Source organism: Deinococcus budaensis (assembly GCF_014201885.1).
Lineage (GTDB): Bacteria > Deinococcota > Deinococci > Deinococcales > Deinococcaceae > Deinococcus > Deinococcus budaensis.
Map to the genome: position 1 here is coordinate 110671 of NZ_JACHFN010000007.1, position 57187 is coordinate 167857.

Annotated in this window: 47 protein-coding genes and 1 pseudogene (2 of these 48 running past the window's edge); 23 read left to right on the forward strand and 25 right to left on the reverse strand. The window is 71.7% G+C overall.

The genetic code is table 11. The features are described 5' to 3' along the window. Positions 1-628, reverse strand: partial view of a TetR/AcrR family transcriptional regulator gene (locus HNQ09_RS10745; protein ID WP_184028976.1) — the 5' portion only. The gene continues 23 nt to the left of window position 1, outside the view; 628 of the gene's 651 nt are visible here — the first part of the coding sequence; its start codon is at positions 626-628; its stop codon lies beyond the left edge, outside the window. A 151-nt stretch (positions 629-779) separates the two neighbouring features. Here HNQ09_RS10745 and HNQ09_RS10750 point away from each other — a divergent pair, with 151 nt between their 5' ends. From HNQ09_RS10750 to HNQ09_RS10760, 3 genes are all read left to right on the forward strand, one after another. Next, entirely contained in the window at positions 780-3983 is a 3204-nt protein-coding gene (locus HNQ09_RS10750) for a bifunctional cytochrome P450/NADPH--P450 reductase (protein WP_184028992.1), read from the forward strand. A 167-nt stretch (positions 3984-4150) separates the two neighbouring features. Continuing rightward, positions 4151-5197 carry a DNA polymerase IV gene (dinB, locus tag HNQ09_RS10755; RefSeq protein ID WP_184028994.1) on the forward strand — a complete coding sequence of 349 codons (1047 nt, stop codon included), beginning with the start codon at positions 4151-4153 and terminating at the stop codon, positions 5195-5197. 87 nt (positions 5198-5284) lie between these two features. Beyond that, positions 5285-5722: a hypothetical protein gene (locus tag HNQ09_RS10760; protein ID WP_184028996.1), complete on the forward strand. Its 438-nt coding sequence runs from the start codon at positions 5285-5287 to the stop codon at positions 5720-5722. A 130-nt stretch (positions 5723-5852) separates the two neighbouring features. Here HNQ09_RS10760 and uraH read toward each other — a convergent pair whose 3' ends face one another. The 4 genes from uraH to HNQ09_RS10780 are packed head-to-tail and all read right to left on the reverse strand — an operon-like array spanning position 5853 to position 9023. After that, positions 5853-6227, reverse strand: a complete 375-nt coding sequence (gene uraH / locus HNQ09_RS10765; RefSeq protein WP_343057741.1) for a hydroxyisourate hydrolase — start codon at positions 6225-6227, stop codon at positions 5853-5855. Beyond that, positions 6224-7105 carry a factor-independent urate hydroxylase gene (gene pucL / locus HNQ09_RS10770; protein ID WP_184028998.1) on the reverse strand — a complete coding sequence of 294 codons (882 nt, stop codon included), beginning with the start codon at positions 7103-7105 and terminating at the stop codon, positions 6224-6226. The genes uraH and pucL overlap by 4 nt, the downstream gene beginning before the upstream one ends. Beyond that, a complete protein-coding gene (gene uraD / locus HNQ09_RS10775; RefSeq protein WP_246363289.1) occupies positions 7102-7650 on the reverse strand; it encodes a 2-oxo-4-hydroxy-4-carboxy-5-ureidoimidazoline decarboxylase in 549 nt (182 codons plus the stop codon). The genes pucL and uraD overlap by 4 nt, the downstream gene beginning before the upstream one ends. Next, positions 7647-9023 (reverse strand): nucleobase:cation symporter-2 family protein, encoded by a 1377-nt coding sequence (locus HNQ09_RS10780; RefSeq protein ID WP_184029000.1) that lies wholly within the window; start codon positions 9021-9023, stop codon positions 7647-7649. Before HNQ09_RS10780 ends, uraD begins: the two co-directional genes overlap by 4 nt. A 274-nt stretch (positions 9024-9297) precedes the next feature. Here HNQ09_RS10780 and HNQ09_RS10785 point away from each other — a divergent pair, with 274 nt between their 5' ends. Next, positions 9298-9837: a MarR family winged helix-turn-helix transcriptional regulator gene (locus HNQ09_RS10785; RefSeq protein WP_184029002.1), complete on the forward strand. Its 540-nt coding sequence runs from the start codon at positions 9298-9300 to the stop codon at positions 9835-9837. A gap of 172 nt (positions 9838-10009) precedes the next feature. Here HNQ09_RS10785 and HNQ09_RS10790 read toward each other — a convergent pair whose 3' ends face one another. The 7 genes from HNQ09_RS10790 to gcl form a co-directional block, all read right to left on the reverse strand. Beyond that, positions 10010-11224 carry a CynX/NimT family MFS transporter gene (locus tag HNQ09_RS10790; RefSeq protein ID WP_343057743.1) on the reverse strand — a complete coding sequence of 405 codons (1215 nt, stop codon included), beginning with the start codon at positions 11222-11224 and terminating at the stop codon, positions 10010-10012. Positions 11225-11336: 112 nt separating this feature from the next. Further along, positions 11337-12137, reverse strand: a complete 801-nt coding sequence (locus tag HNQ09_RS10795; protein WP_184029004.1) for an IclR family transcriptional regulator — start codon at positions 12135-12137, stop codon at positions 11337-11339. A gap of 55 nt (positions 12138-12192) precedes the next feature. After that, positions 12193-13761: a malate synthase A gene (aceB, locus tag HNQ09_RS10800; protein ID WP_184029005.1), complete on the reverse strand. Its 1569-nt coding sequence runs from the start codon at positions 13759-13761 to the stop codon at positions 12193-12195. 118 nt (positions 13762-13879) lie between these two features. Beyond that, the gene (locus tag HNQ09_RS10805; RefSeq protein ID WP_343057744.1) at positions 13880-15157 is read right to left on the reverse strand and encodes a glycerate kinase type-2 family protein; all 1278 of its coding nucleotides are present in this window, start codon (positions 15155-15157) and stop codon (positions 13880-13882) included. A 2-nt stretch (positions 15158-15159) separates the two neighbouring features. After that, positions 15160-16050, reverse strand: a complete 891-nt coding sequence (locus tag HNQ09_RS10810; RefSeq protein WP_184029006.1) for a 2-hydroxy-3-oxopropionate reductase — start codon at positions 16048-16050, stop codon at positions 15160-15162. Next, complete coding sequence (gene hyi, locus HNQ09_RS10815) at positions 16047-16847, reverse strand: hydroxypyruvate isomerase (RefSeq protein ID WP_184029010.1); 801 nt, start codon at positions 16845-16847, stop codon at positions 16047-16049. Before hyi ends, HNQ09_RS10810 begins: the two co-directional genes overlap by 4 nt. Before the next feature lie 48 nt (positions 16848-16895). Beyond that, a complete protein-coding gene (gcl, locus tag HNQ09_RS10820) occupies positions 16896-18674 on the reverse strand; it encodes a glyoxylate carboligase (protein ID WP_184029011.1) in 1779 nt (592 codons plus the stop codon). Positions 18675-19007: 333 nt separating this feature from the next. Between gcl and HNQ09_RS10825 the strand changes: the two genes are divergently transcribed. The 8 genes from HNQ09_RS10825 to HNQ09_RS10860 all read left to right on the forward strand — a co-directional run bounded on the left by HNQ09_RS10825 (position 19008) and on the right by HNQ09_RS10860 (position 30201). Beyond that, complete coding sequence (locus HNQ09_RS10825; protein WP_184029013.1) at positions 19008-20384, forward strand: aldolase/citrate lyase/malate synthase family protein; 1377 nt, start codon at positions 19008-19010, stop codon at positions 20382-20384. Continuing rightward, positions 20381-21640, forward strand: coding sequence for an allantoate amidohydrolase (locus HNQ09_RS10830; protein ID WP_184029015.1), 1260 nt, complete (start codon positions 20381-20383; stop codon positions 21638-21640). The genes HNQ09_RS10825 and HNQ09_RS10830 overlap by 4 nt, the downstream gene beginning before the upstream one ends. After that, entirely contained in the window at positions 21640-23007 is a 1368-nt protein-coding gene (locus HNQ09_RS10835) for an allantoinase (RefSeq protein WP_184029017.1), read from the forward strand. The genes HNQ09_RS10830 and HNQ09_RS10835 overlap by 1 nt, the downstream gene beginning before the upstream one ends. After that, the gene (gene allE / locus HNQ09_RS10840; protein ID WP_184029019.1) at positions 23004-23765 is read left to right on the forward strand and encodes a (S)-ureidoglycine aminohydrolase; all 762 of its coding nucleotides are present in this window, start codon (positions 23004-23006) and stop codon (positions 23763-23765) included. Before HNQ09_RS10835 ends, allE begins: the two co-directional genes overlap by 4 nt. 107 nt (positions 23766-23872) lie before the next feature. Next, entirely contained in the window at positions 23873-25627 is a 1755-nt protein-coding gene (locus tag HNQ09_RS10845; RefSeq protein WP_221269752.1) for an NAD-dependent malic enzyme, read from the forward strand. 328 nt (positions 25628-25955) lie between these two features. Beyond that, positions 25956-26381: a universal stress protein gene (locus HNQ09_RS10850; RefSeq protein WP_184029022.1), complete on the forward strand. Its 426-nt coding sequence runs from the start codon at positions 25956-25958 to the stop codon at positions 26379-26381. A 261-nt stretch (positions 26382-26642) separates the two neighbouring features. Further along, positions 26643-27404: a DUF421 domain-containing protein gene (locus HNQ09_RS10855; RefSeq protein WP_184029024.1), complete on the forward strand. Its 762-nt coding sequence runs from the start codon at positions 26643-26645 to the stop codon at positions 27402-27404. Between the two features lie 784 nt (positions 27405-28188). Then, positions 28189-30201 carry a WD40 repeat domain-containing protein gene (locus HNQ09_RS10860; protein ID WP_184029026.1) on the forward strand — a complete coding sequence of 671 codons (2013 nt, stop codon included), beginning with the start codon at positions 28189-28191 and terminating at the stop codon, positions 30199-30201. Between the two features lie 19 nt (positions 30202-30220). Here HNQ09_RS10860 and HNQ09_RS10865 read toward each other — a convergent pair whose 3' ends face one another. Next, positions 30221-32020, reverse strand: coding sequence for an ABC transporter substrate-binding protein (locus HNQ09_RS10865; protein ID WP_184029029.1), 1800 nt, complete (start codon positions 32018-32020; stop codon positions 30221-30223). A 55-nt stretch (positions 32021-32075) separates the two neighbouring features. Between HNQ09_RS10865 and HNQ09_RS10870 the strand changes: the two genes are divergently transcribed. After that, positions 32076-33335 carry an MDR family MFS transporter gene (locus tag HNQ09_RS10870; RefSeq protein WP_184029031.1) on the forward strand — a complete coding sequence of 420 codons (1260 nt, stop codon included), beginning with the start codon at positions 32076-32078 and terminating at the stop codon, positions 33333-33335. A 107-nt stretch (positions 33336-33442) separates the two neighbouring features. On the opposite strand, the gene HNQ09_RS10875 is transcribed toward HNQ09_RS10870, so the two are convergent. Next, complete coding sequence (locus HNQ09_RS10875; RefSeq protein WP_184029033.1) at positions 33443-34333, reverse strand: 3-hydroxyacyl-CoA dehydrogenase; 891 nt, start codon at positions 34331-34333, stop codon at positions 33443-33445. Between the two features lie 385 nt (positions 34334-34718). On the opposite strand from HNQ09_RS10875, the gene HNQ09_RS10880 reads away from it, so the two are divergent. Next, positions 34719-37817 (forward strand): ATP-binding protein, encoded by a 3099-nt coding sequence (locus HNQ09_RS10880; protein WP_184029036.1) that lies wholly within the window; start codon positions 34719-34721, stop codon positions 37815-37817. Positions 37818-37833: 16 nt separating this feature from the next. On the opposite strand, the gene HNQ09_RS19335 is transcribed toward HNQ09_RS10880, so the two are convergent. The 3 genes and pseudogenes from HNQ09_RS19335 to HNQ09_RS10895 form a co-directional block, all read right to left on the reverse strand. Further along, positions 37834-38079 (reverse strand): MerR family DNA-binding protein, encoded by a 246-nt coding sequence (locus HNQ09_RS19335; protein ID WP_380002824.1) that lies wholly within the window; start codon positions 38077-38079, stop codon positions 37834-37836. Beyond that, a pseudogene (locus HNQ09_RS19340) lies at positions 38067-38186 on the reverse strand (helix-turn-helix domain-containing protein); the annotation flags it as partial. The pseudogene HNQ09_RS19340 and the gene HNQ09_RS19335, both read right to left, overlap by 13 nt. Further along, complete coding sequence (locus HNQ09_RS10895) at positions 38135-38848, reverse strand: GntR family transcriptional regulator (protein ID WP_184029040.1); 714 nt, start codon at positions 38846-38848, stop codon at positions 38135-38137. The pseudogene HNQ09_RS19340 and the gene HNQ09_RS10895, both read right to left, overlap by 52 nt. 339 nt (positions 38849-39187) lie before the next feature. On the opposite strand from HNQ09_RS10895, the gene HNQ09_RS10900 reads away from it, so the two are divergent. Together HNQ09_RS10900 and HNQ09_RS10905 are read left to right on the forward strand one after the other, a co-directional pair. After that, on the forward strand, positions 39188-40855 hold the full coding sequence (locus HNQ09_RS10900; RefSeq protein ID WP_184029042.1) for a M12 family metallopeptidase: 1668 nt from the start codon (positions 39188-39190) through the stop codon (positions 40853-40855). A 29-nt stretch (positions 40856-40884) separates the two neighbouring features. Continuing rightward, a complete protein-coding gene (locus HNQ09_RS10905) occupies positions 40885-41865 on the forward strand; it encodes an alpha/beta hydrolase (protein ID WP_184029044.1) in 981 nt (326 codons plus the stop codon). A 563-nt stretch (positions 41866-42428) separates the two neighbouring features. Here the strand turns inward: HNQ09_RS10905 and HNQ09_RS10910 are convergent. After that, on the reverse strand, positions 42429-43613 hold the full coding sequence (locus HNQ09_RS10910) for a VLRF1 family aeRF1-type release factor (protein ID WP_184029046.1): 1185 nt from the start codon (positions 43611-43613) through the stop codon (positions 42429-42431). A 912-nt stretch (positions 43614-44525) separates the two neighbouring features. Here HNQ09_RS10910 and HNQ09_RS10915 point away from each other — a divergent pair. The 7 genes from HNQ09_RS10915 (at position 44526) to HNQ09_RS10945 (ending at position 53078) form a co-directional block, all read left to right on the forward strand. Then, positions 44526-44885 carry a response regulator gene (locus tag HNQ09_RS10915; protein WP_184029048.1) on the forward strand — a complete coding sequence of 120 codons (360 nt, stop codon included), beginning with the start codon at positions 44526-44528 and terminating at the stop codon, positions 44883-44885. A 5-nt stretch (positions 44886-44890) separates the two neighbouring features. Continuing rightward, entirely contained in the window at positions 44891-45307 is a 417-nt protein-coding gene (locus tag HNQ09_RS10920; protein ID WP_184029051.1) for a chemotaxis protein CheW, read from the forward strand. Positions 45308-45399: 92 nt separating this feature from the next. After that, complete coding sequence (locus tag HNQ09_RS10925; protein ID WP_184029053.1) at positions 45400-46728, forward strand: ABC transporter substrate-binding protein; 1329 nt, start codon at positions 45400-45402, stop codon at positions 46726-46728. 79 nt (positions 46729-46807) lie between these two features. Continuing rightward, on the forward strand, positions 46808-48661 hold the full coding sequence (locus HNQ09_RS10930; protein ID WP_184029055.1) for a methyl-accepting chemotaxis protein: 1854 nt from the start codon (positions 46808-46810) through the stop codon (positions 48659-48661). Positions 48662-48761: 100 nt separating this feature from the next. Beyond that, on the forward strand, positions 48762-51563 hold the full coding sequence (locus tag HNQ09_RS10935) for a response regulator (RefSeq protein WP_184029057.1): 2802 nt from the start codon (positions 48762-48764) through the stop codon (positions 51561-51563). 4 nt (positions 51564-51567) lie between these two features. Next, the gene (locus HNQ09_RS10940) at positions 51568-52284 is read left to right on the forward strand and encodes a DUF4388 domain-containing protein (RefSeq protein WP_184029060.1); all 717 of its coding nucleotides are present in this window, start codon (positions 51568-51570) and stop codon (positions 52282-52284) included. Beyond that, a complete protein-coding gene (locus HNQ09_RS10945; protein WP_184029062.1) occupies positions 52281-53078 on the forward strand; it encodes a response regulator in 798 nt (265 codons plus the stop codon). The genes HNQ09_RS10940 and HNQ09_RS10945 overlap by 4 nt, the downstream gene beginning before the upstream one ends. 33 nt (positions 53079-53111) lie before the next feature. Here HNQ09_RS10945 and HNQ09_RS10950 read toward each other — a convergent pair whose 3' ends face one another. From HNQ09_RS10950 to HNQ09_RS10970, 7 genes are all read right to left on the reverse strand, one after another. Continuing rightward, complete coding sequence (locus HNQ09_RS10950; RefSeq protein ID WP_184029065.1) at positions 53112-54416, reverse strand: glycoside hydrolase family 1 protein; 1305 nt, start codon at positions 54414-54416, stop codon at positions 53112-53114. 8 nt (positions 54417-54424) lie between these two features. Further along, on the reverse strand, positions 54425-54844 hold the full coding sequence (locus tag HNQ09_RS10955; protein ID WP_184029068.1) for a hypothetical protein: 420 nt from the start codon (positions 54842-54844) through the stop codon (positions 54425-54427). Between the two features lie 98 nt (positions 54845-54942). Beyond that, on the reverse strand, positions 54943-55125 hold the full coding sequence (locus HNQ09_RS18910; protein ID WP_246363291.1) for a hypothetical protein: 183 nt from the start codon (positions 55123-55125) through the stop codon (positions 54943-54945). Between the two features lie 75 nt (positions 55126-55200). Then, a complete protein-coding gene (locus tag HNQ09_RS18915; protein WP_246363292.1) occupies positions 55201-55410 on the reverse strand; it encodes a PIG-L deacetylase family protein in 210 nt (69 codons plus the stop codon). 8 nt (positions 55411-55418) lie between these two features. After that, the gene (locus HNQ09_RS18920; RefSeq protein WP_246363293.1) at positions 55419-55622 is read right to left on the reverse strand and encodes a hypothetical protein; all 204 of its coding nucleotides are present in this window, start codon (positions 55620-55622) and stop codon (positions 55419-55421) included. Between the two features lie 137 nt (positions 55623-55759). Then, positions 55760-55963 carry a hypothetical protein gene (locus tag HNQ09_RS10965; RefSeq protein WP_184029070.1) on the reverse strand — a complete coding sequence of 68 codons (204 nt, stop codon included), beginning with the start codon at positions 55961-55963 and terminating at the stop codon, positions 55760-55762. Positions 55964-56044: 81 nt separating this feature from the next. Then, a protein-coding gene (locus tag HNQ09_RS10970; RefSeq protein WP_184029072.1) for a S1C family serine protease crosses the window boundary here: on the reverse strand, positions 56045-57187 show its 3' portion. Its footprint extends 90 nt past the window's final position; only the last 1143 of its 1233 coding nucleotides appear in the window; its start codon lies off the right edge, out of view; it ends in the stop codon at positions 56045-56047.

The following is a 57187-nucleotide window of genomic DNA, read 5'->3' on the forward strand; positions in this document are numbered from 1 at the left end:
CACCTCCCCGCAGGCTGGCGATCAGCAGGTCGAGGGCGAGGTCGAACGTCGCGTCGTCGCCCTCGGCGGGCACCGGGAGGTCCGGAAGGGTCCGGTAGCGCGCCCGCTGCCGCGCGGCGGCGGCCACCCGCGCGCGGTACGTGTCGCCCTGGAACGTGCCGCCGAGTTCGGCGCGCAGGTAGCCGATCAGGAACGTGAGCAGCAGTTGCCCGGTGGGCAAGACGAGCGCGTCGGGAAGCCCGGAGCGGCGCAGCAGGGTGTAAAAGGCGTCGAGGGCGTCGAGTTCACGCGCCGTGGGGGCGTGCGGTCCCAGGAAGCCGGTGAGGAAGCTGGGGTGACGCCGCGCCAGGCGGCGAAAGCTCTGCGCGAAGCGGCGCAGCTGCTCCTCCCAGGTGCCGCCGCTGTCCTCGGGCAGGTCGAGGTCGTCGAGGATGCTGAGGTAGACGGCATGCAGCAGCTCGTCCTTGGTGGCGTAGTAGTGGTACACCGCCTTGGAACTCACCCCCAGCACGGCGGCGAGTTTGCGGGTGCTCAGGGCGTCGGCGCCGTCCTGGTCGATCATCCGCAGCGCCGCCGTGGTGATGCGGTCAGGGGTCAGCAGGGGCTGGTCGGCGGGAGGTCTGGGCATGGTGGCCCCTTGATTTTACTACGCACCGGGAAGTAGAGTGCCGTGGCTACGCAGTGGGAAGTTCATCTCCCACCCCCGTGGCCCTCTTTCAGCCGGTAACTACTCACTGCGTAAATACCTTCCCCTCTCCTCCACCCCCTTCGGAGTCGCCATGACGCACACCCTCGCGCCCATCCCCGTCCCTCCCCGGCATCCCCAGTACGGCCACCTGCATTACCTCGCGGGGGACGCCCCCGTGCTGAACTTCGCCCAGCTTGCCGGGCAGTTTCCCGAGGGCCTCTTTCAGCTTGATCTCCAGGGCCGGACCTTCATCCAGGCCTACGACCCGGACCTGGTGGCCGAGCTGACCGACGAGCGGCGCTTCCAGAAGCGCATCCACCCCAGCTACACGAACGTCCGCCACCTCGGCGGCGACGGCCTCTTTACTGCCGACAGCGACGAGGCCAACTGGGGCAAGGCGCACCGCATCCTGCTTCCGGCCTTCTCGCAGCGGGCGATGAAGGGGTACTTCGGGCAGATGTTGGAGGTCGCGCAGAACCTCGTGGGCAAGTGGGAGCGCACCGTGGGGCAGGACCTGCGGGTGGCCGACGACATGACGCGGCTGACCCTCGACACCATCTCGTTGTCGGGCTTCGACTACCGCTTCCGCTCCTTCGAGGGAGACGAGCTGCACCCCTTCCTGCAAGCCCTGGCGCGGGCGATGCAGCACACCATGGCCATGAACAGCCGCCCGCCGGTCCTCACCCCCGAGATGGAGGAGGCCGACCGGGCGTACTGGGCCGACATCGCCGCCATGAACGACCTGGTGGACGAGGTGATCCGGGGGCGCCGGGAGCACGGCGGGGGCGGGCAGGATCTCCTTGGGCTGATGCTGAACGCCACCGACCCGGAGACCGGCGAAAGGCTCAGCGACGAGAACATCCGCTACCAGGTCATGACCTTCCTGATCGCCGGGCACGAGACGACGAGCGGGCTGCTGGCCTTCACCCTCTACCTGCTGCTGCGCCACCCGCACGTGCTCGCCCAGGCGTATGCGGAGGTGGACCGCCTGCTGCCCGGGGACGCCGTGCCCACCTACGACACGGTGATGAAGCTCGACGTGATCCCGCGCATCCTCGACGAGGCGCTGCGCTTCTGGAGCACCATCCCCAACTACGCGGTCACCGCCCTGCGCGACGAGGTGATCGGCGGCCGGTACGAGATCAAGGCAGGGCAGCAGGTCGCCCTCCTGATCCCCGCCCTGCACCGCCACCCGGGGGCCTGGAAAAACCCCGACGAGTTCGACATCGACCGCTGGACCCCGGAAAACCGGCGCACCCACCACCCCGCCGCCTACAAGCCCTTCGGCAACGGGATGCGGGCGTGCATCGGGCGCCAGTTCGCCCTGACGGAAGCCAAGCTCGCCCTGCTGCTGATCCTCCAGCGGTTCGCGCTGACCGACCCCTACGACTACCGCCTCAAGGTCAAGCAAAGCCTGACCATCAAGCCCGAGGACTTCGTGATCCGGGTCCGCGAGCGCCGGCCCCACGAGCGCTTCAGCGCGGCGCTGCCCGTGGTCGAGGAAGCCCAGCCGGACCTCGGGAGTGTGAGCGTCGCAGGAACGGGCGTCGCCCTCACCGTCGCCTACGGGTCGAACCTGGGCACGACCGAGGACCTCGCCAGCCGCGTCGCCGACTACGCCACCCGCGCGGGCTTCCAGACCAGACTGACCACCCTCGACGACCTCGTGGACAACGTGCCCCGCGAGGGGTTGCTGTTCGTCACGACGGCCACCTACAACGGGGCGGCGCCGGACAACGCCGCGCGCTTCGACGCCTGGACGCAGGAGGGCGGGCTGGCCGAGGGGAGCCTGGCGGGGGTGCAGTTCGCGCTGCTGGGCGCCGGGAACACCCAGTGGGCGACCTATCAGGCCTTTCCCAAGCGGGTGGAGGAAGCGCTCCTGAAGGCGGGCGCCCAGCCCTTCGTCGCGCGCGGCGAGGCGGACGCCAACGGCGACTTCGACGGCATGGTAAACGCCTGGCTGGGGACCCTGCTGCACCAGGTCTCCGGGGCGTTCGGCACGGCGGCCCAGGAACCGGACGGCCCCCGCTACGAACTCGACCTGCTGACCGAGGCCGACGTGCGCCCGGCCGTGGTGTCCGAGCGGGCGTACGGCCTGAAGGTGGTCGCCAGCGAGGAACTCGTCAGGGACGCGGCCGGGCTGTGGGACTTCGGGCAGGAGCCGCCGCGCCCCTCGACCAAGGCGATCACCTTCGAGCTGCCGGAAGGGGTCACCTACGACACGGGCGACCACATCGCCGTCTTCGCCAAGAACGGGCCGCGACTGGTGGAGTGGGCGGCGGGCCAGCTGCGGCTGAAGCCTTCTCAGGTCGTGCGGCTGCGCCAGAACGGCACCCGCCGGTCCCACCTGCCGCTGAACACGCCCGTCACGGTGGAGGTGCTGCTCTCCGAGTTCGTGGAACTTCAGGACGTGGCGACGCGCGCCCACATCGAGACCCTGCTCGCTCATACCGGGTGCCCCTGGACGACCCGGCAACTCGGGGCCTACCTGGAGGACGCCGCGAGGTACGGGGCGGAGGTTCGCCAACCCAATCTCTCGGTGCTGGGGCTGCTCGACCGCTTCCCCGCCGTGGAACTGCCCCTCGGGGTCTTCCTGGAGCTGTGCCCGCCGATCCGGCCCCGCTTCTACTCCATCTCGTCGTCGCCGCTCGTGGCGCCGCGCACGCCCAGCCTCACGGTGGGGCTGCTGGAAGCGCCCTCGTGGGCGGGGGCCGGGCCGTTCCGGGGCCTCGCCAGCGCGTATCTGAACCGGGTGCAGCCGGGCGACACCGTCTTCGGGTACGTCCGCAAGCCCAACCCGCCCTTCCGGCCCCCGCTGGACCCGCGGACGCCCATGATCCTCGTCGGACCCGGCACCGGCATCGCTCCCCTGCGCGGCTTCGTGGAGGAGCGGGCGGCGCAGCAGGCGGCGGGCCAGACGGTCGGCCCCTGCAAGGTGTTCACAGGCTGCCGTCACCCCGAACACGACTTTTTCTACCAGGAGGACTTCGGGGCGTGGCAGCGGCAGGGCGTCGCGGAAGTCCACACAGCCTACTCCGCCGTGGTGGGCTACCCGTACCGCTTCGTGCAGGACGCCATCGAGGGGGACCGGGAGGGCGTCTGGGCGCTGATCGAGGCGGGCGCGAACCTCTACGTCTGCGGCGACGGGGTGCGGATGGCCCCCGCCGTGCGGCAGACCTTCGCCCGCCTCTACCAGGAGAAGACGGGCGCCCGCGCCGAGGAGGCCGACGCCTGGCTCGCCGCCCTGGTGCAAGAAGGCCGCTACCAGCAGGACGTGTTCGGCGCCAGCAAGTAGCGGTGGGGGAAGGGGGGGGTTGGTGGGGGAAGGGGGGGTTTCTTCTCCCCTCCCCTTTCCGGGAGAACGCGGCCCGGCTCCAGGATGGGGGAGGCCTTCCCCTGAGGGGGCTGGGCACGGCCACCCGCGCGGTCTCCAGGCCGCTCCCGATGCGGCACACTGCCGGAATGACCCGGCTGATCGTGCATGTGGACATGGACGCCTTTTACGCCTCCATCGAGATTCGCGATCAGCCGGAGCTGGCGGACCGGCCGGTCGCCGTGATCGCCACCGCCCGCAGGGGCGCGGTGATGACCGCCAACTATGTGGCCCGGCGCTCTGGCGTGCGCAGCGCCATGCCGGTGCATCTCGCCCTGAACCGCTGCCCTGGCCTGGTCCTGATCCCGCAACGCCTGGAGGCCTACCGCGCGGTCTCGGCCCAGCTTCAGGAGGTGTTCGCCCGCTACGCCGACCTGGTCGAACCGCTGGCCCTCGACGAGGCCTACCTCGACGTCACGCGGGAAGGCCGGACCCTCGCGGACGCGGAGGGGATGGCCCGGGCCATCCAGGCCGACATCCTGACCGAGACGCGCCTGACCTCCTCCGCCGGGGTGTCGGTCAACAAGTTCCTTGCCAAGCTCGCCAGCGGGTTGCACAAGCCCGCTGGGCTGACCGTGATCCGGCCCGGCGAGGTGGACGCGCTGCTGGCCGACCTGCCGATCGAGGACTTTTACGGGGTCGGCCCCGTGACAGCGGGCAAGCTGCGCGCCCGGGGCATCCGGACAGGCGCAGGGTTGCGGGCGCAGTCCCTGGCCGACCTCGGCGCCGTGCTGGGGGCGGGCAAACTGGCCCCGCGCCTCTACGGCCTGGCGCGGGGCGTGGACGAGCGGCCGGTGGAGGCGCAGCGGGAACCCCAGACCATCGGGGTGGAACGGACCTTCGAGCAGAACCTGAGGGCGCGGGAGGCGCTGCTGGGGGAGCTGCCGGGAATCGCGCAGGAGGTGGCCGCCCGGCTTGCCCGGCGGGGATACGTGGGGCGGACGGTGGTGCTCAAGTTGCGGTATGCCGACTGGCGGCCGGTGACGCGCCGCCGGACCTGGACCCAGCCGCTGGGAACCGCCGAGGAGCTGGCCGAGGCCGCAGCGGGACTGCTGACGCCGGACCTGGGCGTGGAACAGGGGGTGCGGCTGCTGGGGGTCAGTGTGGTCAACCTCCGCAGGGCGCAGCGGCCCTGACCGCCGCCTTCCGAGCGGTCTGGGTGCCCGTGGGCGCTGGAGAGACCGCCACCGCTCAGCGCAGGGCTTTTTTGGCACACTCGGCACATGCTGCTCGTCGTCCACGCTGCGCTGACCTGGGGGCTGGTCGGGTTGATCCTCACCGTTCAGCTCGTCCACTACCCGCTGTTCTCCCGTGTCGGGACAGCCGGATACGCCGCCTACCAGCAGGCGCACGTCACGCGCGTCACCTGGCTGGCCGCGCCCCTGATGCTCGCCGAACTCGCCACAGGCGCCGCCCTGGTGGTGGGTCCGCCGCCTTTCGTGCCCGCCGCGTCCGCCGGGCTGGGGCTGGCGCTGATCGCCCTGATCTGGCTCTCGACGGCCCTGGTCCAGTCTCCCGCCCACCACCGTCTGGCCGCAGGGTTTGATGCTGCCTGGCACGCGCGGCTGGTCACGACGAACTGGGGGCGGACCCTGCTGTGGCTGACGCGCGGCGTGCTGGTGGGCTGGTGGCTGCTGCTGGCGGGAGAAGCCCCCCGTTGAGGGGCTGGGTTCCCGCAGCACTCTGGCTCAGACTGTCGCCCCTCCCCCACCGACCACCCTCTCCTCTGACCCCGCGTTCCTGGTGGGCGCGCCGTGTTCTGAAGAGGGGTCCGGCCTGCGGCAGTCACGGCTAGCTGCCCCGGTAGGTGGAGTACGACCAGGGCGTCATCACCAGCGGCACGTGGTAGTGCCCGGACGCGTCCCCCACCGTGAAACGCAGCGTGACAAGGTCGAGAAAGGGAGGCGTGGCTGCGGCCTCGAAGCCCTCGAAGTACGGCGCGACATGGAAGGTCAGCTCGAAGGTGGCGGGCGTCAGGCGGCCACGTTCGATCAGCGGCGCGTCGGTGCGGCCGTCCGCGTTCGTCACCGCCTCGGTCACCTTGCGGCGCTCCTCCCCCTCCACCCGGAAGAGTTCGACCCGGACCCCGGCGGCGGGACGGCCCCTCGCCGTGTCGAGGACGTGGGTCGTCAGGCCCGGCATCGCCTGTCCGGCCGGGCCGCTCACTCGGCGCGCTCCACCCAGCCCTCCATCAGGCCGTAGGGTTCGGGGTCCACGTGGAAGATCTCCAGGTTGTTTTCCAGCCCGAAGCGCTCCAGGTTGTACACCAGATGGTGCTTGTTGGGCATCCGGAACCAGATGCGCGAGATCTCGGGGCAGACCGTCAGCACCGCCTGGCCCATCAGGAACAGGGTGTGTTGCAGGCTCGGCGAATAGTGGTCGGTAAAGGTCTCCTGAATCTGCTTGTAGACGCGCCCCCACACGGCGTCGTAGTCCACCTCGTCCGTGTTGTACTCCCACCGGGCGGTCACGAAGGTCGCCATCAGGCGCTCGTGGGTTTCGGGCAGGGTCGTGAAGCGCTCGTTCAGGAGGTAGTTTTCCCAGCCGCTCTCGGTGGTCTTCAGGACGTACAGTTCCTCGATGCCCGACGTGACCTGGAAGCTCTGGCCGTCCTGGCTCTCCACGCGGCCGGTGCGCCGGGGCATCTGGCGCACGAAGGAATGGTTGTGGCCCTCGCCGCCCACCGGCACGCGCTCCCAGAGGTACTCGGTGAACTCCATGAATCCGCCCGTGACCCTGGGGCCGGTCTTCACGAAGTGGGCGAGGAGTTCTTTGCCAAACTCCTCGGGACTGGCGGCGAAGCCTTCCTTCGCCAGACCGTAGATGGTGTTGCGCACGGTGTCGGTGGCCACCAGGTCGGTGTTGTCGCCCTGGGTGTGCGCCGCGCCAAAGTCCCCGGTCATCGCCACGCGCACCGCGAGTTCACGGATCTCGTGGCGCTCGCTGCCGCGGTTGACCTTCATCAGCTTGACCTCGGCCTTGCCGTAGTTGTTCTCGCCGAGACGGGCGTTGACTTTCGCGGGGGTGGGCTGGGTCTGCGTCATGCTCCTGCTCCTTGGGGGTCCTGGCGCACCAGGTCGAGGACTCTGAGCCGGGCGATCTTGCCGATTTCCCGCAGGGCGGTTTCCCACTCCGCTGACGGGCTGTTCTGGAGGCGGGTGGCGGCACCGCTCATGATGGTGTCCTTGGTGTTCTCGCGCACGCACACGATGTAGGGCATGTCGAACTTGGCGTGGTAGGCCTGGTTGACCCGGTGGAACTCGGCGTACTCGTCGGGAGTCAAGCGGTCCAGCCCTGCGGAGGCCTGCTCGGCGGCGGATTCGGCGGTCACCTCACCCGCGAGGGCCGCTTTCCCGGCCAGGTCGGGGTGGGCGCGGATCAGGGCGAGCTGCTGCTCGGGCGAGTCGGCGAGGACGGCGGCCGTGAAGGCGGCGGCGAGGTCTTCCACCCGGGCGAAGGGGCGCTCCTGCCCCACCCGCTCGGCGTAGCGCGGGCTGTGTTCCAGCACGCCGCCGAAGGTCCGCACGAACTCGGGCAGCGGGAGGGCGTTCACGTCCGCAAGGGTCAGGGGGGTGGGCAGGGCGTTCAATGGATATCTCCGACTTCGGGGGCGTGGGTGGTGGCGTCCGCCGTGTAGGAGAGTTGTTTGCGGCCACTCCCCACGATGTTGAAGAGGATGTTGAGCAAGATCGCGGCGATGGCGGCGGCGGTGATGCCGCTTTCCAGGAACAGGCCCGCCCAGTCCGGCAGCCGCTCGTAGAGGGTGGGCACGGTGGAGGGGATCACGCCCAGCGCGATGCTGACGGCCACGATGGTGAGGTTGCCCGTGTTGGTCATGTTCACCCGGCTGAGGGTCTGGATGCCCGCTGCCGCCACCGTCCCGAACAGCACCAGCCCGGCTCCGCCCAGCACCGGCAGCGGGATGGACGCCACCAGCGCGCCCAGCTTGGGAAAAAAGCCCAGCAGCATCAGGATCACGCCCGCCGTGGCCACCACGAAGCGGCTCTTGATCCCGGTGAAGCGCACCAGCCCGACGTTTTGCGCAAAGGCCGTGAAGGGAAAGACGTTGAACACCCCGCCCAGCGCCGTCGAGAGGCCGTCGGCGCGCAGCCCGGCGGCGACCGCGCTGGCGTCCACCGGCTTTTCCGTGATCTCCCCGATGGCGAGCAGGTCGGCGGTGGTTTCCACCATCACGACCAGCATCACCAGGATCATCGACAGGATCGGGATCAGGGCGAAGGTGGGCAGACCGAAGAAGAAGGGGGGCGTGAAGCCGATGGCGGCGGCACTTCCCACGGTGGCAAAGGACGCCTGGCCGAAGATGGCCGCGACCACGGTGCCGAAGACCAGCCCCAGCAGCACGCCGATCCGGCTCCAGAAGCCCTTCCCGAAGCGGGTGAGCAGCAGGACGAACCCCATGGTCAGCGCGGCCAGACCGAGGTTGGCCGGAGCACCGAAGGTGGGCGCACTGGGCACGCCGCCCCCCGCCCAGCGGATGGCGACCGGCATCAGCGAGACGCCGATGATGGTGATCACCGTTCCAGCGACGACCGGCGGGAAGAACCGCAGCAGCCGGGAGAAGTACGGCGCGAGCAGCACGGTGAACAGACCCGCCACGATCACCGCGCCGTAGATGCCCGGCAGGCCGTAGTCCCGCCCGATCAGGATCATGCTGGCGAGCGCCGCGAAGGTCGTGCCCTGCACGATGGGCAGTTTGGCCCCGAAGCCGGGAAACCCGATGGTCTGAATCAGGGTGGCGACGCCGCACATGAAGAAGCTGGCGTTCACGATCCGCACGACCTGATCGGGCGGCAGGCCGATGGCCGAGGCCAGCACCAGCGGCACCGCGATGATCCCCGCGTACATGCTCAGCACATGCTGGAGGCCAAAGGCGACCATACGCCCGGCGGGCGGCACTTCATCGACGGGGTGGACAGACGGAACGGAGACTGCTCGCGTCATACAAACCTCCCTACAGGTGGACGCGCCTCGGCGACACGTCAGGATGAACGACCGGGCCAGGGCCGCTGGCGGACTGAGGTACTTAGACGCCTATGGATTGAGTCAAGCCATCCTAAGGGGCACCCTCCTCTATGTCAAGGTATGGAACCTTTTTGCGCATAATGAAAATAAGGGGCATGGCTCCACCCACACGAGGCCCGGTGGCCCGGCCTTTCTCGGAAAGTTCCTGGGGCGGCGGGTCTGAAAAGCCCGTGCTAGGCTCAGGCGCCGCACGATGAAGCCTCCCCTCACGCCCGACTTCCTGAACCGCATCCGGGACGACTGGGAACAGGTCCGGCCCGACCTCGACCCGGGGCCGATGCTGGCGGTGGTGCTGCTGGAGCGCCTGAACGCCGCCCTGGGTCGGCAGATCGGGCGCACCTATCTTCCGAGCGGCATCAACGCCGCCGGGTGGGACCTGCTGCTGACGCTGTACCGCTCGGCCCCCCCGGAGGGCCTGACGCCCACCGGACTCAGCGACCTCGCCGCGATCACCGGGCCGTCCGTGACCAACCGCATCCAGCGCCTGGTGGGCAAGAACCTGGTGGAGCGCCGGGGCGGCGAGGACGACCGCCGCTCGGTCCGTATCCGGCTCACCCGGGAGGGCCGCGCCCTGGTGGAACGGCTGCTGCCCCAGCATCTCGCCGCCACGGCCCAGGTGCTGTCCGTCCTCAGCCTGGAAGAGACGCAAATGCTCCGGCACCTCGCCGCCCGGGTGCTCGCGGGCCTGGAAGTGCAGGAGCTGGACCAGGAAGACGGGCAGGCGCCCGGCTGAAGTTCAGCTTCCCCAGGGCCGCCTTGTCCACGCGAGATTCCTCTCTGGGGGGGCGTTCACTCCTCCCGTTTTCTGCCGCACCCTCCCGGCGGCACGCACGACCCTCCCCCGCTTCCACCAGACTGGAACGACTTCCCACGCGGAGGCGGGAAGGTCCTCGCCCCGGCAGGGGTCAAAGCCTCCCTGACGGTTTGGCCGACGTGACCCAGATTCCGGTCAGGAGCACCAGCCCGGTGCAGACGACCAGGAACCAGAGGGGCGCCGTCCAGCCCGAGGTCCGGTCGTGCAGGGCACCGAAGATGAAGGGGCCGCCCGCCGCCAGCAGGTAGCCCACCCCCTGGGCGAGGGCCGAGAGCCTGGGCACCTGCGCCGGGTGGGCGGCGCGCAGGGCGATGAACACGAGCGCCAGCGGAAAGGTGCTGCCGCAGCCCGCGCCCAGCAGCAAAATCCAGGGCAGGGGCGGCGTGCCGGGGAACAGCAGCAACCCCAGCAGCCCCGCCGCGACGAGCAGGGACACGCCCACCACCAGCGCCCGGGGGTTGGGAAGCCGCGCGGCCAGGACCGGCACCAGCACCGTGAACGGGAGCTGCACCAGGTTCCCCAGGGCGAGCAGCCCCCCGGCGGCCGCTGGGGTCAAGCCCTGGTCCTGAAGCACTCTGGGCAGCCAGGTCAGCCAGGTGAAGAACACCAGCGCCTGAAAACCCATAAAGAGCGTGACGGGCCACGCGTGGGGGTTGCGCCAGACGGACGGCCCCCCCGTCGTCACCGGCCCCCGGCGCAGGTGCCGCCCGGACAGCAGCGGCAGCCAGGCCAGCACCCCGAGGACGGCCAGGCCCGCCCAGACCCCCAGCGAGGCGCGCCACGCGCCGCCCAGAGCCGTGCGGAGCGGCACCGCCAGGCCGGAGGCCAGGGTCGCCCCGCCGACCACCGCCAGGGTATACACCCCGGTCATCAGGCCGATCTGCTGGGGAAAATCACGCCGGACCAGACTGGGCAGGAGCACGTTGTTCAGCGCGATGCCCGCCCCCACCAGGCCCGTCCCGAGCAGAATCCACCTCAGGCTCGGCCCGACCCGCAGCAGGGCGCCCACCGCAATCAGCGCGGTGCTCAGCAAGACCACCGTCTCGCTGCTCCAGCGCCGCGTCAGCAGCGGGGCCAGCGGGGCGAGCAGTCCCCAGCACAGCAGGGGAATGGTGGTGAGCAGGCTCACCGTGGCGGCACTCACGTGCAGGTCTGCCTGAATCTGGCCCAGCAGCGGCCCGAACCCCGCGAGGCTCGGGCGCAGATTGACGGCGACCAGCACCACCCCCAGGAGCAGGAGGAACGTCGGCAGTCCCCTGCGGGCCAGGGCGGACGTGTCGGTGTCGGGTCGGTGCTTTTCGGACACAGCTTCCTCCAGCGGCCGACCGTCTGTGACGGGGCGCGTCCTCTCTTGGCTCGACTCACCGGTCCTTCAGCCCGTGGCGGGGAAGGTCAGGGGCCGCGCCCCGCCGGGTGACTCAGCCCCAGCCCAGTCGGGTGGACACCTGGACGGCGGCCTGGTTCATCCGCCCGGCGACCCCCGCGATCTGGTCTTTGGTGAACCGCGAGGTGGGGGCGGACACGCTGAGGGAAGCCACCACCTGCCGGGTGTGGTCACGGACGGGCACGGCGACGCAGCGCACGCCCAGTTCGCGTTCCTCGTCGTCCACGCTGTAGCCCTGCTCACGCACCTGCTCCAGTTCCCCCAGCAGCGCCGCGTAGGTGGAGATGGACCGGGGCGTGTAGGCCGGATAGGGGCCGTCGCCCAGCTTCTGCCGCACGTCGGCTTCGGGCCGCCACGCGAGCAGCACCTTGCCCACCCCGGAGGCATGCAGCGGGGAGCTGTCGCCCAGGCGCGCGAACATCCGCATCAGCTGGCGGCCCTCCACCTGATGCACGTACACCGCCTCGGCGCCGTACAGCACGGCGAGGTTCACCGTCTCGTTGAGGTCCCGGACCAGGGCCTCCATCTCGGGGTGGGCAGACTGAATCAGGTTGCTGCGCTCGGTGAAGGCGAGGCCCACCTGATAGGCCCGCAGCCCCACGCTGTAGACCCCGCTCTGCTCCTCCCACTCGACAAAGCCCTGCTGGCGCAGGGTTTCGAGCAGGCGGTAGGTCGTGCTGGCCGAGAGACCCACATGCCGGGCGAGCACACTCAGCGGCGCGCGGCGCAGGTCCTTGAGGGCCAGCAGCACGCTCAGGCCGCGCTCCAGGGTGCGGACGCTGCCCGTCTCGCCACTGCGGGTGCGGCCGGGTTTTTGTTTGGTGGTCGTGGTCATAGCGCCTCTGCCCGAGGGGAAGTCCCGGCGCCGGAGATGGTCGCAGCAGCGGCCCTCACGCGAGCTGCTCGTAGGCGGGCAAGGTCAGGAAGTCGGCGAGCGGCGAGCGGGTCGCCACGTCCCCGAACAGCCGTCCCGCCTCGGCGAGATCCGGGCCGAGCTTGCCCAGCTCCTCCCCGAAGAGGGTGTCCAGCAGCTCCGGGGTCAGCGTCCGCCCGTCCTCCAGCCGCACCCCGTGGTGCAGCCACTGCCACAGTTGCGCGCGGGAAATCTCGGCGGTGGCGGCGTCCTCCATCAGGTTGTGGATGGGCACCGCGCCCCGGCCCTGGAGCCACGCGGCGAGGTACTGGATGCCCACGCTGATGTTCGTCCGCACGCCGCCCTCGGTGACCGTGCCGTCCGGGGGGGTGAGGAGGTCGGCGGCGGTGACCCGGAGGTCCGCCTGCTTGCCCGACTCGATCTGGTTCGGAGCAGGCATCAGGCGGTCGAAGACCTCGGTGGCGAGGTCCACCATGCCGGGGTGGGCAACCCAGGTGCCGTCGTGCCCGTTGGTCGCCTCGCGTTCCTTGTCGGCGCGGACCTGTTCGAAGGCGCGGTCGTTGGCCGCCGGGTCGTTCTTGACCGGGATAAAGGCGCTCATGCCCCCGATAGCCGGGGCGCCGCGTTTGTGGCAGGTCTGGATGGCGAGTTTGGAGTAGTTCGCCATCATGGGCACCGCCATCGTGACCTGGGCGCGGTCGGGCAAAATCTTGTCGCCTCTGTTCCTGAACTTCTTGATGTACGAGAAGATGTAGTCCCAGCGCCCCGAGTTCAGCCCCGCCGAGTGCTCACGCAGTTCGTACAGGATCTCGTCCATCTCGAAGGCGGCGAGGATCGTCTCGATCAGGACCGTGGCGCGAACCGTGCCGCGCGGCACGCCCAGGGTGTCTTCCGCGTGGGTGAACACGTCGTTCCACCACCGCGCTTCGAGGTGCGATTCGAGCTTGGGGATGTAGAAGTAGGTGCCCGTGCCCCGGCTCAGCCGCTCCTGCGCGTTGTGAAAGGCGTACAGGCCGAAGTCGAAGAGGCTGCCGCTCATCGTCTCGCCGTCGACCGTGACGTGCTTTTCGGGCAGGTGCAGGCCGCGCGGGCGGACGAGGAGCGTGGCGGGCTTGTCCTTGAGGCGGTAGCTCTTGCCGCCCTGGTCGAGCGAGATGGTGCCGCGCACGGCGTCGCGCAGGTTGAGCTGGCCGTCCACCATGTTTTCCCAGACCGGGCTGCTGGCGTCCTCGAAGTCGGCCATGAACATGCGGGCGCCGCTGTTCAGGGCATTGATCACCATCTTGCGGTCCACCGGCCCCGTGATCTCCACCCGGCGGTCGTGCAGGTCGGCGGGGAGGGGGCTGATCTTCCAGTCCCCGGCGCGGACGTCCGCCGTCTCGGGCAGGAAGTCGGGCAGCTCGCCCGCGTCCAGCCGGGCCTGGCGCTCGTCGCGGGCGGCGAGCAGTTCACGGCGGCGGGCGTCGAAGCGGCGGTGCAGCCCGGCCACGAACGCCAGCGCCTCGGGGGTCAGCACCTCGGCGTGGGACTCCTGAATGGGGGCGGTGATCGTCAGGCCGTCGGGAAGGGAGAGGGTCGTGGTCACGGGAGACTCCTGGGGAACGGGGACGGGAATTTCAACCTGTAAAGACGTTTTCCACTTTACCTGAAACTGGCCTGTGGTTCCCGTTCCCGGGTGGGTAACGCGGCCCCGGGTCCCCTCCCTACTCCACGAGGAGGGCGCGGTAGTCGTTGAGGTTGTGCCCGCTGGGGCCGGTGACCAGGGCGTCGCCCAGCGCGGCGAAGAAGCTGCCGGAGTCGTTGCGGGCGAGGAAATCGCGGGGGTCGAGGCCCACCGACCGGGCACGTGGCAGCGAGTCGGGCGTCAGAAAGGCCCCCGCCGCGTCGCTGTGGCCGTCGATGCCGTCCGAACCGGCGGAGAGGGCGAAGACGCCGCGCTCGCCCAGCTCCTGAAGCAGCCAAAGCGCGAACTCCTGGTTGCGCCCGCCGCGCCCGTTCCCGCGTACCGTCACCGTCGCCTCACCGCCGGAGAGCAGCACCAGCGGTCCCTGAAAGGGCGTGCCGTGGGTGCGGATGCTGTGCACCAGCGAGGCGTGGAAGCCCGCCAGGTCACGCGCCTCTCCCGCGAAGGTGTCCCCGAGGATCGCGGCCCGCACGCCCTGGCCCTCTAGGAACGCCTGAGCCGCCTCCAGCAGCACGCGGTTCGAGCCGATGATGACGTTCTCGACGTGCGGCAGCTCGCCGGGTTTGGGCGTCTCGGGGAGGTCGCCCCGAGTCCCCGCCGTGAGGTGCGCGCGGGCTTCGTCCGCCCCGATGCCGTAACGGTCGAGCACCGCCAGCGCGTCCGCGAAGGTGGTGGGGTCCGGCACGGTCGGGCCGCTGGCGATCACCGAGGGATCGTCGCCGATCACGTCGGAGATCAGCAGGGCGCGGACCTGTGCCCGGGTCGCCTGCGCCAGCCGCCCGCCCTTGACCCCCGAGAGGTGCTTGCGGACGGCGTTGATCTCGTCGATGGTGGCCCCGGCGCGCAGCAGGTCCCGGGTGAGGGCCTGTTTCTGCGTCAGGGTGACGCCCCACGGCGCGCTCAGCAGGGCGCTGCCACCCCCGGAGACGAGGACGAGCAGGCGCGCTCCCCCCGGCAGGGCGCGGACGCGGGCGAGGGCCTGCTCGGCGGCGCGCGCGCTGTGCCCGTCGGGAACCGGGTGGCTGCCGGGCAGCACCTCCGCCCCCTCCGGCGCGCTGAGGTCGGGCGTTCCCTGCGGCGGCACGGCCAGACCCGGCACACCCGGGTACGCCTCCAGGGCGGCGCGCAACATGGGAAGCGCGGCCTTGCCGAACGCGAGCACGAAGTCGGGCCGGGGTCCAGTCAGGTGAGGGGCCAGCAGGCGGGCGGGGGCCACCGCCTCCAGGGCCGCCCGGTAGCTGCTTTCCAGCAGGGCCCGCACGCCACCGTGGGGCAACGTCCGTTCGGGGGCCTGCACGGTCAGTCCAGTCCGGCGAGTTGGGCGTACAGCTTGGCCAGGCCCGAGTGGTCGAGGTCGCCCATCCCCTGCGCGATCATGCTGTTCATCAGCTCGGCGGCGTTCGCGGTGGCGAAAAGCGGCGCGGCCTGCTCGCGGCCCGCCTCCAGGGCGAGGCGCAGGTCCTTGCGGTGGAGGCTCACGCGGAAGCCCGGCTGGAAGTTCCCGTCCAGAATCCGCTGCCCGTGCAGGTCGAGGATGCGGCTCTGGGCGAAGCCGCCCAGCAGCGCCTCCCGCACCCGCGCCGCGTCCACGCCGCTCTTGCGCGCCAGGGTCATCGCCTCCGCGACCGCCTGGATAGTCAGCGCGACGACGATCTGGTTGCAGATTTTGGTGACCTGCCCGGCACCGGGGCCGCCGATGTGGACGATGTTCTTGCCGACCGCCTCAAACACCGGGCGGGCGCGCGCGAAGCCCTCCTCGCTGCCGCCCACCATGATGCTCAGCGTGGCCTGCTCGGCGCCGACCTGTCCGCCGGACACGGGCGCGTCGAGGGAATCGGCCCCCTTCGCCTTCAGCGCCTCCGCGACCTTGCGGGCGGTGCTGGGCGCGACGCTGCTCATGTCGATGTAGAGGCCGCCTGGCCCCAGCCCTTCCGCCACGCCGTTCTCGCCCAGCACGACCTCCTCCACCTGGGGGCTGTCGGGCAGCATGGTGATCACGATGTCGCTCTCTGAAGCGACCTCGCGGGCGGTGCGGGCGACCCGGGCACCCTCGGCGGCGAGGGCCTGTTCCGGCTCGGGGCCGCGGTTGTTGACCGTCAGGGTGTAGCCCGCCTTCATCAGGTTGCGGGCCATCGGGAGGCCCATGATCCCCAGGCCGATGAAGCCGATGCGTGCCTTGCCGTTCGTCATGCCGTCACTCCTTCCCTGAGCGTGTTCATCCAGGCCAGCGAACCCACCGTGTCCCCCTCGGGGATGTACTCCAGTCCCACGTAGCCGCCGTACCCGGCACGGTCCAGCGCCGCGAGCACGAAGGGGTAGTTGATCTCCCCGGTGCCCGGCTGGTGGCGGCCCGGCACGTCGGCGAGCTGCACGTGCGCGATCTGCCCTTGCAGGCGGCGGAAGGTGTCGAGCAGTTGCCCTTCCGTGCGTTGCTGGTGGTAGAGGTCGTACTGGATGCGCAGGTTAGCGGCTCCGACTTCCGCGATCAGCCCCGCCGCCTGGTCGGGCGTGCGCAGGAAGAAGCCGGGGATGTCGTGCGGATTGATCGGTTCGATCAGGAGGGTGACGCCCACCCCGGCGAGGGCGGACGCGGCATGGCGCATGTTCTCGACCAGGGTGCCCCGGGCCTCCTGCGGGTCGGCGTCCTGGGGCAGCTTCCCGACGAGGCAGTTCACGAGAGGCGGCTGTGCTCCCCGCAGCGCCTCCACGTAGGTCAGCGCCTGGGCCACGCCGTCGCGGAACTCCTCCTGCCTCTCGGGCAGCACGGCGATCCCGCGCTCTCCCGCCGCCCAGTCCCCGGCGGGCAGGTTAAACAGCACCTGGGTCAGCCCGTGCCGCTGGAGCTGCTCCCGCAGTTCCCCGGGCGAGTGGGGGTAGGGGAACATGTACTCCACGGCGTCGAAGCCCGCCTGCCGGGCGGCGCCGAAGCGGTCCAGGAAGGGCAGCTCCTGAAACAGCATGGTGAGGTTGGCGGCGAATCGGGTCATGGGTACCTCCAGGAGTGAGGGGTCAGGCCTTCCCCGACCCCTGGAACCTCAATCGAGCATCGCGATGGCGGTCGGCGCGTCCTGCCGGGCATCGTCGGCCAGTTCCTCGAACTCGGTGACCGCGTTGATCTCGGTGCCCATGCTGATGTTCGTCACGCGTTCCAAGATCACTTCGACCACGACCGGCACCCGGAACTCGCGCATCAGGTCGCGGGCCTTCTCGAAGGCGGGCAGGATTTCGTCCGGCTGGGTCACCCGCAACGCCTTGCAGCCCAACCCCTCGGCGACCTTGAGGTGGTCCACCCCGTAGCCCTGGGTCTCGGGCGAATTGATGTTGTCGAAGGCGAGCTGCACCTGATAGTCCATGTCGAAGCCGCGCTGCGACTGGCGGATCAGCCCCAGGTAGGAGTTGTTCACGAGCACCTGGAGGAAGGGCAGGTTGAACTGCGCGCCCACCGCCAGCTCCTCGATCATGAACTGGAAGTCGTAGTCGCCCGACAAGGCCACGACCTCGGCGTCGGGACGGGCGGCGGCCACGCCCAGCGCGGCGGGCACCGTCCAGCCCAGCGGCCCGGCCTGCCCGGCGTTGATCCAGTGGCGCGGCTTGTACACGTGCAGGAACTGCCCGCCCGCGATCTGCGACAGCCCGATGGTGGTCACGTACACGGAGTCGCGGTCGAAGGCCCGGTTCATCTCCTCGTACACGCGCTGGGGCTTGATGGGCACGTTGTCGTAGTGCGTCTTGCGCAGCATCGTCCGCTTGCGCTCCTGGCAGGACTCGGCCCACTCGCCCCGGTCTCCAAGCTTGCCTGCCGCGCGCCATTCCCGGGCCACCTGCACGAACAGTTCCAGCGCGGCCTTCGCGTCGCTGACGATGCCGTAGTCGGGGCCGAAGACGCGCCCGATCTGGGTGGGTTCGATGTCCACGTGGACGAATTTGCGGCCCTCGGTGTAGACCTCCACCGAGCCGGTGTGGCGGTTGGCCCAGCGGTTGCCGATGCCCAACACGAAGTCCGAGGCCAGCATCGTCGCGTTGCCGTAGCGGTGCGAGGTCTGGAGGCCCACCATCCCGGCCATCAGCGGGTGGTCGTCGGGGATGGTGCCCCAGCCCATCAGGGTGGGAATGACGGGCACGCCGGTGAGTTCCGCGAAGGTCTGGAGAAGGTCCGAGGCGTCCGCGTTGATGACCCCGCCGCCCGACACGATCAACGGGCGCTCGGAGGCGTTGAGCATCTCCATCGCCTTTTCGATCTGGGCGCGCGTCGCCCCGGGCTTGTACACGGGCAGGGGCGAGTACGTCTCGGGGTCGAACTCGATCTCGGCCATCATCACGTCGAAGGGGAGGTCGATGTGGACCGGGCCGGGCCGCCCCGAGCGCATCACGTGGAAGGCCTGCTGGAAGACGCGGGGAACGAGGGCGGGTTCGCGCACTGTGACCGCCCACTTCGTCACCGGCCCCGCGATGCTCTCGATGTCCACCGCCTGGAAATCTTCCTTGTACAGCCGGGCGCGCGGGGCCTGCCCGGTGATGCACAGGATCGGCATGGAGTCGGCGATGGCCGCGTACAGGCCGGTAATCATGTCGGTCCCGGCGGGGCCGCTGGTGCCGATGCAGACGCCGATGTTCCCGGCCTTGGCGCGGGTGTAGCCGTCGGCCATGTGCGAAGCCCCTTCCACATGGCGGGCGAGGATGTGGTTGATCCCGCCGAGCTTGCGCAGCGCGGCGTACAGGGGGTTGATGGCGGCTCCCGGCACCCCGAAGGCGGTGTCCACCCCTTCCAGGCGCAGCACATGGACGGCAGCCTCGGCGGCTCTCATCTTGGGCATCTTGATTTCCTCCTTGGGGGCAGCGTAAGGGGGGGTCGCGCTTTTGTCAATACATAGAAGTGTTTTTCATAGAATAAAATACGACTGACAGGGGCGAGGCGCCTGAGGGCAAGGCTGAGGGCAAAACGCTGCCTCTAAGATTCCTGACGGCCGATCCGGGCGGGCAAATGTATTTCTTTCAGTGAAAAATATGTTCGATCTTTGACAATTATGGGCCGAGCATGTTACACCGTAGGCACTCACCCTTTCCTGCGGCGCCCGCCGCGAGCCACCCGCAGGCGCAGCCCTCCTTGCACGGCACTCCGCCCAGTCCTGGCCCCCTAGGAGACCGACGTGACCTCAACCGACACTGCCGTTCACCGCACCCTCCAGGGCCTTTTCGCCCAGCGTTGGCGGGGGTTGCGCTCCCCCTCTCCCTGGACGCCGGGCTTCGATCCGCGCGGCGCGGCCATCCGGCAGGCCGAGTGGCGGGTCGCCTCCCCTCCAGACGAGCTGCGCGCCCGAATGGTGGAGCAACTGGTGGAGGCGAGCGACGCGGGCGCACTCGAGCAGGCGCTGACTGCCGGACCCGACGCGCTGGTTTTCGACTTCGACGACACCTTTTCACCGACCGCCGCCAACGTCCGCAGCGGTCACGCCAACCTGGGGCGGCTGCGGGGCCTGACCCGCCCCCTGGTGATGTTGCGCCCCCGCCCGCTGTACATGGAAGACGAGGACGGGGGGAGCGCGACCCTGGGCGACCTCGCCGCGTTCGTGGAGGCGTTGCCGGAACGCGAGTCGCTCTACGTGTACATTCCCAAGCTGGAGTTTCCCCATGAGGCCGAGTTCTGGAACGACCTGCTGGCGGAAACCGAGCGGCAGACCGGGCGGGCGCCGAACAGCCTGCGGGTCTGCCTTCAGATCGAGACGCTGCCCGGGGCCTTTTACGCGGACGAGCTGCTGTACGCGCTGCGGGACCGGGCCTTTGGGCTGAATGCCGGGCGCTGGGACTACGTGGTGAGCGCCGTCAAGTGGCTGGGGGAAGACCGCCGCTTTTGCCTCCCCGAGCGGGGCGAGCTGCACATGGGGCAGCCCTCCATGCGCGCCTACGAGCAGCACCTGGCCCGCGTGTGCGCCCGGCGCGGCGCTCAGGCCATCGGGGGGACGGCGGCCCTGGCCCCCGACCCGCAGGACCCCGAACCCGCCCTGGCCGTGGTGCGCGCCGACAAGGAACGCGAGGCGTCGCAGGGTTACGTCGCCGCCTGGGCCGGGCTGCCGGGCCTGATTCCCACCGTCCGGGGCGTGTTCCAGTCCGCCCCTCCGGCCCCGCCGCTCCCCTTCAAATCCGAGGACGAGATCGCGGCGGAGCTGCTGGATTTTCCCCGCGCCCAGAGGGTGCCGCTCTCCGCCGTGCGCGAGGCCGTCTCCGTGGCCGTGACGTACTTCCGCGCCTGGTTGGCTGGGCAGGGCGTCATCGTGCGGGGGGGGCGGGTGGAGGACACCGCGACCGCCGAACTCGCCCGCGCGCAATTGTGGCAGTGGGTGCATCACCGCCTGCCGCTGGACACCGGGGAGGCGCTGACCCCGGAACGCTTCGAGGCGCTGCTGGCCGAGGAGAGCGACCCGGGAGAGGCCGCGGCCCGGTTGCTGCGCGCGCTGGTCCTGGCGCAGACCTGCCCGCCCTTCTTCCCCGCGACCGCCCGCACCCTGGCCGAGGTCCTTCCCACATGACCCCTTCCCGAGCCGCCGCCGAACCCGCCTGGGCCGACCTGGCCGGACGGACCCTGGCCTGCTGCGCGGACCTCGCCGCGTGCACCGAGGTCCCCGGGCAGATCACCCGCACCTTCCTGTGCGCGCCCGTGCACGACGCCCACGCGCGGCTGGACACCTGGGCCGCCGCCCTGGGGTTGCAGACCCGCGAGGACGCCGCCGGAAACTGGCGCGCGACCCGCCGCAGCGCGCACCCCGCAGCGCGCACCCTGGTGGTCGGCTCGCACCTGGACACCGTGCCGAACGCCGGACCCTACGACGGCGTGCTGGGGGTGGTGCTGGGCCTGGCCCTGATGGACGCCTTGCAGGGCACCCCCCTCCCCTACCACGTCGAGCTGGTCGGCTTCAGCGAGGAGGAGGGCGTGCGCTTCGGCGTGCCCTTTATCGGCAGCCGGGCGCTGATCGGCACGGCGGACGAGCTGATGGGCGTGACGGACGCGGGGGGCCGGACCGTCGCGCAGGCCATCGCCGACTACGGGCTGGACGTGAACACGCTGGCGGAGGCAGAACTCAAGGAAGAAGTGCTGGGATACCTGGAGATGCACATCGAGCAGGGGCCAGTCTTAGAAGCGGAGGGGAGGTCGCTCGGGCTGGTCGAGGCCATCGCCGGACAGTCGCGCCTGAACCTGACCTTCACGGGGAAGGCCAACCACGCGGGCACCACGCCGATGGGGCTGCGCCGTGACGCGCTGACCGGCGCGAGTGCGTTCGTCCTCGCCGCCGAGACCCTCGCCCGGAACACGCCCGGTTTGGTTGCCACCGTCGGCTCTCTGACCGCGCTGCCGGGGGCGAGCAACGTGATTCCCGGTGCAGTCCACCTCACCCTGGACATCCGCCACGCCCGGGACGAGGTGCGGCTGGGCGCGCTGGATCAGCTTCTGACGCGGGCCGGGCAGATCGCGGAGGAACGTGGCCTCACCCTCACCCACGAATTGCGGATGGAGGAGCACGCCACCCCGATGGACCCCGCCCTCACCGCCCTGCTCGGGGAGGCGATGAGCGCCGAGGGCCACGCTGCCACGCCGATGGTCAGCGGCGCCGGGCACGACGCCATGCTGGTGGGGCAGGTGTGGCCCGCCGCGATGCTCTTTCTGCGCAGCCCCGGCGGCCTGAGTCACCACCCCGACGAGGCCGTGCTGGAGGAGGACGTGGAGGCCGCCCTGCGCATGGGCACCCGTTTCCTGCATCTCCTGGCCGAGCGCGAGGAGGCCCGCTGATGTACGACCTGTTGATTCGAGGCGGTCACGTCGTCGGTGAGGATGGCGTCACGGTCGCCGACCTGGGTGTGGTGGAGGGCCGGATCGTGGACGTGGCTCCGGAGCTGGCGGAGGAAGCCCGCGAGGAGCTGGACGCGCGGGGCTTGCACGTCTTCCCCGGCGTGGTTGACGTACACGTCCATTTCAACGAGCCGGGCCGCACCGACTGGGAGGGGATTGCCACCGGCAGCCGCGCCCTGGTCGGGGGGGGGGGGACGGCCTTCGCCGACATGCCCCTCAACAGCTCCCCGCCCGTGCTCGACCGCGCGACCTTCGGGGCCAAGCGGCAGGCGGCCCAGCGCGAGTCATACGCAGACTTCGCCCTCTGGGGTGGCCTCACCCCCCGCAACCTGGACCGGCTGCCTGAACTCGCAGAAGCGGGCGCTGTCGGCTTCAAGGCGTTCATGAGTCACAGCGGCCTGGAGGAATTCGAGGCGTCCGACGACTACACCCTTTACGAGGGCATGAGGTGGGCGCGCGACCTGGGCCGCATCGTCGCCCTGCACGCGGAGAGCGACTCGATCACCGCTGGCCTCTCCGCGCGCCTCCGGGCGGAGGGGGGCCGGGGGGTGCGCGACTACCTCCGCAGCCGCCCCGCCATCGCGGAGGTCGAGGCGGTGGGCCGCGCCCTGCTGCTCGCGGAGGAGACGGGCGCACGGCTGCACCTCGTCCACCTCTCGACCGGGCGGGCCGTGACCCTGGCCGCCGAGGCGAGGGCACGCGGGGTGGACGTGAGCGTGGAAACCTGCCCGCACTACCTCTGCTTCACCGGGGAGGACATGGAGCGCCTGGGCGCCGTCCTGAAGTGCGCGCCGCCCCTGCGGGACCGGGCCGAGGTGGACGCGCTGTGGGACGCCATCCGGGCCGGGACCATCCACACCGTCGGCTCCGACCACTCGCCCAGCACCCTCGACCTCAAGGAGCGGGACGACTTCTTCGAGGTGTGGGGCGGCATCGGCGGGGTGCAGTCCACCCTCGCGGCCCTGCTCACCGAGGGGCGGGCGCGCGGCGTGACTCTCCCCCACATCACCCGCCTGCTCGCCCGCACGCCCGCCGAACGCTTCGGCCTCGCCGGGAAGGGCGCGTTGGAACCCGGCTTCGACGCCGACCTCGTGCTCGTGGACCTGGACGCCGAGTGGGTCCACACACAGGGCGACCTGCACACCCGCTGGAAGTACAGCCCCTATCTGGGGCGCACCTTCCGGGGCCGGGTGCGCCGCACCCTGCTGCGCGGGCAGACCGTGTATCTGGACGGCACCTTCCCCCATCCCCCCCAGGGCCGCTTCCTGCGTCCTGCCGCCCCCACTTCCCAGGAGGTCACCCCTTGACCCTCAAACAGCTTGGCCAGACCCGCAGCGTCGTCGCGCCCGAATTCGCGCTGCTCACGCCCGAGACCTTCATCCGGACCACCGTCGCCGAGTGGCGGAACACGGCCTGCATGGTTCACATCGCCCCGGTGATCGGCCAGGGCGCGCGCTTCACCCAGTTTACGGCAGAGATGGGACCCGGCGCGGAGGCGAGCGCGCCACCAAGGGAGATCCAGCGCTTCGTCTTTGTACTGGACGGCGAGGTCGAGTTGCGGGTAAACGGCGAGACGCACCGCCTGGGCGAGTACGACTATGCCTACCTGCCCGCCGGGACCGACCATACCCTGCGCGCCGAGCAGGCCGCCCGCGTCTCCGTCTTCGAGAAACGCTTTCACCCCCAGCTTGAGGGGCTGCCTGCGCCACAGATTTTCCTGGGGAATGAGCGCCAGGTGCCCGGCAGCGAGTTCGAGGGCGACCCCGGATTGATCGCCCGCAAGCTCCTCCCCGATGAAGCCCAGTTCGACTTCATCGTGACCACCATGAGCTACGCGCCGGGCGCCACCCTCCCCTACGTCGAGATTCACTACATGGAACACGGCCTGCTGATGCTGGAGGGCGAGGGCATCTACCGCCTGGGCGAGCGCTTCCTGCCGGTCACGCAGGGCGACGTGATCTGGATGGGCGCGCACTGCCCGCAGTGGTACGGGGCGCTGGGCAAGACATGGAGCAAGTACCTGCTCTACAAGGACATGAACCGTCACCCGCTCGACATCCGGTAAGCCTGGAGGGTCGCCCCCTGACAGGTGCGGCGACCCATGCTGACTTTCGACTGAAAAACCTTTTCAACCCTCGAAATCCAGAACATCCCCACCCGAGAGGAGCCGACATGACCACCACCGAGGACCGCCTGCCGCTCACCACCCACTACGACGTGCGCCGCGACGCCGCCGGACACCGCTACCTCGAACCTTTCGTGAAGGGCTTCGACCTTACCCGGATTCCGCTGCTGAACAAGGGGACGGCCTTTACCCACGAGGAGCGCGCGGCGCTGGGCCTGGACGGGCTGATCGCGCCGCAGGTGGACGCGCTGGAGACGCTGGTGGACCGCCTCTACCGCGACTACGTGAGGGTGCAGGATCCGCTCGACAAACACGTCTTCCTGCGAAACCTGCAAGACCGCAACGAGGTGCTGTTCTACGCGCTGCTCTCCACGCACGTCGAGGAGATGCTGCCGGTCGTGTACACGCCGACCGTGGGCCTGGCGGTGCAGCAGTTCAGCAAGATCTACCGGGTGCCGCGCGGCCTGATGCTCTCGACCGACAACATTGACCGGGCGGAACAGGCGCTGGCGAACGTGCCCCTCAACGACGTGCGGATCATCGTGGCGACCGATTCGAGCGCCATTCTCGGGATCGGGGACCAGGGCTTCGGGGGCATGGGCATCTCCATCGGGAAGCTCAGCCTGTACGTCGTCGCGGGCGGGGTGGGGCCGGACAAGACCCTGCCCGTCGAGCTGGACGTGGGCACGAACCGCCAGGACCTGCTCGACGACCCGGACTACCTGGGGGTGCACCACCAGCGGCTCACGGGGGACGAGTACCTGGCGTTCGTGGACCGCTTCGTGGAGGCGACCCGCAAGCGGTATCCCAAGGCGATCATCCAGTGGGAGGACTTCTCGCGCGACGCGGCCTTCACCGTGCTGGAGCGCTACCGCAAGGTCGTGCCGAGCTTCAACGACGACATCCAGGGGACGGGCGCGGTGGTGCTCGCGGGCGTGCTGAACGCCTGTCGCCTCAAGGGGGAGCGGCTGCGCGACCAGCGCATCGTGCTGCACGGGGCGGGCGCGGGCGGGATCGGGGTCACGGACGCCCTCCGAAGGGGCCTGATGCGGGACGGCCTCACGGACGAGGAGGCGCGCGCCCGGCTGTTCGTGCTCGACCAGACGGGACTCCTGCTGAGCGACCGCGAACTGGAAGGCTACAAGCGGACCTACGCGCACGATCCGGCCACCCTGGGCTTCACGTACGCGGGCCGCGCGCCGACCCTGCTCGAAACCGTGCAGGGCGCGGGGGCGACCGTCCTGGTGGGCCTCTCGGGCGTGGCGGGAGCCTTTGACGAGGCCGTGGTGCGGGCCGTTCACGCCAATGCGGCGCAGCCGGTCGTCTTTCCGCTGTCCAACCCCACCGCCAACTGCGAGGCGCTGCCCGCTGACGTGCTGCGCTGGACGGGGGGCGCGGCGCTGGTCTCCACCGGCAGTCCTTTCGCCCCGGTGGAGCTGAACGGGCGGACGTATCCCATCGGGCAGGGCAACAATGCCTTCATCTTCCCCGGGCTGGGCTTCGGGGCGATCCTGGCGGGGGCGCGCGAGATCACCGACGAGATGGTGCTGGAAGGCGCCTACGCCCTGGCCGACTACACCGCCCGCACCCATCCGGACCGGCTCTACCCGCCGGTCTCCGACCTGCCCGCCGCCAGCGTGGAGGTCGCCGCGCGCGTGATCCGGCAGACGCTGCGCGACGGCGTGGCGCAGGAACAGGAACTGGACGGCCTGGACGACGCGGCCCTGACCGATCTGGTGCGCGCGAAGTTCTGGACGCCGAAGTACCTGCCCTTCCGCGCGCCCCAGGGAGGCCGGGCATGACCGCCGGCAAGACGCTCGCCGGGGGGGATCGGCACCTCCGCCCTGGTCTTCGTGGGCGTGCCCGCCACCGTAAACGGCGCGGACGTGCTGGGGATGGCCCAGGCTCACGGCCTCGCCACCGCGGTCATGGCGACGGCGCTGGGCACGGTCAGCGGCGGGCACGTGAGCCTGGGGCTGGGCCTGGTCGGCAAGCAGCCCTGGGATGACAGCCTGCGCTTCACGGCCGCGCAACTGGGAGGCGGGCGCGCCCGGCGCCTTCGCCGCGTGTCCGCTCCCCGGCCCTGGAGCAAGACTTCAAGAACCCGTCCTCAAGCCAAGGAGAGAGCCTATGCCCCTACGAATCCTGGTCCCCCTCGAAACCCTCGAAGCGAGCCAACCGGCGTTGGAGGCTGCCCGGGAGTTTTTCCCGGATGCGGCGCTGCACCTCCTGCACGTGGTCATTCCCGGCGAGGTCCCGTTGCGCACGGCCGCCTTTCCGGCCGGGCCGGGCGAGGAGGCCGAGGCGCAGGTGGACCGCAGCCTCCAGGCCCGGCTGGAGGCCCTGGGCAGCGGCGAGACCTTGCAGGTCGGCGACCCGGCGGCCGAGATTCTGGAACGGGCGCGGAGCGGGGCCTTCGATCTGATTGTCCTGTCTCCTTCCGGGAAACGCGGCCTGCAACGCTTCTTGCTGGGGTCCGTCGCTCAGCGTGTGATCCGCGAGTCGCCCATCCCGGTCATGAGTGTGCGGCGGCTGCGCGGCGGGGAGACCCGTTGATCTGTCCGCCGCGCGCCAGGCGGCGCCCATCCCCGCTCGCTTCGCGGCCGCGCTGATCCCTGCCCTGCCGCGCCGCCCTGCCGCGCTTTGTGCGTGGCCTCGCCGACCTGAAAGAGGGGTCGCGCAGAGGGGCACAGGCCCCCCACCGCTCCGGCAGCCTGGCTCAGGGGTGGGGGGCGCGGCGGGGCATTCCGGGAGGCTCCTTCCTATGATGGGCAGCATGAGCCGCATCGCCCGCCTGTTCCCCCGTGAGCGCCACCGATGAGCCTGCCGGGCGAGGCGGGCTTCCAGGCGTTCGACTGGCCGCGCCTGCTGCTGGGAGAAGGCGCCTCGGGTCTGCTGCTGCTGGAACTCGTCTTCCGGACCGGGGTCATCTTCCTGTGGCTGCTGTTCTTGCTGCGCGTGACCGGCAAGCGTGGCCTCGCGCAGCTCAGCCCGCTGGAGTTCGCCATCGTGATCGCGCTGGGATCGGCCGCCGGTGACCCCATGCTCTACACCGAGGTCCCGCTGCTCCAGGCCATGCTGGTGCTCGCGGCCGTGGTGGGACTGCAACGCGGCGTCTCCCGGTTGATGAACCGCTCCAGGAAGCTCGAGACTTTCGTGGACGGCGTCCCGATGGAATTGATGCGCGACGGGGTCATTCTGGACGGGGCGTTGCGCCGGTCTCAGCTGAGTCAGGAAGACCTGTTCGAGCGCCTCCGTCCCGAAGGGGTCGAGCAGCTCGGGCAGGTCCGGCGGGTCTACCTCGAACAGGGGGGGCACCTGTCCGTCTTCCTGTTGCCGGAGTCGCAGGTGCGGCCGGGGCTGCCTATCGTTCCTCCCTGGGACCTTCAGCCGCCACCCCCGGTGCCCGCCGGGTTCCGGGGACCTGTCGCTTGCCGACACTGCGGTCAGGTGGAGACCGGAGCAGGACCGGTCTGCACCTGTGGACACCGCCACTGGACGGTGGCGACGGCTCGTCCCTGGAAGCTGGTCGAGGAGTCCTCCCGTGCGGCCGGTCAGGACATCCCGTCGGTGAGCTGATCCTCGCGTGGGGGGACGCTTCTCTGGAGAAGGTGGTTCCCCTGGCCGGGTGAGCGGCCGGGGCACCACCGGCTGCCCACCAGCACGCCGCTGAGCTGGCGGTCGCCCCTGCTGAAGCTGGCGAACAAAGACCCTCCCAGGCCAGTATGCGGCAGTCACAACGGGGCCGTTGAGGGGTCCCGTCCCTGCCGATCAAAAAGCGTGGGCTGCACGTGGCCGATCTGCATTCCCGGCGGCTGGTCGGCTGATTGAGGCGCCAGCGGCTCACCACCATTGTGCTGCCGGTCGCCTCGCCGCTTCCAGCATGCCGTTGAGCCGCTGCCACTCGCGCGTCCTTTGTTGCGCGGCGTCCACCTCGCGCCGCGCCGGCTCCGGGGTTCGGTCATGCAGGCGCGGGGGCGCTGCGCCTTTTGCCGGTGCGTGAGCAGACGCTGCAAGTCTAAGCCCCGACGGGGTGGCCGATGCCCTGGGCCATGCAGGCAGCGGCCCCGGTCAGGAACGGGCGGGAAACAGGTCGGCTTCTCCACCGGTGGGGAGGGAAGCGCCGGCGCGGTCCGGTTCAGCAAGCGGCCCCGCCAGCAACAGGGCCTCGCCAGGCGCCAGGCCGCGCCCGCCGGGCTGACCCGGGAAGCCCAAAACATGGGGCGGCCTTGAGTCCGGCGGGACGGGGCAAGGTGGTGAGGTGGAGCGTCACCATGCTGCCACCGTGCTGGAGCGGAAGTGCCCAACACCCCCTGTGCCCCGACACCAGACGGCCGTCAGCTCCCCGTCCTACCCTGGACCTATGAAGTCAAGTCTTCTGGCGGCGCTCCTGACGCTGGGCGCTGGGGCGTCTGCGGCTACGCTCCCCGTCGAGCGGGTGCTCAGTGCTCACACCGGGTGGGCGACGGGCGCGGCCCTCTCGCCCGGTGGCCGGCACCTCGCCCTGATCGCGCGCTCGGCGGTGTACCTGACCGACCTCGGCAGCGGCCGGCAGACGGCGCTGAGCGGACACGTCGGCGTCGTGACGGGCGCGGCCTACACCCCCGACGGCCAGACCCTGTTCACCAGCGGCAGTGACGGCACGGTGCGGCGCTGGGACGCGGCCAGTGGGAAGCGCCTCTCCACCTTGCAGGCCTGCGGCCTCACGCCGGGCGCGGCGAACTCCCACGAATGGGCGACCTCGCTCGCAGTGCGTTCGGCCACCGACTTCACCGTGAGCTGCGCCGGCACCGTGCAGGTCTGGCGCGGCGGGGGGCGGATCCGGACCCTGCCGGGAGACCTGACCGCGTACAGCCGGGACGGCACCCGGCTGGCCGTCTCGAACGGGGAGCGGCCCCTGAAGCTCTACGACGCGCGGACCTTCGAGGTGAAGGCCGAATTCGCCCCGCCCCGGCTGGCCCAGCCCATCGACGTGTTCACCACGCCCGGCCCGCCGAGTGCGCTGGCCTTCTCGCCGGACGGGACCCGGCTCGCCGTGGCCTTCAGTGACAGCATGCCCAAGGTCGAGAACTTCCGGGCGGCGGTCTACGACACGGGCAGCGGAGCGTTGCTGTTCGAGCTGGGCGGTTCTCCGGACCTCGTGCAGGGCCTGGCCTACAGCCCCGACGGGAAGACGCTGGCCGCGACCGGGCGCAGCAGCGCCAAGCTGTACGACGCGGGCACGGGCCGGGAACTCCGGCGCCTCCAGCCCCCCAACACCCGCATCGGCGTGAACGCGGTGGCCTGGACCCCGGACGGCCGTCAGGTGATCGCCACCAGCACCCTCAGGGGCGCGGAGGTGCTGGACCTCTCCGGCCGGGTGAGCCGCACCTACAGCGCCCCGGCGGACATGGTGCCGGCCCTCGCCTGGAATCCGGCGGGCACCGTGCTGGCCACAGGGGGCATGGACGGCCAGATCCTGCTGTGGAAGGGCGCGGCCCCCCTGAGCCGCTGGCCGGCCCACTCGGGCGGCGCCACGGGGCTGCTCGGCGTCAACGACCTGACCTTCTCCCCGGACGGTGCCCGCGTGGTCTCCGGGGGGCAGGACGGGACCCTGCGCTTCTGGACCTCCGGCGGGAAGCGGCTCACCAGCATCGGCCTGAAGTCCAACACGGTGGGCCTGCCGCAGTTCTCCACGGACGGCCAGACCCTGCTGTTCGGGGAGGGGACGGCGCTCTACCTGGGGAGCACGGCCCGGCTGCTCCGGAAGGCGGAGTGGCCCATCCAGCCCATCACCCAGGCGCTGTACCAGGCCGCCGGGCAGGCCGGGTTCCTCGACCCACTGCGGTGGAGAAAGCAGACCGGGGAAGCCTTCTGGCAGTTCAAGGGAACCGGCGGCAGCACCTTTGCCGCGCGCCTCCTGCCTGATCACCGGACGGTGCGCGAACTGTCTGCGGCCTCGAACGGCACGGCCCTGAGCCAGTACGACGCGTTGACGGGAAAAATGCTCCGGAAGGTGCTTCCGGCCTCGACCTTCGGGAATGCGTACACCGCCTCGTTCAGCGCGGACGGGGGGCGCTTCGCCTTCGGAAAGACCGACGGCACCACCGAACTGTGGAGCGTGGACGGCCGGTTGAACGTGCGGCGCCTGGCCTCCTTTCCGGGGGAAGGCCGGGTGTACAAGACGGCGATCAGCCCGGACGGGCGGTTCGTCGCGGCGCGGGGCGGCGAGAGCGTCACCGTCTACGACGTGCGCCGGGGGGCCGAGGTCGGCACGTTCCGGGGCCTTTCGGCCTCTTCCTCCGCCCTGGCCTTCGCGCCGGACGGGACGCGGCTCGCGGTGGGCAGCGGCACCGCGCAGCGCGGCGGCACGGTGACGGTGTTCGGGGTCAGGTGAGGCGGCTAGGCGGGTGCGGTCAGGCTCCGGACACCTCCTGGGCGCGTGCCCCCGCCGCCGTCAGGGCGCCCCGGCCAGGCCCTGAGCGCTCTCCCACCCACAGCCGCTTGAGGTTGATGCGTCCGTACACGTCCGGGAACACGTCCCGGATCAGCGGGTGCACCGCCCGGCGCTTGACCCGGTGGTGGGTCAGGTTCACGTGGTGGCCCCCGAGCAGCAAGGCTTCCACCCGGTCGAGGATCGCCTCCAGGTCCCCGAAGGTCTGCGCCGCGCTGCGGTAGCCGTCCAGTTCCCGGTCCACCTCCACCAGCACCTCCGGGGGCAGCAGGCGGCGGAACAGCAGTTCAGGCTGGCGCAGCGCGGTCCAGAACGACAGGTGCTCGTCTCCTCCCGCCACCTCTCCCAGCAGCACGAGGTCGGCGGCGTCGCCCCGGTCGGGCGTGGCGGCGAGGGGATAGGGGCGCAGCTCGACCGCGAGGCCGTGGCGGGCGGCCCGCCGGACCAGCCACTCGCCCTCGGCCAGCGGGTCGGGCAGGTCCAGCACCCACAGGCGCAGGGGCGGCCCCGTGTAGGCGGCCTGCTGCACGAGGGCGGCGGCGCGGGCCTCTGAGCGCGGGCGGGACGGCCGGCGGGCGCTGCGGCGAGGAAAGAACGACGTGGCGGGCACCAGGGGGTCCGCGCGGCCTGTCTCCCGCCAGAAGGCCGAGACGTCGTGCAACTCGCACAGGGCGGCCCGCAGCGCGGCGTTCTGCGCAGCGGGCCGGTGCCCGTTCCAGATCAGGAACTGCACGCCGACCTCGGCCTGCCAGTCGTCCACCGACGCGTCCGTGGCCCCGTCGACCTGGTAGTGCCGGACGTGGCCGTGGCCGCCCTGCCCCACCCGGTACAGCTCCACCTCGTCGATCAGGGGTCGCCCCGCGAAATGGGCGTCGAACGCGGTCAGGCGGAGGCCGCCGTCCAGCGGGGTCCAGCGAAAGGCCCCGGTGCCCACCGGCTGCGTCTCGTCGAAAGGCACGTCGCGCGGCAAGATCAGCGCCTGGGTGTCGGCCAGCCGCCGGGGCAAAAAGGCGTCCGGCCGGGCGAGGTGCAGCCGTACGGTCTGTGGACCCAGGACCGCCACGTCCCGCAGGTCCGGCAGGAACCAGGGGGCACCCACCCGGAGCCGCTCCAGGGTAAAGCGCACGTCCCCGGCGTCCAGGGTTCGCCCGTGGTGAAAGGCCACGGCCTTGCGCAGGTGAAAGGTCCAGCTCAGCCTGTCCGGGGCGGCACTCCAGTGGTGCGCGAGGTGGGGCTGGAGCGTCCACGTCTCCGGGTCGAAGCGGGTGAGTCCGTCGAGCACCTGGGTCAGCAGGTGCGCCTCGGCGGTCGCGCTGACGTGCAGGGGGTCGAGGCTGGTCAGCTCGCGGGTCAGGACAGTCCGCAGCCGGTCCACCCCCGCCGGAGTGGCGCTGAGGCCAAAGACGCTGCGGGCCGCGTCGGTGAGAACCCAGGCGCGCGGGAAAGGCAGGCGGGAGAGCCGGGCGAGGTCCCCGGCGGCTCCGGCCTGGGCGAGCTGCCCGGTCAACGCCGCGAGTTCGGCCCTCAGGCCCGTGGCAAAGGCGACGCGCGAGGTGTGGCCCCGGCCCCGCCCCGGGGCGTAGCTCAGCCGCCCTTCCCGGTCCAGCCGGACGAGCTGGCGCCGGGCGGTCCGGGCGCTGCACCCCCACCAGCGCGCGGCTTCTTCCAGCCGCAAGGCGTGGGCGCCCCGCTCTCCGTCCCGCGCGTGCAGGGCCGCCCGCAAGTCCAGGTATGCCCAGTCGGGCGGCGCAAAAGGGGTCATCTGCGGCCCAGTCTGACTCTTTTTTCCCCTTTCTGCGGCCCCCAGACTGGGGCGCATGTGGCGAGAACTGCACCCCAACGTCCGTGTGCGCATCGTCAACTCCTTTCTGACCCGGATGGTCGGCGGGGCCGTGTTCCCCTTCATGGCGATCTATTTCACCCGTCACCTGGGGCCGGGGCTGGCGGGGGCGCTGCTCGCCGCGCTGGTCGGCGTGCAGTTCGTCGCCGGGCTGTACGGGGGCGGCCTGGCGGACGTGTGGGGCCGCCGCCGGACCCTCCTGGCCGGGGAGTGGCTCAAGCTCGCGGCTTTCCTGGTGCTGCTGGCGGCCAACCTGCACACGCCCCTGCCCTGGGTCACCTTTGCCGCCCTGACCGTCATCAACGTCTCCAGCGGCCTGATCAACCCGGCCGCCGAGGCGATGCTGGTGGACGTGAGCACGCCCGAGACGCGCACCTTCATGTACGCGGTGAACTACTGGGCGATCAACGCCAGCCTCCTGATCGGCACCCTGCTGGGCGGCTGGCTGTATCAGGACCACTTCGGCGGGCTGCTGGCCGGACTGTGCGCCATGTCGGGCCTGACCCTCTTTCTGGCGTGGTCGCGCATGACCGAGACGCTGGGCGGGGCGCGGCCCTCGCGCGCGGAGGTCCGGGAGCAGATGGGCCTCGGGCCGCTGGCCCGCAACTACGCGCAGGTGATGGGCGACCGGGCCTTCAGGCTGTTTTTGCTGGGCTTCTTGCTGCTGATGACCATCGAGTTCGGGCGGTCGAACTTCATCCCGGTCCATCTGGCAGCCTCCTTTCCGGAGCAGGCGGTGCTGGGCCTCACCCTCGACGGCGTGAAGGCGATGAGCGTGCTGACGGCCGTGAACACCGTGATGATCGTGGCCCTCACGGTTCCGGTGACCGGCTGGGTGAAAGGCCGCGACCGGACCCGGCTGATGACCGTGGGCTTCGGCCTGTTCGCGCTGGGCTTCGCGGTCCTGAACGTGAGCCTGAGCCTGCCTGTCCTGATCGCGGCCAGCGTGCTGCTGAGTCTGGGCGAACTGCTGTACGTGCCCACCCGGCAGGCCCTGCTGGCGGACATGGTGCCGGGCGAGCGCCGGGGGGCCTACCTCGCGGTCAACGGGCAGACCTTTACCGTGGGCAAGTGGCTCGCGGCGCTGGGGCTTCCCCTGGGCGCGGGGATCGGCGGCGCGGGCATGGCCCTGGTCACCCTGCTGCTGGGCCTGCTCGCCATCTGGCTGAGTCTGGCCGGGGTCCGGGGACGGCAGCGCGCCCAGTCGCCCACCGTGACTCCGGCGCTGGGCGACTGAGCGGCCGGGCCGTCCAGAGTCACGCGCCCCACAACCGGGGACGGGGCATGTCCCGGCGCTGGGGCGGACCCGGGCGTGAAGCTGCCCCGGAGGGACCGCAGGCTGGTCTACTTCAGGAAATCTTCCCGCAGGTAGGCGGGGTTCGGGTAGGTGTAGAAGCCCTCCCCGGTGGCGACGCCCAGCTTGCCCCGGTCGATGTAGCCCTTGAGGTACTCGGCCACGGCCCCGCGCCCCGCGTCGCCCTGGGCGGCGGCGGCCATGTTGATGTTGTAGGGCGTGGTCAGGCCGATCACGTCCAGGATGGCAAAGGGGCCACGCGGCGCGCCGGTCGCCACCATCCAGGTCTTGTCCACCGTGTGCGGGTCCGCGACGCCCTTCACGACCAGCTCCAGGGCCGCACCCAGCAGCGGCACCAGTAGGGTGTTCAGGATGTAGCCCGGCTGCTCTTTGTGCAGCGGCAGCGCGACCATGCCGATGTCCTGGGCAAACGCCACCACCTGATCGAACACGGCGTCGTCCGTGCGCGGCGTGCGCATGATCTCGGCCGTGTTGTTCACCCAGATCTGGTTGGCGAAGTGCAGGGCCAGGAACCGCCCGGGCCGCCCGGTGGCCTCCATCAGGTCGCTGGGAAGCAGGGTGGAGGTGTTGGTCGCGAAGATGGTCTGCGGGTCCGCGACCGTGCCCAGCTTCTGGTAAAAGTCCCGCTTGATGCCGATGACTTCCGGGATGGCCTCGATCACGAGGTCCGCGCCCCGCACCGCCCCGGCCAGATCGGTGAAAAAGCTCAGGCGGTCCTGCGCGGCCTGGGTCTGCTCGGGCGTGGCCTGGAGGTCTTGCTGGTAGCGCGCCGTCAGCCCCTGCATGGTGGCCCTGGCGCGGGTGATGGCCTCGTCGCTCACGTCGTACACGCGCACGCCGAAGCCGTGAAAGGCCGTCTGAAAGGCGATCTGCGAACCCAGCACGCCACTGCCGCACACGGCGACGGTTCTGATGGTCATGGTCGATCCTCCTGGCCGCTCCGTCCACGCCGCTCCGTCTACAGGGGCGGCCTGTTCCGTTGCCCCCGGAGCCTACCCCCACGCTCCCGGTTGCGGGCGGCCTGCTGACCGGACCCTTAAAGGACGATGAGGGGGAGGCCCCCGCTGCCTGCCTGGGCAGGGGCAACGCGGGCAGCGGCGGAGACGGAGGCGGGGGCCCGGGACGGTTGGCGGCGGGCACCCGGAGTGACCGCCCGTTGAAGGCGCCAGTAGGGAGAAACCCCGTACTCTGGGAGACGAAGCGCCGGGCACTCCCGCCCGTTGCCCCGTTTCGGTGTCCAGACATGGACGTCTGGTCAGGAACGTGGACGGGTCCGGGAGGCACCGTCCGGTGGGGAGGTGGAAGGTGCGGCAGGAGGTGACCCTGGGTATAGGCCGGGCGCTGCGGGCCGTGACGTCCCGGCGGGCGGGGGTGGCTGTAGGACTGTGGGGCGAGCCGGGCATCGGCAAGAGCCACGCGGCAGCCGAACTCCTGCGCGAGCTGCCTTGCGCCCACCGCAGCCTGCGCGCCATTTGCCCCCTGCCGGGCGTCGTGGCGGCCCTGCCCCACCCCCACCGGCTCCCCGGGTGGGCCGGGCGTTCGCTCGAACGGCTGCTGGCAGGCGAGTCCGCCGACCCGGCCCTGGTGGTCGACACCCTGGTCGCCATCCTGACCGGGTCGGCGCCCGTCGTCCTGCACCTGGACGATCTGCACGAGGCGTCTCCCGAACGCGCGGCGCTCGTCGTGGCCCTTGCCGGGGCCGTGACGCGTTCCCGTGGGGTGGGGCTGCTGGTCGGAAGCCGCCAGGCGCTGCCCGAGCCTTTCGTGGTCTACCGCCTGCCGCCCCTGGGCCGGGAGGAGTCGGCCCACCTGCTGGAGGGGCAGGCCCACGGACGCCTGCCGCCGGAGGGCCTGGCGTGGGTCTACGCCCGTGCCCGGGGCAACCCACTGTTCACGCTGGAGTTCTGGCGGTACCTGACGCGCCAGGGGCACTTCTGGTCGGACGGGCGGCGCTGGCACTGGCGCGCGCCGCCCGGCGACACCACCCCTGCCAGCGTGGACGCCATCGTCGCGCAGACCCTGGCGGACCTCGGGGAGGGCGTGGTGCGGGAGGCGCTGCGTGTCCGGGCCGTGCTGGGCGAAGCTGGTGACGACGGGGCGCTGTGGGGCCGGGTGGCGGGCCTGACCCCCACCGAACTCGCGCGCGTCCGGGCGCGGCTTCAAGCCCACGGCCTCCTTCAGGACACCCACTTCGCCCATCCGCTGTTCGGGGAGGTGGCGCGGGCGCAGACCCCCCCGCAGGTGCGGCGAGAGATCGCCCGCCGCGCCGTCCGGGAGCTGAAGGACGACCCCGGACGCGCGGCCGGGTTCGCCGAGGCAGCAGAGCTGGAGACGGCGCAGGTTCGCCCGCTGCTGGAGGCGGCCCGCCGACAGGCCGAGGCCCGGGGGGACCGGGCAGGCGCCGCACGCTGGCTTGTCCGGTTGCTGGCTTACCTGGAGACCCCCGAGCGGATGAGGGTGGCGTTGCAGGCCGCGCGCGACCTGCTGCTCTTCGACCTCGGGCAGGCCGACACCCTCTCGGGCATCGCCGCGTCCGCAACGCCGCCCGACCCGCAGGCCCTGATCTTCCGGGCGGAGGTGCTCGCCCGCCTGGGGCAGACCGGGGACGCCGAGGCGCTGCTGAACAAAGTGCCCGACGCGCCCGGGGTGGCCGAGGCGCGCTGGCGGACCCTGATCTTCGTCCGGCACCTGCGCGGCCGCCGGGGGGACCTGCTCGCGCTGTACGCGGCGCATCCCGAGTTCCACGCCGCAGCCGATACCTTTACCCTCTCGCACGTCTGCTTCGCCCTGAGCAGCCTGGGCCGGGCAGCCGAGGCCGAGCCTCTCGTGGAGCGGCTGCTGGCCCGCGAGCACGAGGGGGCGCGCGAGCGCAACGTCGCCTGGAATCTACGGGGCATCACCTCCACCCGGCAGGGGCGACTGGAGGAGGGGGCCGCCGCCTTCAGGCAGGCGCTGCGGTACGCCCGGGGCGACGGCAGCCCCGGGGTGATTGCCCAGGCGCTGAGAAACCACGCCCTCGCCTGCCGCAGGCTCGGTCAGCTGGAAGAGGCCCGCAAGAGCCTGCGCGAGGCCCTCGACCACAGCGCCCAGGCCGGGAATCTGCGTTTCTATACCCAGGTGCAAGACAGCCTGGCCCGCCTGCTGGTGGACGAGGGTCAGTGGCGCGAGGCCGAGGCGCGCTTCGAGGGAAGCGGGGCGGTCTACGCGCGGCACGACCTTCTCTCGCCGCGCTGCGAGAACCACCTCGACCTCGCCTCGCTGTACCTCGACTGGCAGCCCGCCGCGGGGCCGCCGCTGGCCCGGCGGCACGCCCAGGCGGGCCTGACCCTGGCCCGCGAGATCGGCGCCCCGAACCTGCTGGCCTGGGGGCTGACCTGCGCTGCCCGCGCCGAGGCGTGGAACCGCGACGCCGCAGGGGCGCTGGCCCTGGCCGAGGAGTGCCGGGCCCTCGCCGGGCAGCACCCGGACGAGACGGCGCGGAGCTGGTACGGTCTGGGCGCGGCCCTGGAGGCGGCCGGGCGGACCGGGGAGGCCTGCCGGGCCTACCTCACCGCGTCGGAGGTGTATGCCCAGGAGGGCGACGCCGCGCTCGCCCAGCGCAGTGGGCTGGAGGCCGACCGCTTGCGGGATGACGGGGAGGCGGCCCGCCCTCGCCACGCCTGGTTCCGGGCGCGGGGCCTGCTGGGGGGCGCCCGGCTGGCCGAACGGTATTTCCCCGCGCTGACGCAGGAGGAGACGGCCCCGGGTCACCCTGCTCCCCGCCTCCTGCTGCGGGTTTTGGGAAGGCCGGCTCTGGAGCAAGGCGGCCAGCCCGTCGCGGGGCGCGGCAGAAAGCGCCTGGAGCTGCTCTGTTACCTGCTGGAAGCCCGGCTGAGCGGCCAGGCCGAGGTCAGGGTGCTCCATCTCCTCGACGCCTTTTACCCCCATGAGGCCGAAGTGCAGGCCAAGCTCACCCTGCGCCAGCACATCTACCTGATCCGGGGCCAGCTCGGCGCGGACAGCGTGTGCAGCACCCCCGGCGGCTACCGGCTGGGCGACGACGTGACCTCGGACGCGGAAGGCTTCCTGGCGAGCGGCGACGCGGCCCTGTGGCGCGGGCCGTACCTGGAGGGACTCGGCGAGGGCTGGCACCCGCAGGCCCGCGAGGCGCTGACGCTGGCCCTGCGCGCCGGGGTGGAGCGCCGGGCGGGCACGGACGCGCGGGAGGCGGCGCGGCTGGGGGCCATCCTGCTGGAGATGGAACCTTACGACCCGGCGGCGCTGCGGCTGACCCTGGAGGCCCTGCGCGGGAGCGGGCAGCCCCGCGCGGCCACGGCGCTCTACGCCCGGCAGCGCACAGAGTGGGCCGAGATCGGCCTGACGCTTCCCCCCACGCCGGAGGCGTTCCTGACGGCCCCCCCGTGACCAGCCCGACCTCCCGCTAGGCCGGAGTCGCCCCGCCCGGCTCCCGGCGCTGCTCCAGCTCCCAGTAGGAGCGGACCTTCTCGTCAAGGTAGGTCAGGTGCCCTTCCAGCTCGGCGAGGCGGGCCATCAGGTCCTGACGGTGTGCCGCCAGCAGCTCATAGCGCGCCCCGAAGCTGGCCTGCCCCTCGCGTTCCAGGGCCACGAAGGCGCGCATCTGCTCTATGGGCATCCCGGTGCGGCGCAGCATGGTCAGGAAGCGCACCCGGCCCAGGTCGCCGTGTAGAAGCGGTGGCCGCTGCTCGACCGTCCCGGTGGGGTCAGCAGCCCGGCCCGCTCGTGGGAGCGCAGGGGATGGACCGTGACGCCGCTGTGCCGCGCGGCACAGCAAAAGGCGTGCGCTCAGGCAGGATCGGGCCATCCTCGCGGCCCGCCCCGACCAGGTTGCCCCTCTGCGCGGGGCGCGGAGGCGGGGGTTGCAAAATGAAACATCGGCTTGTTCGGCACCGCCGCCGGGAGCATCCGCACGCAGGCCCGGGAAGCCGCGCGCGGCGCCGGTCAATGGCCGCGCGCAAGGCTGGCAGGCCCAGCGGGCCGTACCCGTGGGTGGGCGATGCATGGGCAGCGCCTGGAGCGCGGCCATGTACGCCTGGTGCCGCACACTCTCGGGCGCGGGCAGCGGGACGTAGGCCAGGTCGGGGGGCGGGCCGGGTAATCCGCCAGAGGTCGGCGCGGCCCTGAAGGGCAGGCTCAGCGCGCCGGCTCCCGGGGGCAGGGCCGGGGTGCCGCGCGCCCCTTGCCGGGTGACCAGAAACCTGTCGTCGCGCAGACTCGGTGTAGGCGGCCGTGACGGTCGTGCGGCTGACCCCCAGCGCGGCGGCCAGCTCCCGCTCGCCGGGCAGCCGGGTTTCTAGCGGCAGCCGCCCGCCGAGGATGGATTGACGCGGCGCCGCCAGGTCCCGGCACGCGGGGCCACCGGCAGACCACTGCCCCAGCACACCCCGCAGCGTCACCACATTCAGCCCGCGCGTCATAGGCCCCTTTACCTCAACTGGCTATGGAAGAGGGGGCCGGTTCCGAAGACGCTGGGCGGCATGAACACGCGACCGCTTACCCGGCTCAGCGTGAGCGGCCCTCCGTCCGGCCTCGTGTCCCCTCCTCCTTGATCGAGTTTTGATCGGCCTCTCACGACACTGCGTCCCGGGGTGAGGCAGTGCGCCCCACAGGTGAAGGAGTCGGCATGGGTCCCTGAGCACACGGCCGGCAAGAAACGGCGAGGAGAAGCAGAGCCATTCGGAGCGGCCCGGCCACGCGGCAGACAGCGGCGCGGCTGGAGCCTGCGACCTGCCGGGTTTCCGGCGAAGGAAGGCGAGATGAACAAGCACGTCACACCCGCACACTCCCTGCTGGCCGGGGCGCTTCTCGGCCCGCTGCTGCTCGCCGCCTGTGCGGGCCAACCCGCCCCCACAGTCCCCACCCCGGGCGGGGAAACCCGGCAGCTTCAGCTGCGCGGCAAGACCGTCACCGTGGACGTGGTGGGAGAGTACGCCACCGTCGAGGGCGACATCCTCGTGGGCAAGCTGGCGGACCTGGAGCGGGGCAAGCTCAGCCCGCAGAGCGTCTTCCGGGACGCGCCGCAGGACTACCGCTGGCCGGGGGGCGTCATTCCCTTCGCCTTCGGGGCGAGCGTCACTGCCCGGGGGCGGGAGAACGCCCTGACTGCGATGCGCGCCTGGGAGGCCGTCACGCCGATCCGCTTCGTGGCGCGCTCGTCGGAGGCCGACTTCATCAACTTCCAGGCGGGCACCCAGGCCGGCTGGTGCTTCTCCTCCATCGGGCGGCAGGGCGGGGAACAGGCGGTGCTACTGACCTCCTCGGGCGACTGCTCGGCGGCGACGCTGACGCACGAACTCGGGCACACCATCGGCCTGTGGCACGAGCAGACGCGCGAGGACCGCAGCCAGCACATCAATATCCAGTGGGCGAACCTCCGGGACGGGCTGTGCCGCAGCGCCTTCGAGGAAAAGCACATCAGCGACGGGCTGGACATTGGCGCCTACGACCTGAACTCCTTGATGCACTACGACCGCTTCGGGTGCAGCGTGAACGGCAACCCCGTGTACGACTCGATTCCGGCGGGCCTGCCCATGAACGGTGGCGAGAGCATCAGCCCGCTCGACCGCGCAGCGGTGGACTGGCTGCACCTGAGGAATTGGATCGTCTCCGACGGCGGGGCGAGGATGTGGCGCAACTTCGGCGGGTCATCCCACCAGGCTGCCGACCTCGCCACCGGGGACTTCAACGGGGACGGACGCACGGACCTCTTCACGGTGGACACCAGCCGCTGCATGTGGTTCGTGGCTCTCTCGCAAGGCACCGTCGCCGCCCCCTGGACCACCCTGAACAGCGGGGTCTGCCAGGGGCTTGACCGCCTGGTCCTGGGGGACTTCGACGGGGACCGCCGGACCGACGTGTTCATCGCGGCCGGGGGGACGTGGTACCTCTCGCGCGGCGGGGTGGAGGGCTGGACCGAATGGAACACCTCCCGCGTGGACCCCTGGCAGCTCTCGTTCGGAGATTTCGACGGGGACGGACGCACGGACGTATTCAACGCGACCGGGAAGGTCTGGAACGTCTCCTATGGCGGCTCGACGGGGTGGCAGCGCCTGAACACCTCGGCGGTCAAGGCGCCCAACCTGGTCTTTCGGGACTTCGACGGCGACGGACGCACCGACGTGTTCCGCACGACCAATGGGACGTGGTGGGTGTCGTACGGCGGCACCGAACCCTGGGCCGAGCTGAACACCTCCAGCGCCCCCCTGAGCGCCCTGAAGTTCGGGGACTTCGACGGCGACCGCCGCACCGACATCTACCGCACGGACGCGCGGTGGGGCTGGGTGGTCTCGTCCGGCGGGAGCGGCCCCTGGACCCCCCTGCCCGACTTCCTGCGAATGCCGCCCTTCACCGCCCCGCCCAGCGGTTTCGTCTTCGGCGACTTCGACGGCGACGGGCGGCGCGACGTGCTGGGCACGCTTCGGTAAACCCTTCCTCCACGACCAAAGGAGTTCGCATGTCCGGACTGTTCCTCCTGCCGCTGCTCGCCGCCCCGCTGCTCTTCGCCGCGCACATTCAGGCGGACCGGCTCGTCCGGCCCCGGCGCACCGCCGCGCCCCACACACCCGCCCGACTGGGCATCGCCCACTGGGAGGACGTGAGCTTCACCACCGGGGACGGGCTGACCCTGCGCGGCTGGTTCGTCCCGCCCCGTCCGGACTCGGGCGGCGCGGCCGTCGTGTGCGCGCACGGCACCGCCGGGCACCGGGGACACCTGCTGGCCCACGCGGCGGCCCTGCACGCCGAGGGCTACGGGGCGCTGCTCTTCGACCTGCGTGCCCACGGCGAGTCGGACGGAAGCGTCAGCGGCGTGGGCTTGCATGAGCACCGCGACGTGCTCGCCGCGCTCGAATACGTGCGCTCGCGCCCCGACGTGGACGCGCGGCGGGTCGCGTTGCTGGGACACTCGATGGGCGGCGCCGCCGTGCTGCGGGCCGCCGCGCGCACGCCCCACGCGCGGGCGGTGGTGTCCATCGCCAGCGCGGCGAGTCTCGCGGAGAATGTGGCCTCGGGCGTCCGGGCCTTCACGCATCTGCCCGCCTTTCCACTCGCGCCGCTGGTCGTGTGGGTGGCCGAGCGGCGGACCCGGGGCCGGATGCGCGACATGCGGCCCGTGGCAGACGCGGCGAGGCTGCGAGATCAGCCCCTGCTGCTGATCCACGGGGACGCCGACCGGGTGGTGGGCATCGAGAACGGGCGGCGGCTGCGGGAAGCCCACGGAAGCGCGCAGCTGCTGGAGATTGCGGGCGCGGGTCACCTGGGCGTGATCGGCCCGCGGCACCTGGCCCGGTACCATGGGGCAATGCTGGGCTTCCTGCGCCTGCATCTGCGGTCAGGGACAACCGCTGCTGCTGCTGCGGCTGGGACGCCGACCTTTGAACACGGGCCGCCCAGAGGCGCACCTGAACAGGCCGAGCAGGAGACGGTCCACACCTGACCCCCGTGATGAAGGCCGCCGCTCGTGATGGCCAGCGGCGGTCCGTTTCGTCGGGGAAGGATGGGCTGACCTGGACCCTCTCGCCTGGACCCTCTCGTCGCCCCCCCGACGCCCCGCTCAGGGCCTCCAGCGCGCTAGGCAGGGGGACACCGGTGGGATCAACCCCTGGTGATGGTGGGCCGTCATGAACACGGAGCCGTGCTGGGCGTCTTCGTCCAGAAAGACCACGGCACCGAGGTCGCCCGATCGTTTTTCGCTCGTCTGCGGCGAGTCGCCCTTCTTCTGCCTCCCAGCCTGCGGCCCGCTGTGCCACCCGGCTGGCACCGCAGACAGGGGCCAGGTCACCCCTCCTTCCGACTTGGACCGCCTTTTCTCCAGCGTCCAGGGCAGGACGGTTCCCGACTGGTCGCCCCCCGCCAGTGGTGGACGGGGCTTCCTCGCCGCCTAGTGCCCGGCCAGCGGCGGCCACGACCAAGGGCGAGACCACCAGCACGTCCGTGACGCCCGGCCCGGCTCGGGGGGCCGCCCACCGGAAACTGTGGCGACGGCTGCGGAGGTGGGCTTCAGTACCTCGTCAGGCCCGCCAGCCCGCCGTACTCCCGGACCAGCCGCTCGGCGTGCTCCCCCTGGACCCGGCGCACGTCCAGGCCGTAGAGCGACTGAAGCTGCGGCAGGACTTCTTCCAGCGTGACCCGCTCCATCAGGGAGCCGTCGAGGGGGCTTTCTTGCACGTCCTTGCGGGCCGTGAAGTAGGGCACCTCCGGGTTGTGGCTGCGGTAAATGTGAAGCTGGGAGCCGTCCTCGGGGATGACGAGCTGGTAGACGCGGCCCTGCTGCACCATCTCCAGTACCCGTTCCATCTCCATGACCCCCTGCTCCTGAAGCTGCGCCATCAAGCGGGCCTGCTGCGCCTGGCCGAAGTCCTCCAGCAGCGGCCTCAGCCGGTCCAGCAGCATCTGGTCCGGGGCCATCCCGGTGCCGACCTCCACGTTCGTCTCGCCGATCACCTCGAAGGAGGCGGCCTGCGGAATCTCGGCGCGGAACTCGGCCAGACGCGAGACGGGGCCGACCAGGATCAGGTGCTCCAGGCCCTGCTCCTTGAGTTCCCGGGACAGCTCCTGCGCCATGTCGTTGTAAAAGCGCTGTTGCAGGGCGTCGAGGTGACGCTGGAAAAACTCCACGCCGCTGTCGCTGCGCGGTCCAGTCCCCTGCACGCCAAAGCCGCTGCCGTCCTGGGCGCGGGCCGCCCCCTGGGCACCCGGCACGGCGGTGGTGGCGGCCGTGAGGTCGTCGCGGTCCACGTTGTCCAGCTCGGTGTGGCGCTCGCGGCGCAGTTCGGTCAGCTCACCCTGTTCCAGCACGAACAGCCGCGCCCAGTCGCGGTCCACGGCCAGCACGCCCATCCGGGGCACGGCCTCGGTGACCGCCCGGACAAGGGCAGGGAGCGGGTGGCCGAAGTGGAAGCGCTCGGGAAGGTCGAGCTGCACGTCGAAGCGCTCGTCGATTCCTTCGCCCAGCACGTACACGGCGCTTTTGCCACGGGCCTCCCGGGCGCGGGGCAGGTCGTCGAGGAGGCGCCCGGCCAGGGTGGGCGGCACGCCGAGGTCGTTCAGGGCGCTCTTGACCCGGGTGGTCAGGGCGTCGCCGTGGTTGTCCTGATCGGCCGGGTTGACGTGCACCACGGCCATCAGCACGGACTGGCCCCTGGGCAGGGACGCGAGGCGGTCAAGGTCCTGGGGGGTGATCATGTCGTCTCCTTCGTGAAGGGGCAACGCCGATCGGGTGAGGGCGAGCCTCCATCATAAGGGCAGACCGGCCGAACCCGCGCCGCGCGGTGAGGGCCGCTCCGGCGGGGAACGGCCGCACCACCCAGTCCCCGCCGATTCGCAGGGCGCAGCGAGGCGGAGCCGCCCCTCACCAATCCGTTCTCATGCTGGAACCGGACAGGGTGGGCCGCCTAGCCGCAGTCGGCGACCCTGCGCTAGCCGAGATGTGAACATCATGTGAGACTGGAAGCCTGACAGATCCATGACATCCCGGGCCGCCGCCCGGGGCATGGGGCCACCGCCTGCCCGCCGAGGCGGTCGCTCAACGGCACGGTGCCACGCGGTCTGAAGTGGAGCTGACACGACGAAAACGGGGGTTCAGGCCAGGTGGAGGACGCCGGACCACCGGGCGCAAGGGCGCCTCCGGATGCCCTGGCGGCCGGAGCGGTTCTGCCGCCCTGACCCCGCGCAGGGTGAACGGTCACCCACCTGAGGCCGCAACGGGGCACCTCCCCCGGAACGCGGGCGCCGCCGCCGGGCACGCGGTTTGGCGGCGTCGGTGGTGGACCGGGTGGGGCTTGGACAACCTCCCCAGCTGTGATGGAGATGTGACCGAGTGTAAGAAAGATGTGAAATCGGACCTTCTACGCTCTGTTCATTCGTTGGACGTGAAACGAATAACCGCTGTCGCCGCTTCCGGACCTCCAGGCCCCGCTGCGGACCACCCCCAGACCGTCTGGCGGTGCGGCGGCTCAGGCATGGCGCGCGGTCTGCCCAGCCGTGGCCCTCCGGGGGGCAGGGGCAGGGCGGCGACCGACCTTCCCGCCTGCGGGCCGCAGACCGTTCCCGCAGCTCCCCTTCCCCCCTCTCCCCCCCCCCTTCCGAGGTACAGCCGTGGCCCGCATTCTGATTGTGGACGATTCTCCCGCCGACCTGAAACTGATGGAAAGTGTGCTTCAGACGACGCCCCACACGGTCGTGACCCTGAACGACCCGGCCCGCGTGGAGGAGGTGGTGGCCCGCGAGCGCCCCGACCTGCTGCTGCTCGACGTGGTGATGCCCGGCCGCAACGGCTACGAGGTGATGCGCGGACTGCGCCGCGGCGCCCCAGGCAACCTGAAGGTGATTCTGGTGTCCAGCAAGGGCAACGACAGCGACGTGAAATGGGGCCTGCGCCAGGGCGCCGACGACTACCTGGTCAAGCCCTACACCCCGGATCAGGCGCTGGGCGCCGTGGCCCGGCAGATCGGGTAAGGCCCGTGCCGCGCGCCCTGGTGTTCCGGATCGGCACGCAGCGACTGGCGCTGCCCGAAGGCGGAAAACGCGAGGTTCTGGAACGCGGACCGGCGCTGCCCCTGCCGCACGGCGCCGGGCTGCTGCTGGGCCTGACGGCGCTGCAAGGGCGCGCGGTGCCGCTGCTCGACCTCGCTGGCCTGCTGGGGCTTCCGGCGCCCGGGGGCACCCTCACGCTGCTGGTGGACCTGGCGGCGGACCGGGCCGCCGACCGGGCGGACGAGGCGGTCGCCTGGCCGGTAGACGCGGTCGAGGGGCTTCAGGACCTCTCCCCCGAGGCGGGCCACCCACCCGGCGCGGGCGAAGCGGCGACCGAACCGCGCCTGCTGGACCTCCCGGCGCTGCTCGAGCAGGTACGCGGCGCGCTTCAGCCCCAGCCCTAGCCTTGCTTGACCCTCACCCCCCAGAGGCGCCGCCGGCCTGACCGACAGGCAGGGCCGCAGGCCGCGCCGCTTTTTTTTCCCAGGAGTATGTCATGCCTATTTTTCCCCGTTTGCCCCGGCGCCTTTCGCCCCCGCGCCTCCCCGTGCCCCGCGCCGCGACCCCGGCCGCCGGCTCCCCGACCTCACGCGGCGCCCGGCTGGCCCTGAGCGCGGCGCTGCTGGCGGGCCTGAGCGCCGCCGGGGCGCAGAGCACGCCGCGCGCCGCACCGATCAAGATCGGCATGAGCGCGGCCTTTACCGGGGCCTCGGCTGGTCTGGGCACCGAGTACTACCGGGGAGCCAAGGCCTATTTCGACGAGGTGAACGCCGGGGGCGGGGTGGGCGGCCGCCGCCTGCAACTCGTCGCCCTCGACGACGCCTACCAGCCCACCCAGGCAGTGACCAACACCGTCCAGTTGATCGAGCGCGAAAAGGTCTTCGCGCTGTTCAACTACGTGGGCACGCCCACCCTGACGGCCGCCCTGCCGGTCCTCAAGTCGCTGGGCACCCAGCAGATCAGCCTGATCGGCAACCTGACCGGGGCGCAGGTTCAGCGGACGCTGCCCTACAGCAGCGACGTCTTTAACATCCGGCCCTCCTACCGCGAGGAGATGGAGGCCCAGGTCGAGCAGCTGTGGGCCGCCGGGTTCCGCAAGTTCGGGGTGTTCTACCAGCTCGACGCCTACGGCCGCAGCGGGACCGACGCGGTGGCGCGCGCCCTTGCCAAACGCGGGGCGCGCATCACGGCGGAAGCCACCTACCGGCGCGGGGCGACCGCCGACGCGGACATGGGCGCGGCCATGCGCCACCTGCGTGAGGCCGACGTGGAGGTCGTGCTGTGCACCGGGGCCTACCAGGGCGTGGCGGCCTTTATCCGCAGCGCGCGCGACGCGAGCTGGGGCGTGCCCATCACCAACCTGTCGTTCGTGAGCGCCGACAACCTGCTGGAGCTGCTCCAGGCCAGCGGGCGCCAGCGTGGGCGCGACTACACCCAGGCGCTGTTCAACACCCAGGTCGTGCCGTCCTACGCCGACACCCGGTACGCGGGCGTGCGCGAGTACCGCCAGCTGATGGACAAGTGGAAACCCCAGCTGCCAGCCACGCTGCGCGACAAGACCTACAAACCGGCCGCCTACAGCTTCGTGGGTCTGGAGGGCTTCCTGAACGCCAAGGTCATCGTTCACGCGCTGCGGGCCAGCGGCAGCCCCCTCACCCAGGCCCGGTTCCGCAGCGCGCTGGAGCGCACCTCGAAGCTCGACCTGGGCCTGGCCGAGCCGGTGTCGTTCAGCCGGGACCGGCACCAGGGGCTGCAACAGGTCTACCTGACGGCGGTCAAGGGCGGGCGCTGGGTCACCGTGGACCGCTGGAACGCCGCGCCGTAACGGCCCTGCCGGGGGGCCGCTTTCGCCCCGGAACCGCCCCGCCCCTTCCCGCTTTTCCCTCCCCCTGGAGAGTCCCCCCATGTCCAATCCCACGATCAGCCCCACGGCCAGCACTGCCGAGTCCGGCAGCCTCGCTCCCCGTTCCCCCGGCATCCGCCGCCTCACCGCGCGGCTGGGGCAGGGCCGCTTCTTCGGCCTGCAACGCCGCGTCACGCTGTACCTCTCCGGCCTCATCGTCGTCCTGACCGCCACCGGCATCGCCGTGTCGGTCAGCGGCCTGCGCGACTCGCTGAGCACCGAGTACCGCACCAAGGGCGAGGCGATCGCCCAGTCGCTGGTGAGCGTCACGCCCAACTACCTGGCGACGCAGGACGTGAGCCAGCTTCAGAGCCTGATCGACGACTACGCGCAGGTGGCGGGCGTGGCCTACGTCGTGGTGCTGGACAACCAGGACCGGCCCATCGCCCACACCTTCGCACCCTTCATCCCGGCCGAGCTGCTGAACGAGGAAGAGGGCGGAAGCCACGCCGACAACGCCGAGCAGCGCCTGAGCTACCAGGACCCCGAGACGGGCCGGGTGCGCAACGTGCTGAGCATCGACCGCTCGGTGTCGGGCGGGCAGCTCGGCGAGGTGCTGGTGGGCATGGACCTGGGCGTGATCGCCGCGCAGCAGCGCCGCGCCACCCTGCTGCTCGCCGGAGCCTTGCTGCTGGCGGGCGCGCTGGCCCTGGTCGGCGGCATCGTGTTCACCCGGCGCCTGGTGCGCCCGATTCAGAAGCTGGCCTCGCTCTCGGGGCGGGTGGCGCAGGGCGACCTCAGCCAGCGCGCGGGGCTGCGCTCCAACGACGAGATCGGCCTGCTCGCCACCTCCTTTGACAGCGCCATCGACCAGCTTCAGCACAACGAGGCGAAAAACGAGCAGGAGCGCGCGGAGGCCCAGAAGCTTCAGCAGAACATCGGGGAATTTCTCGACGTGACCATGAACATCGCCGAGGGGGACCTGACCCAGCGCGGCCGGGTGACCGAGGACGTGCTGGGCAACGTGGTGGACTCCATCAACCTGATGGTGGACGAACTCGCGCAGGTGTTGCGCGAGGTGCAGCAGGCCGCCGCGTCGGTGAGCAGCGGCAGCGTGTCGATGCTGGGCACCACCGAACAGATCGCCCAGGGCGCGCAGACCACCCTGGCGGCGACCCGGCAGGTGAGCGCGCAGGTGGGCGAGGTGACGGGCGGGATTCGCGCCGCCGCCCGCAGCGCCGAGGAAAGCGCCCAGGCGGCCCGGCAGGCGCTCGCGGCCTCCGAGCAGGGGCAGCAGGCGGTGCTCGAAACCCTGGACGGCATGCAGAACATCCGCCGCGAGGTGCAGGGGGTCGCGCGGCGCATCAAGACGCTGGGCGAGCGCTCGCTGGAGATTCAGGAGATCGTGGACACCATCTCGCGCCTTTCCTCGCAGACCAACCTGCTGGCGCTCAACGCGGCCATCGAGGCCGCCGGGGCGGGCGCGGCGGGCAGCCGCTTTGCCATCGTCGCCGACGAGGTGCGCAAGCTCGCGGACTCCTCGGCGCAGGCCACCGCGCGCATCTCGACGCTGATCAAGACCGTGCAGCTGGAGATTCAGGAGGTCGTCACCAGCGTCGAGGACGGCACCCGCGAGGTCGAGCAGGGCTACCGGGTGGCGGGCACGGCGGGCGAGCAGCTGCGCGAACTCGGGCGCCTGGCGCAGCAGTCGGCCGAACTTTCCGAGCGCATCCGCGCGGCGACCTCCGCCCAGGTGAGCCAGGTCGAGCAGGTGGGCGGCGCCGTGCAGGGCATCGAGCAGGTCGCGGCCCAGGCGGGCCAGGCCGTCAGCGAGGGCCGCTCCTCGGCCGAGCAGCTTCAGCGCCTCGCGCGGCAGCTCGACGAGAGCCTGACCCGCTTCCGCCTGCCCGTCTGAGCGGGTGGGGAAAGCCCGCACCGGGGGCGGGGCAAGCAGTCTGCCCCCTGGCCTGCGGCACCCCCCCCACCCCGTTTCCCGCCCGAAGAGGAGAGGCCCCGTGGACCCTGACCTGACCGAAACTTTTTTGCAAGACGCCGCCAGCGTGCTGGGCGCCCTGGAAGACGCGACCGTGCAGCTGTGGCTCGAAGAGGGCCGCCCCGGCGCGCTGCGCGACCTCGCGGTGCTCAGCCACCGCCTGCGCGGCACCGCCGCCCTGTACGGCCACCCGCAGACGGCGGCGCTGGCGGGCGTGCTGGAGCGGCTGCTCGAAGGCCGCGCGGGCTTCGGCGCCGAGGTGACCAGCGCGCTGGTGGGACTGCTGGAAACGGCGCAGCTGTGTCTGGCGGCGGCCCTGACCCGGCTGCGCGCGGGCCAGAGCGAGGGCGACGTGGGCCTGGACTTCTCGCGGCGGGGCGGCGCGGCCCAGCTCGGCGCGCTGCTGCGGGCCTACCCCCAGAGCTTTCGCCCGGTCGCGCCGGACGGGGAGGCGGAGGCGGCCTCCTCCGGCCCGGAAGCCTCCGTGCCCTTTGCCCAGACCCAGCCGGACCTGTGGGCCTTTTTCGCGCCGGAAGCCCGCGAGCTGATCGAGACCCTGCGCGGACAGCTCGCGGAGGACCAGCCGGACCTCAACGCGATGTTCCGCGCCGCGCACACCCTCAAGGGCAGCGCGGCGATGGTGGGCCTGGCCCCCCTGGGGCAGCTCGGGCACACCCTGGAAGACCTGCTGGGCCAGGTGCGCGAGGAGGCGCTGGCGCTGGCGCGCGCCGCGCCGCTGCTGGGCGCGGGCCTGGTGCTGGCCGAGCGGCTGCTTGACCAGGCCGAGGGGAGCAGCCCGGCGGCGGGCGCGGGCGCGCTGGACGGTGCCGCGCTGGACGCAACCCAGCTGGACGGGGCCGTCCTGGACAGGTACGCCGCGCAGGTTCAGGCGCTGCTCAGCGGGCAGCCGACCGGGGCGGGGGTGGGGGCAGGAGCAGGAGCAGGGGTGGGCGCGCCGGACGAGGCCGCCGCGCCGCTGGCCCGCCTGACCGTGCGGCTGGACGGCGAGCAGCTGGGCGCCTTGCAGCAGCACGTGGCGCGGCTGGTCACGGGCCGCGCCCGGCTGGGCACGCTGCTCACGCAGCAGCGCACCCTGGCCGAACAGCTGGATGAGGCGCACGCCCGCATCCAGCAGACCATCCGCGACTTCGAGGAACGGCACCTCAACCCCACCCTCGGCGCGGCGCCCGCTGCCGGACCGCAGGCGGCCGGGGACGGGGGCGGGGCGCCGGACCGGGCGCCGCGTTTTGCGGACTTCAGCGTGCTGGAACTCGACAGCTACAGCGACCTGAACGTGCTGGCGCGCTCGCTGACCGAACTCAGCGCCGACCTCAGCGAGATCCGCTCGCAGGGCCGCGCGCACCTGGCCCAGCTGGGCGACGAGCTGACCGGCCTGGAAAAAGTCACCCGCGCGCTGCGCGGCGACGTCAGCCGCGCCCGGCTGACCCGGCTGGGCCGCGCCACCGCCCCGCTGCACCGCTGGGTGCGCGAGCGCGGCGGCCTCAGGCTGCACGTGGAGGGCGAGGACCTGCAACTCGACGCCGCGACCGTGCCGCCGCTGGCGCAGGCGCTGCTGCACCTGGTCACCAACGCGGCCACCCACGGCCTGGAGCCGCAGGACGAGCGGACGGCGCTGGGCAAACCGGCCCTGGGCGCCGTCACGGTCACGGCGCGCGCCGAGGGCGGCCAGCTGACCGTGACCGTCCAAGACGACGGCCGGGGCCTGCCGCTGGCCGCGCTGCGCGAACGGGCGCTGGCCGCCGGGCACCTCAGCGCCGCCGAACTGGCCGGGCTGTCGGCGGCGCAAACGGCGCAGCTCGCCTTCCTGCCGGGCCTCAGCACCGCCCGGTCCCTGACCCGCGAGGCCGGGCGCGGCGTGGGCATGGACGCCGTTCGCAGCGCCGTGGAGGCGCTGGGCGGGGAGGTCCGCCTGGACACGCGGGCGGGGGCAGGCACCACCGTCACGCTGGCGCTGCCGCTCGCCCAGCAGATCGCCGACGTGCTGGTGGCCCGCGTGGGCGGGGTGCGGGTCGCGCTGCTGGTCAGCCAGGTGCAGGGCCTGCGCCCCCTGGAGGGGGACACTGCCGCTGCCGCCGGGGAAGGCGACCCCGCCGCACCCGGCGCCGTGGCCGATCTGCACGCCCTCTGGGGCGAGGTGCCCGGGCCGCGGCGCTCGGTTGCCCGCTTGAGCAGCGCGGGTGGCCCGGTGGACGTGATCGCCGACGAGTTCACCCAGCTGGAGGAGGTCGTGCTGCGCCCGGCGGGGCGCCTGCTCGCGCCGCTGGGTTACCTCGCGGGCACCGCCGTGGGCGCGGGCGGTCAGGCGCTGCCGGTGCTCAACCCCTCGGGGCTGCTGGCGGCCGCGCGCCGTCCGGCGGCGGGGGCGGCGCTGCGGGCCGCCGACCCCGCCCCCCGCGCCCAGCGGCGCATCCTGGTCGTGGACGACAGCCTCAGCGTGCGCAAGCACCTGGGGCGCATCCTGACGCGCGCGGGCTTCGAGGTGCTCGCGGCAGCGGACGGCCGCGAGGCGCTGGGCCGCCTGCTCACCGGCGCCGATCCGGTCGACGCGGTGCTGACCGATCTGGAAATGCCGCACGCCAACGGCTTCGAGGTGATCGAGGGCCTGCGCGGCCACGGCCCCACCGCCGCCCTGCCTATCGTGGTGATGACCACCCGCACCGGCGAGAAGCACCAGCGGCTGGCGCTGGCGCTGGGCGCCGACGACTATTTCGCCAAGCCCGCCGACGAGGGCCTGCTGCTGCGGCGCCTGGACGCCCTGCTCGCCCCGGCGGCCTCCCGCGCCCGCGCCGCACGGCCGAGGTGACCGGATGCACTGCCTGATCGTCTCGCCAGACGCCCACCGCGCGCTGGCGCGGGCCACCCTGGCCCGGGCGGCGGGCGCCACGGCCGAGGTGGCGGGCGGCGGGCTGCACGCCCTGACGCAGATCGAGCGCGGCCGCCCCGACCTGGTGATTCTCGACCCCGCGCTGGACGACCTCACGCCGGGCGACCTGCTGGAGATCTTGCGCGACGACCCGGCCACCCGGACCACGCCCGTGCTGATTTCCGGTCAGCCGCCTTCCCCGGACGCGGCGCCTGCCGACCTGTGGTTTCCGCCGCAGCTCAGCCCGGCCGAGACGCTGGCCCGGGCGCTGGAGGCCGCCGGGCACCCGCCGCTGCCCTGGACGGCGCCGGAGCAGGCCCCGCTGAGCGGCCAGCTGCAAGACCTCGACCTGACCGAGCTGATCTTGTGCGTGCATGGCCTGCACCTCTCGGGCCTGCTGCTGCTGCGCGGGCCGCAGCGCGGCGGGCAGCTCACCTTCCGGCAGGGCGAGCTGCTCGACGCCGAGGACGGCCCCGACCACGGCCCCGCCGGATTCGCGCGCCTGCTGGAACCGGGCCGCGCGGGGGACTTTCACTTTCATCCCCTGGAGGCGCGGGCCTTGCAGGCCTATCCCCGCGGCCTCCAGATGCCCACCGCCCAACTTCTGATGGAGGCCGCCGTCCAGCGCGACCACCTCCACGCCCTGGAGACTTCCCCATGACCCACTCCCAGCCTGCTTCTGCCCCCCATATTCCCCCCCATCAGGTGCTGGTCGTCGACGACAGCATCAGCGTGCGCAAGGCGCTGGAGCGCATCTTGCAGACCCAGGGCATCGGGGTCCACACCGCCAACAGCGCCGAGGAGGCCCTGGCGCTGCTGGGGCAGTTGCCCCAGCCCCCCACTCTGATGATCGCGGACGTGCTGATGCCTGGCCTGAGCGGGCTGGAGCTGGCCCGCGCGGCGCAGGCCGACCACCCCGCCCTGCCGCTGATGCTGATGAGCGGCGTGGTGGACGAGGCGCTCCAGACCCAGGCGGCCGCCGTGGGCGTGACCCGGCTGCTGCGCAAGCCCTTTACCCCTGCCGAGCTGTTGCCGCTGGTCTTCGCGGTGCTGGACGCGGCGGACCCGGCGCCCGGCGACCGGGCCGAGGCGCCGCAGGCCGCCGGGACCCCCGGCACGGTCTCCGGCGGGGCCAGCCCGGCACAAGCCGCGCTGCTGGCGCGTCTGGGCGCCGAACGGGGCGTGCTGGGCAGCGGCGTATTCGGCGCGGGTGGGCAGCCACTGTCCACCCACGCGGCCGCGCTGCCCGCCCAGCTGGGCATGTACGTCCAGTTTCTGACCACGGCCGCGACCACCGCCGGGGTCCACCTGGAGGCGCGGGGGCTGGACCTGCTGCAACTGGACTTCGGGGACCGCACGCTGCTGCTGGCGCCCGTGGCCGCCGGGCACCTGGCCTGCTGGTGCACGCACGGCGCCGCGCCGCGTGTACGGGAGCTGCTGGCGCCGGGGGCCTGAGCGGCTTGCTCCCCCGCGCGGAGGCGCCGGGTGTCAGGCCCCGCCTTCCTGCGGGCCTCCCCCAGACGGCCCGGAGGTGCGGCGCAGCCGCTCGCGGGCGCGGGTTTCCACCCGGCGCAGCACGGGGTCCTGCTGCTGGCTGGGCGGAAAGACCGGGAGGGCCAAGACCACGCTCTGGGTGGGCAGCACGTCGCGCCACTGGGCGATCAGTTCCCGGTACGCCTCTCCCACCGGGCGAATGCGGCGGTCGAGGTCGTAGAGGCCGACCGGGTTGACGGTGCCGCGCGTCTGGCGCAGGGCGCTGTCCCAGTCCACCTGATCGGTCAGCGAGTACCAGGTGAAGCCCACGATGGGCAGCCCGTCGTTGCGCACCCGCAGCACGTTGGCCCACTGCTTGCGCAGCCACCTGACCGCCTCGTCGCCCTGCGGCCCCTGGCTGAAATTGGTCTCGGTGTGCATCACCGGCAGGCCGTAGCGGGCGAAGTACTGGGTGGTGAGCACCGAGTAGCCGTAGATCTCGCCCGCCCACTCGCTGCGCCCGTCGGGGTGCAGCAGGTGTTCGTTGGTGGCGTAATAGTCGTTGCCCATGATGCAGTGGTGCTTGCGGGTCTCGTCCAGAAAGAAGTGGTAGTCCGCGCGCGTCATCCCGTGGTCCATCAGGTACTCGTACATCTCCGAGGAGACCCGGTGCCCGTAGTTGAGGTCGAGACTCAGGAAGCGCACGGCGTTCATCAGCTCGGCGGGGCGGATGGCCGCCGGATTCTCGGCGTGGAAATACTCGGTGGACTCGCTCTGGATGAAGATGGCGTCGGCGCGCACCTCCAGGATGGCGCGCATGGCGAGCACGTTCGCCTTGACGATGTTGCCCAGCGCGGTCACAAAGGCCGCGTCGGTGGTCAGCTCCTCGTTCCACCAGCCGTACTTGGCCGAGAACAGGGCGCAGATGTACATCTCGTTGACAGGCGTGTACAGCTGCACCCAGGGATAGCGCAGGGCAAAGGCGCGGGCGTAGCGGGCGAACTGCGCCGGGAAGTCGGGGTTCTGGAAGTTGCCGATCCAGTCGGGCACCCCGAAGTGGCACAGGTCGGTGATGGGCACGATATCGCGCCGCCTCAGGTCGGCGTAGGTCTCGTCCGCGAAGCTCCAGTCGTAGCGGTCCGGGCCGGGCCAGCTGTGGTGGATGGGCGGGCCGTAACGCAGGTACCCGGTGCCCAGCTCCTGCACGAGGTCGAAATCCTTTTGCCACAGGCGGTAGTGCCCGCACTTGTCCATCTCGTCCACCCGGATCCGGCCGCCGCCCAGGGTGGGGGACGAGTTCTCGATGCCGGTGGCGAACATGAAGTAGATCAGGGGCGGACCTCCCGGCCCACGGGGCGCTCGCCCACCGGCGCGGCGAGGCGGCGCAGCTGCGAGAGGGCGAGCAACACGAAGGCGGCTTCCAGCCCCAGCGAGAGCACCCCCAGCGGCTCGGCCCAGTTGCCGATGTCGTCCCGGGCGCCGGGCAGCCCCACGCTGCGGGTCAGCACGTAGCCCAGCAGGGCGCCCAGCGAGATCAGCCCGCCCAGGACGTACCCCGCCCGCCAGCGGTTGCTCAGCAGCCACGCGCCCGCCGCCGCGCACCCGGCGACCAGCAGGACGTACAGCCAGCCCAGGGAGGGCGTCTCCCCGAACTTGTCGGGAATGTCCCGGAAGTGAATCCAGGCGATGGCGGCGAGCAGCAGAGGACCGGACCAGAAGCGCGGGCTGAGGGTCGCAGTGGGGGACATGGCTTCTCCTGCGGGTGAGAGAGGGCGAGACCGCCGGGCGGGGTGCGGCGGGCGGCCGGAGCGAACGGAGCCTCCAGCGCCAGCCTGAGCGCCGAAGTTCAGGGCCAGCTGAAACGCGCCTCGCGGACTGGGCGGGCGGCTTCCGGCGGCAGCGGCTGGGGACTGAGCAGCTCGTTGCGCCGCACGAAGGCGTGCATAAAGCGCCCCAGCACGCGCGTCTGGGTGCGGTAGGCCTCCACCGCCGCGCGCTTGCCCGCCACCTGGGCCGGGGTCAGATCCACCCGGGTCCAGGGCAGGCGGCGGGCCAGGGGCGGGGGGGTCAGCGGCAACGCCGGGTGCAGGCCCTTGGGCAGCGGTCACTCCAGGCCGCCGTGAACCACCCAGTAGCGCAGGCGGCCCGCCTGTCCGCGCGCCCCCAGCAGCCGCATGGCGATGTAGGAGAGGGTCCGGTGGTCACTGTGAAAGTCCTGCGGCGCGGGGACGAGCACCACGTCGGGCCGCACCCGCCCCAGCACCCGCGTCAGGTCGGCTTCCAGCGCGGCGCAGAACAGGAACCACGGAAACACCAGGTCGGTCAGGGTGAGGCCGCCCCCCCCCACGGCGCGTGCCGGAGCGGCCCGGGCGTGAGGCTTCCCAGCGCCACGTTGTTCACCAGCAGCATCAGCCCCACCGTCAGCCCCCGCCAGGCGTCCAGCGCGGCGAGGCGCCCGGTCCCGGCCGCAGCGGGGGCGGCGGGAGCGGCGGTGGAGCGGTCGGCCAGTGCGGGGGAGGTCGCCATAACGGGGGGAGGTCCTTTCGCGGCGCAAGGGGGCGCCGGGGTGGAGGGGGCGGGGTTCGCCTTGCCCTCCAGTCTGGGGACCTGGATAACGGGGAGCTGAAAGGGTCTCCCGTGGGGCCAGGGACCCCGGGCGGCGCTCAGGCCGGTTCCCCGGTCAGCGCGCGCCACTCGTCGTCGAAGAGGGTCAGGGTGAGGGTGCCGCGCAGCCGCAACCGGGCGAGGGCCACCGGGCCAACCACCTGCCCCAGGTCCCGGGGGGTCACGGCCCAGACGCGCCTCCCCTCCCGCACGAGGACGCGGGCGGGCGCGGGCGGCGCCCAGGTGCAGGTGACGGTGTGCATGGCGTCTTTCCTCCCCGGTGCGGCCGGATATCGCGGCCAGAAACGGGCGGGGCGGTGGGGCGGCGGGCGCGGGGCGCAGGCCTACAGCGGCTGCACCGACGGGGCGAACGGCGGGGGCGGGGCGGCGGGCAGGGTCCGCGGCACCGTCAGCGTCCGGTCCCCGCGCCGCAGGGTCAGGGGGACCCGGACCCCGGGGCGCTCGCCCAACAGCGCCGCTTGCAGGTCCTGCACCGAGGCCACCGCCCGGCCTCCCGCCGCTGTGATCACGTCGCCGCCCAGCCGGATGGTGCCGTCCGGAAAGCGCCGCACCCGCGCGCCTCCGCGCAGCCCGGCAGCGGCGGCGGGGCTACCCGGCTCGACCGTCTGCACCAGCAGGCCGCGGGCAGGCAGCCCCAGATCCCGGCGCGCGGCCGGGGCCAGCTCGCGCAGGTTCAGCGCCAGCAGACCGAGGTGAGGCAGGCGGATCAGCTCGCCCGCGAGCAGGCGCGGCAGCAGGCTCCTGGCGACGTTGATGGGGATGGCAAAGCCGATGCCGGCGTTTTGCCCGGTGCCCGCCGCGTCCCGGACCGGGGAGAAGATCTGCGTGTTCACCCCGATCACCTGCCCCAGTGCGTTGAGCAGCGGGCCGCCCGAGTTGCCCGGATTGATGGCGGCGTCAGTCTGAACGGCTGGCTGCGGCACCCTGTCCACCCCGGTGGGAATCATCCGCCCCACCGCCGAGACGATGCCCTGCGTGACCGTGAGGGTCAGCCCGAAGGGGGCGCCCAGCGCGGTGGCCGTCTCTCCGGCCTCCAGCGCGTCGCTGTCGCCCAGGGGGAGCGGGCGCAGGTCGGCCGGGGGCACGCCCCGCACCCGCAGCAGGGCCAGGTCGTAGTCGGGGGCGGTCCCGACCACGCTGGCCGGGTACGCCTGCTCGCGGCCGCGCAGCCGCACCAGCAGGGCCGAAGCGTCCCGCACCACGTGCTCATTGGTCAGGATATGCCCCGCGCGGTCGATCACGAAGCCTGAGCCGCTGGCGGCCGGGACCTCCACGTCGCCGGGCGCCGGAGAACGCGGCCCGAAGAGGGTGCCGCCTTCCAGCGGGGTGAAGCGGGTGATCAAGACCACCCCGTCCCGGGCCGCCTTCACGACCTGCACGGTGCTGGGCACGGAGCGCGGCGGCCTGCCGGAACTGGCGGCGCCCCCGCCCTGCCCTCCGGGGGCAGCGGCCGCAGGCGCGGCTTC

What these genes read in the sequence shown, in the direction of transcription:
- HNQ09_RS10910 (WP_184029046.1), bottom strand. Translation starts at nt 43,613, where the DNA reads ATGATCACCCCCCAGGACCTTGACCGCCTCGCGTCCCTGCCCAGGGGC.
- HNQ09_RS10925 (WP_184029053.1), top strand. Translation starts at nt 45,400, where the DNA reads ATGCCTATTTTTCCCCGTTTGCCCCGGCGCCTTTCGCCCCCGCGCCTC.
- dinB (WP_184028994.1), top strand. Translation starts at nt 4,151, where the DNA reads ATGACCCGGCTGATCGTGCATGTGGACATGGACGCCTTTTACGCCTCC.
- hyi (WP_184029010.1), bottom strand. Translation starts at nt 16,847, where the DNA reads ATGACCCGATTCGCCGCCAACCTCACCATGCTGTTTCAGGAGCTGCCC.
- HNQ09_RS10830 (WP_184029015.1), top strand. Translation starts at nt 20,381, where the DNA reads ATGACCCCTTCCCGAGCCGCCGCCGAACCCGCCTGGGCCGACCTGGCC.
- HNQ09_RS10855 (WP_184029024.1), top strand. Translation starts at nt 26,643, where the DNA reads ATGAGCCTGCCGGGCGAGGCGGGCTTCCAGGCGTTCGACTGGCCGCGC.
- HNQ09_RS10835 (WP_184029017.1), top strand. Translation starts at nt 21,640, where the DNA reads ATGTACGACCTGTTGATTCGAGGCGGTCACGTCGTCGGTGAGGATGGC.
- gcl (WP_184029011.1), bottom strand. Translation starts at nt 18,674, where the DNA reads ATGCCCAAGATGAGAGCCGCCGAGGCTGCCGTCCATGTGCTGCGCCTG.
- HNQ09_RS10965 (WP_184029070.1), bottom strand. Translation starts at nt 55,963, where the DNA reads ATGCACACCGTCACCTGCACCTGGGCGCCGCCCGCGCCCGCCCGCGTC.
- HNQ09_RS10940 (WP_184029060.1), top strand. Translation starts at nt 51,568, where the DNA reads ATGCACTGCCTGATCGTCTCGCCAGACGCCCACCGCGCGCTGGCGCGG.
- HNQ09_RS10750 (WP_184028992.1), top strand. Translation starts at nt 780, where the DNA reads ATGACGCACACCCTCGCGCCCATCCCCGTCCCTCCCCGGCATCCCCAG.
- pucL (WP_184028998.1), bottom strand. Translation starts at nt 7,105, where the DNA reads ATGACGCAGACCCAGCCCACCCCCGCGAAAGTCAACGCCCGTCTCGGC.
- HNQ09_RS10875 (WP_184029033.1), bottom strand. Translation starts at nt 34,333, where the DNA reads ATGACCATCAGAACCGTCGCCGTGTGCGGCAGTGGCGTGCTGGGTTCG.
- HNQ09_RS10870 (WP_184029031.1), top strand. Translation starts at nt 32,076, where the DNA reads ATGTGGCGAGAACTGCACCCCAACGTCCGTGTGCGCATCGTCAACTCC.
- HNQ09_RS10810 (WP_184029006.1), bottom strand. Translation starts at nt 16,050, where the DNA reads ATGACGAACGGCAAGGCACGCATCGGCTTCATCGGCCTGGGGATCATG.
- HNQ09_RS10780 (WP_184029000.1), bottom strand. Translation starts at nt 9,023, where the DNA reads ATGACGCGAGCAGTCTCCGTTCCGTCTGTCCACCCCGTCGATGAAGTG.
- HNQ09_RS10895 (WP_184029040.1), bottom strand. Translation starts at nt 38,848, where the DNA reads ATGACGCGCGGGCTGAATGTGGTGACGCTGCGGGGTGTGCTGGGGCAG.
- HNQ09_RS10860 (WP_184029026.1), top strand. Translation starts at nt 28,189, where the DNA reads ATGAAGTCAAGTCTTCTGGCGGCGCTCCTGACGCTGGGCGCTGGGGCG.
- HNQ09_RS10955 (WP_184029068.1), bottom strand. Translation starts at nt 54,844, where the DNA reads ATGTCCCCCACTGCGACCCTCAGCCCGCGCTTCTGGTCCGGTCCTCTG.
- HNQ09_RS10850 (WP_184029022.1), top strand. Translation starts at nt 25,956, where the DNA reads ATGCCCCTACGAATCCTGGTCCCCCTCGAAACCCTCGAAGCGAGCCAA.
- HNQ09_RS10795 (WP_184029004.1), bottom strand. Translation starts at nt 12,137, where the DNA reads ATGACCACGACCACCAAACAAAAACCCGGCCGCACCCGCAGTGGCGAG.
- HNQ09_RS18920 (WP_246363293.1), bottom strand. Translation starts at nt 55,622, where the DNA reads ATGGCGACCTCCCCCGCACTGGCCGACCGCTCCACCGCCGCTCCCGCC.
- HNQ09_RS10865 (WP_184029029.1), bottom strand. Translation starts at nt 32,020, where the DNA reads ATGACCCCTTTTGCGCCGCCCGACTGGGCATACCTGGACTTGCGGGCG.
- HNQ09_RS10905 (WP_184029044.1), top strand. Translation starts at nt 40,885, where the DNA reads ATGTCCGGACTGTTCCTCCTGCCGCTGCTCGCCGCCCCGCTGCTCTTC.
- HNQ09_RS10930 (WP_184029055.1), top strand. Translation starts at nt 46,808, where the DNA reads ATGTCCAATCCCACGATCAGCCCCACGGCCAGCACTGCCGAGTCCGGC.
- HNQ09_RS10845 (WP_221269752.1), top strand. Translation starts at nt 23,873, where the DNA reads ATGACCACCACCGAGGACCGCCTGCCGCTCACCACCCACTACGACGTG.
- HNQ09_RS10900 (WP_184029042.1), top strand. Translation starts at nt 39,188, where the DNA reads ATGAACAAGCACGTCACACCCGCACACTCCCTGCTGGCCGGGGCGCTT.
- HNQ09_RS10760 (WP_184028996.1), top strand. Translation starts at nt 5,285, where the DNA reads ATGCTGCTCGTCGTCCACGCTGCGCTGACCTGGGGGCTGGTCGGGTTG.
- HNQ09_RS10945 (WP_184029062.1), top strand. Translation starts at nt 52,281, where the DNA reads ATGACCCACTCCCAGCCTGCTTCTGCCCCCCATATTCCCCCCCATCAG.
- HNQ09_RS10950 (WP_184029065.1), bottom strand. Translation starts at nt 54,416, where the DNA reads ATGTTCGCCACCGGCATCGAGAACTCGTCCCCCACCCTGGGCGGCGGC.
- HNQ09_RS10785 (WP_184029002.1), top strand. Translation starts at nt 9,298, where the DNA reads ATGAAGCCTCCCCTCACGCCCGACTTCCTGAACCGCATCCGGGACGAC.